Here is a 57671-nt window from a genome sequence, read left to right on the forward strand (position 1 = left end):
GTTGGAACCGTTGCGAGCGTGTAAAGGCACCCGGTGCCCTTGACGACGCCTGTTCAAGGTCTAAATACCGACCGTCGGTTTGTAATGGAATGACATGAAACAGGAACCACCATCGGCCAGTGGATCGCGGCGTGTGCGCATGGCACCCGATCAACGCCGCGCGCACATCCTGAACGCCGCGCAGGCCCTGTTTTTCGAGCGGGGTTGGGAGGATGTCACCATCTCTGACGTCCTGGACGCGGCCGGCATTTCCAAGGGCGGCTTCTATCATCACTTCGCCGCCAAGGAAGATCTGCTCGACGCGATCGTCCAACGCTTCACCGCCGAGGCGCTGACCGCCGCCCAGGCGGCCCGCGCGGCGACGTCGGGCGATGCGTTGGCGCGATTCAACGCCTTCCTCGCAGCATCGAGCCGTTGGAAGGCCGAGCGGGGGGCGCGGATGAAGTTTTTCACCGATGTCATGCTGCGCCCCGGCAACGACATCCTGTTTGCTCGCATCACCGCAGCGGCCAATGCGGCCGTCATGCCGGTTTTGATCGACATGATCGCCCAAGGAGTCGACGAGGGCACCTTCGATGTTCCCGACACCGCGCTGGTCGGCGAAACGATCACCGCGATGTCGCAGGGGCGCCGCGTGACCTTAAGCGATGCGCTGCGACTTGCCGAGGGCGGCGATGTGGACCGGGCCAGCGACATTCTCTACCGCCGGTTGGTGGCCGAGGGCGAAGTGATCGACCGGTTGCTGGGTCTGCCGCGGGGCAGCGTGGCGCTGTCGAACCGGCGCGAATACGGCCTGATGCTGCGGGCGATCGTAAACCCCGAACCCTAGGTGGCCGCGCGTCCTGCGCAGCCCAAGCCAAGAAAGGAACACACTATGCTGACCGTCAGGGAACTGAAGCCGAACGTCCATGAAATCACCCTGCGAGGGGTGCTTGAAAAGGACGATATCGAACGGATGGAGCGTGATCTGACCCCCGTCCTGAAAGGCGATGGCCCCATCGGCCTGATCGTGCGGGCCGAGGATTGGCAGGACATCACCGCCGACGCCCTGGCCGAGGATGCGAAGTTCGAGTTCGGGATGCTGGCGCGATGGTCGAAGGTCGCGAAGATGGCGCTGGTCACCGACCTTCAGGCCTTCGCGGCGGTCCTGAAATGGATGGATCCGATCCTGCCGATGATCGACATGCGCGCCTTCGCCTCGTCCGAGGTGGCGGCGGCCGAGGCGTTCGTTTCGGACCTGCCGGCGAAACCTGGCGAAGCCACCGGCACGGGCGTCACCCTTCTTGCCGATGGCCGCGACGGCGTCATCGCCTATGAGATCGACGGCCGGATTACCGCGGCGGATGTCGACCGCGTTCTGGCACCGCTCGACGCCCTCATGCAGACGGACGACAGGATCAACCTTCTGGTCCGGTTCAAGTCATACGACGGCTTCGATCCCGCGATCCTGATCGACGGGTCGGTCATGGGCAGCAAGATGCAGGCGATCAACCATCTGGGCCGTTATGCCGTGGTGGGGGCGCCGAAGTGGATGGCGGCGATGGCCGGAACCGTCGGCGCCATGATGCCGTTCGAGATGCGCACGTTCGATCCGACCGAAGACGATGCCGCCTGGTCCTGGGTGCGCGGTGGCTGATCGTCGGTTGTATCCGGGCGGCGCCCGACCATATCGCAGTTCAGATCACGTTCGCGCGTGGGTAAACGTGACGGTGGCGCGACCGGTGCCCCATAAGGAGATCAGCCAATGACCGAGACCCCGACGGATGGGCGCCAGACGCTCAGCTTTGACGACGATCGTGGCTCGAACCGGTCCAGGTGGGTCGCAGGCGGGCTGGCCGTGGCCATCGTCGCCTGGATGGGCAGTGGCTATATTCTGCCGTCGGAAGAACCCGAGCAGACGGCCAAGACGTCGGTCGCCCCGCGGGCGGTCACCGTTGCGGTGCGCGATTCGGTCGCGGAATCGGTTCAGCAGGTGTTCGTCGCCGAGGGTCAGGCCCTGCCGGATCGCGACACGGCCGTGCGCGCCGAAACCTCGGGCCAGATCGCCGAGGTCGTGGTCGAAATGGGCGCCGATCTGAACGCCGGACAGGTCATCGCGCGCTTTGACATCGCCGCCCGCCAGGCCGATCTTGAACGGGCGAAACAGGAACGTGACCGGGCCCAGCGCGAGTACGACAATGCCACCGCCCTGGTGGATCGCGGCATCGCCACCGTCGATCGCGTCACCCAAGCCCGCGCGACCCTTGCGGCGGCCGAGGCCGATCTGACCGCCGCGCGCGAGGCGGTCGCCGATACCGAGATCAAGGCGCCTTTCGCGGGCCGGCTGGAATCGCTCGATATCGAGGCGGGCGAATTCGTCTCGCTCGGGGCGGATGTCGGCCGGATCGTCGACAACACGCCGCTGAAAATCAGCATCCAGATCCCCCAGCAATCCCTGCGCGACATCAAGGTCGGCCAATCGGCCGAAGTGTCCTTCATCACCGGCGAGACATCGCGCGGCGAGGTCCGCTTCGTCTCGACCAGCGCCGACGCGGAAACCCGCACGTTCATGGCCCGGGTCGAGGTGCCGAACGCCGATGGCGCGATTCCCGCCGGAATCAGCGCCCAGTTGCGCATTCCGACAGGCCAGACCACGGCGCATTTCGTGTCGCCCGCGATCTTGTCGCTGGATACCGACGGCACCCTTGGCATCAAGACGGTGAACGCCGACAACGTGGTCGAATTCCACGAGATCGACATCGTGCGCGCCCAGACCGACGGCATCTGGGTGTCGGGGTTGCCCGAACAGTCACGGATCATCTCGATCGGGCAGGGCTTCGTCAACGCGGGCGAAACCGTCGATCCACAGGCCGACCCCGACGTGGCGGACAGCGTCGCGTCACAACCGGTGCCCGGAACGCCCGAACCAGACGGTGACGGCGCAGCCGACGGCACCATCATTCCCGCCGCCGGCGACACCGGCGCACCCGGCGCCGCGAATGCGGAGACGACGCAATGAACACCCTCATCGACGCCGCATTCAGCCGCGGCCGCGTGGTCGTCATGACCCTGATCATGGTCCTGGCGGTCGGCACCTATGCCTATGTCGCGATTCCCAAGGAAAGCGCGCCCGAGATCCCGATCCCGATCTTCTATGTCTCGACCGTGCTTGACGGTATCTCGCCCGAGGATTCCGAACGTCTGCTGGTCGAGCCGCTGGAAACCGAACTGTCGTCGATCAACGGTCTGAAACAGATGACGGGCAACGCGGGCGAAGGCTATGCCAGCGTGCAGCTTGAATTCGAACCGGGGTTCGATGCGGTTTCGGCGCTGGACAAGGTCAAGGAGGGCGTCGACCGGGCGCAACCCGATCTGCCCGAGGATGCGACCGACCCGGTGGTGACCGAAATCAACACCGCGCTGTTCCCGATCCTCACCGTGATCCTGTCCGGCCCCGTGCCCGAACGGACCCTGAACACGCTGACCGAAAACCTGTCGGACCGGATCGAGGCGCTGAGCGGTGTTCTGGAAGTGGACGTCGGCGGCGCACGCGACGAGCTTCTCGAGGTGCTGATCGACCCCACGGTGTTCGAGACCTACAACATCAGTTTTGAAGAACTGATCGGCCAGATCAACCGCAACAACCGCCTGATCGCGGCCGGTGCCATTGAAAACGGCGCCGGGCGGATCGTGCTGAAGGTGCCCGGTCTGATCGAGGGCATCGAGGATGTCATGGCGCTGCCCGTCAAGGTGCGTGGCGATACGGTCGTCACCTTTGCCGATGTCGCCACGATCCGGCGCACCTTCGAGGATCCGACAGGTTTCGCGCGCATCGACGGCCAGCCCGCGCTGGCGCTGGAGGTCAAGAAGCGGTCGGGATCGAACATCATCGAAACGGTCGCCGCCGTGCGCGAGCTGATCGAGAACGCCCAGCGCGAATGGCCCGACAGCGTCACCATCGATTACATGCAGGACGAGAGCGAGCAGGTGAAGACCATGCTCAGCGACCTTGAGGCGAACGTCATCGCCGCCGTGATCCTGGTGATGATCGTCATCGTCTGGGCGCTGGGAATCCGCTCGGCGCTGCTGGTCGGCCTGGCGATCCCGGGGGCGTTCCTTGCCGGTGTCACCGCGCTGTTTGCCATGGGTTACACGATGAACCTGGTGGTGCTGTTCTCGCTGATCCTGGTCGTGGGGATGCTGGTGGACGGGGCCATCGTCACGACCGAGCTGGCCGACCGGCGGCTGCAGGAAGGCGACGCGCCCCGCGTCGCCTATGCCCATGCCGCCAAGCGCATGGCCTGGCCGATCATCGCGTCGACGGCCACCACCCTGTCGGTGTTCTTTCCGCTGCTGTTCTGGTCGGGCATCGTGGGCGAGTTCATGAAGTTCCTGCCGATCACCGTGATCCTGACCCTGACCGCATCGCTGTTCATGGCGCTGATCTTCATCCCCGTCGTCGGCGGCATCATCGGCAAGAAGCCGCCCCAGTCGGCCAAAGCCAAACAGGCGCTCCATGCCGCCGAGAACGGCGATCCGCGCACCCTGGGCGGGTTTACCGGCGGCTATGTCCGGGTTCTGGAATTCGCGATCCTGCGGCCCTGGGCGACGCTTCTGATGGCGGTGTCGTTCCTGCTTGCCGGGTTCGGCGCCTATGGCCAGTTCGGCAACGGCATCAGCTTTTTCCCGTCCATCGAACCCGAATTCGCCCAGGTCCAGGTGCGCGCACGCGACAACTTTTCCATCTTCGAGAAGGACGCGCTGGTGCGCCGGGTCGAGGAACGGCTGTTCGCCTATGACGAGATCGCGTCGGTCTATGCCCGTTCCGGCGGCAGCAACCGCGACTCGGCCGACCTGATCGGCACGATCCAGATCGAGCTGACCGAATGGGACACACGCCGCACCGCCGACGCCATCGGCGAGGACATTCGCGCCGACATGGCCACCATCCCCGGCATCGACGTGCAGGTGCAGACGGCATCCCAGGGCCCGTCGGCCGGCAAGCCGATCAGCCTGCGGGTGCGCGCCGACACCCCCGAGGATCAGGCGGCGGCGGTCGAGAAGATCCGCGCCGCCATGGAAGACATCGGCGGCTTCACCGACGTGACCGACACGCGCCCCTTGCCGGGCGTCGAATGGCTGATCTCGGTCAACCGCTCCGAGGCGGCGCGTTTCGGTGCCGATATCTCGACCCTGGGGCAGGCGGTGCAACTGTTGACCCGCGGCATCACGGTGGCCGACTATCGCCCCAGCGATGCGGACGGAACGGTGGATATCAACGTCCGCTTCCCGGCGGACGAGCGCACCCTGGAAGAGCTGCAATCGCTCAGGGTGCCGACCTCGGCGGGGCTGGTGCCGATCTCGAACTTCGTGACGTTCGAACCGGCACCGCGCAGCGGCACCATCACCCGCGTCGATCAGCGCCGCGTCATCACGATCGAGGCGAACGTCGCCCCCGGCGTGCTGGTCAACGATCAGGTCGTCGCGCTGCAATCGGCCATCGACACCATGGATCTGCCCGATGGCGTCGAAGCCGCCTTCGCTGGCGAGGCGCAGGACCAGACCGACGCCATGACCTTCCTGGTGGGTGCCTTCATCACCGCGGTGTTCCTGATGTTCGTGATCCTGGTGATCCAGTTCAACAGCTTCTACCAGGCCTTCGTGGTGATGAGCGCGATCGTGTTTTCCATCGCCGGCGTGCTGTTCGGTCTGATCGTCACGGGCCGCCCGTTCGGCGTGGTCATGGGCGGCATCGGGGTGATCGCGCTGGCCGGGATCGTGGTGAACAACAACATCGTGCTGATCGACACCTACAACGATCTGAAGAAATCCGGATTGTCGCCGCTGGAATCGGCGCTGCGCACGGGGGCGCAACGTCTGCGGCCCGTCGTGCTGACGTCGGTGACGACGGCGCTGGGGCTGATGCCCATGGTGATCGGCGTGAACCTCAACTTCTTCACGCGCGAAATCGTCTATGGCGCGCCATCGACGCAATGGTGGACCGAGCTCAGCTCGGCCATCGCGGGGGGGCTGGTGATCGCCACGGTCCTGACGCTGATCGTCACGCCCTCGATGCTGATGCTGGGCGAGAAGAAGGCGCGTCGGGCGCAAGCCTCGCCCGGCGTGGCCAAGCCCGAGACGGCCTGAACCGGGGCAGGGCAAAGCATCGCCGCCATGGCCCCTTGTGCTATTTCCCGGGCCGTGGCGGTGGTGGTGTCCTTCACTCTGGCCGCGAAATGGGCCATTCCTGCGGCGAACACGCTGTAAAGGACCCGCCATGTCGCTGACCATCACGCCCGCCCACGCCGACGATCTGCAATCCATCCATGACATCCACAAGGCAAGCTGGGCGTCGGCCTATGCCTCGATGGTCCCGGACGAGGCGCTGGGTGCGCCGCTGGATGCCCATATGGCGCGAACCTGGTCCGAATTGCCGGGCGGGATCCTGCTGGCCCGGCTGGACGACGTGCCGGTGGGCTTCATCCGGCTGAAGACCCGCGACGGCTGGCCCTATGTCGACAACCTGCATGTCGATCCCAAGCTGCGCAGCGGCGGGATCGGTCGTGCCCTGATGGCCGCCGGCTGCGCCGAGTTGCAGGCACAGGATGCCGGGCGGGTCTGGCTGACCGTGGTGGCCGCCAACCACGGCGCACGCCGGTTCTACAAGCGGATGGGCGGGATCGAGGCGGCGCAGATCCGCGAAATCCTGCTGGGGGTCGAGGTCGCGACCTATCCCGTAATCTGGACCCGGCTGGACCATCTGGCAAAATGCAGCAAATAATTCTGAAAACCGGGTTTCTTGCGCTTGACGCCGCCCGCCGCAAACCGTAATCAGCCCACATCGCGCGGTTGTAGCTCAGTTGGTTAGAGTACCGGCCTGTCACGCCGGGGGTCGCGGGTTCGAGCCCCGTCAACCGCGCCACTTTCCATCCGGAAATGCAATGGAACGCTGTTAATTCAGCGTTCTTTTGCGTTTTGGGGGTCCGATGCGGGCTGTCCTTGGTCGGGTCGGTCAGGGCGCGCGACAGCGGCCCGTCCGATCGGAGCCGATGAATGACGGCCCTAGCGCGCGGCCTTTTCGTCGATCCCCGATTGCCCTTCGCGCCGTGCCAGTTCGGCTTCGACGTCCGACAGGGTGACGCCGCGCGCCGCCAGCATGACCAGCAGGTGATACAGCACATCGGCCGCCTCGCCGGTCAGGCGTCCGGTGTCGCCTTTCACCGCTTCGATGATCGCCTCGATGGCTTCCTCGCCAAACTTCTCGGCGCACTTTACCGGGCCCTTGGCCAGCAGCCGGGCGGTCCAGGACGTGTCGGGGTCGGCGCCACGGCGCTTCTCGATGGTGGCGGCCAGCCGGTTCAGCGCGCTCATGCCAGCCTCACGGGGATGCCGGCGGCGGCCATGTGGGCCTTGGCCTCGCCAATCGTGAAATCGCCGAAATGGAAGATCGACGCGGCCAGAACCGCCGATGCGCCGCCTTCAAGGACACCGGCCACCAGGTGATCCAGCGTGCCGACCCCGCCCGACGCGATGACCGGCACCGGCACGGCGTCGGAAATCGCCCGGGTCAGCGGAATGTTGAACCCGGCGCGGGTGCCGTCGCGGTCCATCGAGGTCAACAGGATCTCGCCCGCGCCCTTGGCGGCGACGGTGCGGGCAAACTCCACGGCGTCGATCCCGGTGGCGCGGCGCCCGCCGTGGGTGAAGATCTCCCATTTGCCGGGGGCGACGGTCTTGGCGTCGATTGCCACCACGATGCATTGTGACCCGAACCGCTCGGCGGCGCGTGCCACGACGTCGGGGTCGGCCACGGCGGCCGAATTGAACGACACCTTGTCGGCCCCTGCCAGAAGCAGCTTGCGCACGTCCTCGGGGGTGCGCACGCCGCCGCCCACGGTCAGCGGCATGAAGCAGTGTTCGGCCGTGCGCGTCACCAGATCGAACATCGTGTCGCGGTTGTCTTCGGTGGCCATGATGTCGAGGAAGCACAATTCATCCGCGCCCGCCGCGTCATAGGCGATGGCGGCCTGCACCGGATCGCCGGCATCGACCAGATCGACGAAGTTGACACCTTTGACGACCCGGCCCTCGGCCACGTCGAGGCAGGGAATGATGCGGGTTTTCAGCATGGCAAGATCCTTTGTTGGCTGCGGTGGTAGCGGCAAACGACGCCGCACTCCAGACCGGAAATCGGGGGGGCTTCACGCGGTTGTGCGGGAACCCCTTCGCGTCTGCCCGCTTTGAGGCCCGACAATGACAGGGAGATTCCGAATGAAACCACTGAACATCGCCATCCCCGCGGTTCTGGCCGTGGCCATGTCCGCGATGCCGGTTCTGGCCGAGTTTCACAGCAAGACCTCGCCGAAATCCGTCGCCGAGACCGTCGATGCCCTTGCGGCCGCCGTCGAAGAGGCCGGTGCATCGGTGATCGCGCGGGTCGATCATTCGGGCGCGGCCGCCGGTGTCGACATGGAACTGACCGAGAGCCAGCTTCTGATCTTCGGCAATCCGAAAGTCGGCACGCCGCCGATGCAGGCCGACCCGCGCGCGGGCCTGATGGTGCCGCTGCGGGTGCTGACCTATGCCGACGGTGACGGCACGACCCAGGTGTTCTGGGAGGATGCGACGGGCCTGTTCGAAGGTCTGGACGTGCCAGCCGACGCCGCATACCTGGCGCGGATCGACGGCGCGTTGAACACGCTGACCGAAAAGGCCGTGGCCGAATAGGTCAGTCCTGTTTCGGTTTCAGGGCGGTCAGGGCTGCGCCAAGATCGATGGCGCCGTCATAGAGGGCCCGCCCGGAAATGGCGCCGGAAATGACCCCGGTGTCACGCAGGGCGATCAGGTCGTCCATGGACGACACGCCGCCCGATGCGATCACGGGAATATCGACGGCACGGGCCAGATCGGCGGTCGCCGCGACGTTTGGCCCACCCATGGCGCCGTCGCGGTCGATGTCGGTATAGATGATCGCGGCGACGCCGGCATCTTCGAACCGGCGGGCCAGATCGATCACCATCACGTCGGTTTCCGTGGCCCAGCCCTTGGTGGCGACCCGGCCCTTGCGCGCGTCGATCCCGACGGCGACGCGGCCCGGAAATGCGCGGGCCGCCGTGCGCACGAGGTCGGGATTTTCGACCGCGACGGTTCCCAGGATGACGCGCGCCAGCCCGAAGTTCAGCCAGCGTTCGATGGTGGCCAGATCGCGTATGCCACCGCCCAACTGGGCGGGCACGTCGATGGCGTCGAGGATCGCTTCGACCGCGCCACCGTTCACGGGCGCACCGGCGAAGGCGCCGTTCAGATCGACCAGGTGAATCCATTCGCAACCCGCGTGCTGAAACGCCAGGGCCTGGGCGGCCGGATCGTCCCCGAACACCGTCGCCTTGTCCATGTCACCCTTCAGAAGGCGCACGCATTGGCCGTCTTTCAGGTCGATAGCGGGGTAAACGATCATGTCATGCACCTTTGTTTGATGTCGCGCGCCTTGTGCACCGGCGGGCGGGTGATCTCAAGTGTGGCGGGTGGACCAGGGGGCGACGGGCGGCGCGCAAGAGGTCACGACAGGAGGTGCCGCATGCGGCGGAGCCTCCGGCGGGAGTATTTCGGTCGGCAAGAAATCAGGGTGATCAAGGCTGTCAGGGACGCCAGTCAAGGAAGTTCGCGATCAGGCGCAGACCTGCGGCCTGGCTTTTTTCCGGGTGGAACTGGGTGCCGATCATGTTGTCCCGCCCGACCACGGCCGTCACGTCACCGCCATACTCGGCATGGGCAATCCGCTGGTCCGGCGTTCGCAGCGCCATGTGATAGGAATGGACGAAGTAGACGTGATCGCCCGTGCTCAGCCCATCGAGCACCGGATGCGGCCGGTCGATCACCAGGTCGTTCCATCCCATATGGGGCACCTTGAGCGCGGCTGTTTCCGGTTCGATCGCCACCACGTCGGCGTCGATCCAGCCAAGGCCGGGCGTTTCGCGATACTCGAGACCGCGGGTGGCCATCAGCTGCATCCCGACGCAGATGCCGAGGAAGGGGCGGGCCTTGACTTCGACCGCTTCGATCAGCGCCGCGTTTAGCGCGGCGTGGTCGCGGAACAGGGCGTTCCGGCAAGCGGGGAAGGCCCCGTCACCCGGCAGCACGATGCGATCGGCACGCGCGACATCCTCGGGGCGGGCAGACACAATGACCTCGCCATGGCCGCCGGCCGCCGCCATCCGCTGGAACGCCTTTTTGGCCGAGTGCAGGTTGCCGCTGTCATAGTCGATCAGCACCGTCAGCATGCTCAGAGCGCCTCTTTGGTGGAGGGCAGCGCCCCCGCCGTGCGCGGGTCGGGCTCAACCGCCTGGCGCAAGGCCCGGGCGCAGGCCTTGAAGGCCGCTTCGGCGATGTGATGCGCGTTGACGCCGTGCACTCGGTCCACATGCAGCGTGATGCCGCCATGGGTGGCCAGCGCCTGGAAGAACTCGCGCACCAGTTCGGTATCGAAGGTGCCGATCTTCGCAGTAGGGAATTCGACGTTCCAGACCAGAAACGGACGCCCCGACAGGTCCAGCGCACAGGCCACCTGCGCGTCGTCCATCGCGAGGTTGAAACAGCCGTAGCGGCGGATACCGCGCTTGTCGCCCAGCGCGCGGGCGATGGCCTGGCCCAGCGCGATGCCGCAATCCTCGACCGTGTGGTGATCGTCGATGTGCAGATCGCCGGTGGCCTTCAGGGTGATGTCGATCAACGCGTGACGCGCCAACTGATGCACCATGTGATCGAAGAAGCCGACCCCCGTCGCGGTGTCGCAGGCGCCGGTGCCGTCCAGATCGACCGTGGCCGAGATATCCGTTTCCGCGGTCTTGCGGGTGATCGTTGCTGTTCGCATGGGCGCGCTCTCCGAAAGCGTTGGGATGCCCGTCCATAGCGGCATCGACGGGCGGTGAAAAGGGACGCGACACCGATCCACTCTTGTCACCTAGCCCGCAGTCATGTTCCATGGGAGGCGAAGAACGGCAAAATGACGATCCGGGGGAAATCGGACGTAGAAGAACGAAAACGGCCCCTTGGCGGCAAAAGCATAGCGGCCTTGCCGAAAGTGCAGAGGACAGGTGGCGGGACTTCCCCTAAGGAAAGACCCGACGTCAGGGACAAGAATGGAAACGGGAGGAGACACCATGGGACGCATAGCACTTGTGACCGGCGGCAGCCGTGGGATCGGGGCGGCCATTTCGGTGGCGCTGAAAGACGCGGGATATACCGTCGCGGCGAATTATGCCGGCAACGACGAGGCCGCGAACGCCTTTACCGAGAAGACCGGCATCGCGACGTACAAGTGGTCCGTGGCGGATTACGAGGCCTGCAAGGCCGGCATCGCGAAGGTCGAGGCCGATCTCGGCCCGATCGAGGTGCTGGTGAACAACGCCGGCATCACCCGCGACGCCATGTTCCACCGCATGACCCCCGAACAATGGCGCGAAGTGATCGACACCAACCTCTCGGGTGTCTTCAACATGACGCACCCGGTCTGGCCCGGCATGCGCGAGCGCAAGTTCGGCCGCGTCATCAACATCTCGTCGATCAACGGGCAGAAGGGTCAGGCGGGACAGGCCAATTATTCCGCCGCCAAGGCCGGAGATCTGGGGATCACAAAGGCGCTGGCGATGGAAGGCGCGCGTGTCGGCATCACCGTCAACGCGGTCTGCCCGGGCTATATCGGCACCGAAATGGTGCGCGCCATCGACGAGAAGGTGCTGAATGAAAAGATCATTCCCCAGATTCCCGTCGGCCGCCTGGGCGAACCCGAGGAAATCGCGCGCTGCGTGACGTTCCTTGCTTCCGATGATGCAGGCTTCATCAGCGGTTCGACCATCTCGGCCAACGGCGCGCAATTCGTCGTCTGACGCTGCGGGCGCGGCTTTTTCTTGCCTGAAATACTCCCGCCGGAGGCATCCGGACTTGCCACCGGCGGCGCCCTGACAGGGGCGCACCACACCAAAACCAGGATGAACCCGACATGAAAGACGGCACACCGGACATCGATCCGATCGAATCGCAGGAATGGCAGGAAGCCATCGAGGACGTGATTGCCCGCGATGGCGCCAACCGCGCGCATTTTCTTCTGGACAAGGCGGTTCAACAGGCCCGTGCGGCCGGGGCTACGCTGCCGTTTTCTGCCACGACACCTTACCAGAACACGATTCCGTCCGATGATCTGCTGGACATTCCGGGCGACACCGACATGGAGCACCGGATCCGCTGCATCAACCGGTGGAACGCCATGGCGATGGTGGTGCGGCGCAACCAGGAATCGTCGGAATACGGCGGTCACATCGCGTCCTTCGCCTCGTCGGCCAGCATGTATGACGTCGGGCTGAACCATTTCTGGCGGGCGCGGACCGAGGAGCACGGCGGCGACCTGGTCTATTTCCAGGGGCACGTCATTCCCGGCATCTATGCGCGCAGCTTCATGGAAGGCCGGCTGAGCGAACAGCAGCTTGTCAATTTCCGTTCCGAGGTTGGCGGCGAGGGCCTGCCGTCCTATCCGCACCCCTGGCTGATGCCCGAGTACTGGCAGTTCCCGACCGTTTCGATGGGCCTCGGCCCGCTGATGGCGATCTATCAGGCGCGGTTCATGAAGTACCTGCACAACCGCGGGCTGATCGACGCGGCAGACCGCAAGGTGTGGTGCTTCCTTGGCGACGGCGAGATGGACGAGCCCGAAAGCCTGGGCGCGATTGCCCTGGCGGCGCGCGAAAAGCTCGACAACCTGATCTTCGTGATCAACTGCAACCTCCAGCGGCTCGACGGGCCGGTGCGCGGAAACTCCAAGATCGTGCAGGAGCTTGAGGGCCATTTCCGCGGTGCCGGTTGGGAAGTGCTGAAGGTGCTTTGGGGGCGCGGCTGGGACGAACTGCTCGAGATGGACGTCTCGGGGCGGCTGCGCCAGTTGATGGACGAAACCGTCGATGGCGACTATCAGACCTTCCGGTCGAAGGACGGCGCCTATATCCGCAAGCATTTTTTCGGCAAATATCCCGAGACGGCGGCCCTGGTCGAGGATTGGACCGACGAGCAGATCTGGGGTCTGCGGCGGGGCGGACACGACACGCAGAAGGTCTATACCGCGTTCAAGCGCGCCACAGAGGTTGTCGATCAGCCGACCTGCCTGTTGGTCAAGACCGTCAAGGGCTATGGCATGGGCACGGCGGGCGAGGGCGCCAACACCACCCACCAGCAGAAGAAGCTGAACGAGGAACAGCTGCGCGCCATGCGCGACCGGTTCAACATCCCGGTCAAGGACGAGGATATCCCGAAGGCGCCGTTCGTGACGCTGAACAACGCGCAGAAGGCGTATCTGGCCGACCGGCGCGATGCGCTGGGCGGGCCGTTCCCCAAGCGGTTCACCGATGAACCGGCATTGGACATTCCGCCGCTCTCGGATTTCAAGCAGCAGCTGGAAAGCACGGGCGATCGCGAGATTTCAACCACGATGGCCTTCGTGCGGATCCTCACGACGCTGTTGCGCAACAAGAAGATCGGCAAACGCGTGGTGCCCATCGTTCCCGACGAATCGCGCACCTTCGGGATGGAGGGATTGTTCCGGTCGGTCGGCATCTACAACCCGGCGGGCCAGAACTATACCCCCGAAGACGCCGACCAGATGATGTATTACAAGGAACAGACCGACGGTCAGGTTCTTCAGGAAGGCATCAACGAAGCCGGCGCCATGGCCGACTGGATCGCGGCCTCCACCGCGTATTCCAACCACGCCATCCCGATGATCCCGTTCTACATCTATTACTCGATGTTCGGCTTCCAGCGGGTCGGCGACCTGGCATGGGCGGCCGGCGACAGCCGCGCACGGGGCTTCATGCTGGGCGGCACCGCCGGGCGGACGACCCTGAACGGCGAAGGTCTGCAGCACGAGGACGGGCACAGCCACATCCTGTCGTCGGTGATCCCCAACTGCATTTCCTATGATCCGACATTCAGCTATGAAGTCGCGGTCATCGTGCAGCACGGGATGCAGCGCATGTTCGTCGACCGTGACGATGTCTATTTCTACATCACGTTGATGAACGAGAACTACAAGCATCCCGAAATGCCGAAGGGCAGCGAAGAGGCGATCATCAAGGGGCTCTATGCGCTTGAGCGGGTCAAGAAACCCGGCAAGAAGCATGTGAACATAATGGGTTCCGGGACGATCCTCGTGCAGGGGATGAAGGCCGCGGAAATGCTGAAAGAGGATTTCGGCGTCACCTCCGACATCTGGTCTGCCACCAGCTTTACCGAACTGGCCCGCGACGGTCAGGACTGTGCGCGCTGGAACCGGTTGAACCCGCTGTCCGAGCCGAAGGTGCCCTATATCACCGAGACGCTGAAGGACGCGACCGGGCCGATCGTGGTTGCGACCGACTATATCAAGAACTTCGCCGAACAGGTCCGCGGCTTTGTCGAACAGCCGCTCAGCATCCTCGGAACCGACGGTTACGGCCGGTCCGACAGCCGGGTGAACCTGCGCCGCTTCTTCGAGGTCGACGCGAACCACATCGCCGCCGCCGCGATGGTCGAGTTGTTCAAGCTGGGCCACGTCGACAAGAGCGAGCTGGAGAAGGCGTTGAAGAAATACGAAATCGACGGCGACAAGCCGAACCCCCGCTTGGTATAAGCCGAAGATCAGGAGAGACAGAACATGACCACAGACGTCAAAGTGCCCGACATCGGCGATTTCAAGGATGTGCCGGTGATTTCGATCCTGGTCGCGGTGGGTGATACCGTTGCCAAGGAAGACCCGCTGATCGAGTTGGAATCCGACAAGGCCACGCTGGAGGTGCCATCGTCGGCGGCCGGAACGGTCAAGGAAATCAAGGTGTCCGAAGGTGACACCGTGTCCGAAGGCGACCTGATCCTGATCCTGGAAGCGGACGACAGCGATACCGCCGAGCCCGCCGAGAAAGAGGAGAAGGCGGAAGACAAGCCGGCAAAGACCGAAGCCAAGGCCGAAGAAGCGCCGGCAAAAACCGATGCCGCGCCCGCCGCGGCCACGGTGACGGATACCGGATTCTCCAAGGCCCATGCATCGCCGTCGGTGCGGGCCTTCGCGCGCAACCTCGGCGTCGATCTGGGAAAGATCAACGGTTCGGGCCGCAAGGGTCGCATCCTGCGCGATGACGTCACCGCGTATTTCAAGTCAACCGGTGCCCCCGCGGCGGCCGGTGGCGGCGCTGCGGCGCAGGGCGGCATGGGCATCCCGCCGATTCCCGCGGTCGATTTCTCGAAGTTCGGCCCGGTCGAAGACGTGGAAATGTCGCGGATCAAGAAGCTGTCCGGCCCGGCGCTGCACCGGTCGTGGCTGAACATCCCCCATGTGACCAACAACGAAGAAGCCGACATCACCGAGTTGGACAAGTATCGCAAGGAACTGGACACCGAGGCGAAGGAGAAGGGGTATCGCGTCACCCTGCTGTCCTTCGTGGTCAAGGCCTGCGTCTCGGCGTTGAAGCAGCATTGGGAGTTCAACAGCTCGATCCATCCCGATGGTGACAAGCTGATCAAGAAGGACTTCTACAACATCGGTTTCGCGGCGGACACGCCGAACGGCCTGATGGTGCCGGTTCTGAAAGACGCCGACCGCAAGGGGATCGTGCAGATCTCCAAGGAGCTGGGCGATCTGTCGGCACAGGCCCGCGACGGCAAGCTGAAGAGCGCGGACATGCAGGGGGCGACCTTCACGATCTCCAGTCTGGGCGGCATCGGGGGCACCACCTTCACCCCCATCGTCAACGCGCCCGAGGTTGCGATCCTGGGCCTGTCGCGGTCCAAGATGGCGCCGGTCTGGAACGGGTCCGAGTTCGTGCCGCGCAACATGCTGCCGATGTCGCTGTCCTATGATCACCGTGCCATCGACGGCGCGCTGGCCGCACGGTTCAACGCGCACCTGAAATACCTGCTGGGCGATGCCCGGCGGCTGATGCTGTAAGGGGGCTGTCATGGATATCAAGGTTCCCGACATCGGCGATTTCAAGGACGTTCCGGTCATCAGCATCCTGGTGGCCGTGGGCGACACGGTCGAAAAGGAAGATCCCCTGATCGAGCTGGAAAGCGACAAGGCGACGCTGGAAGTGCCGTCGCCGGCCGCCGGCACGATCAAGGAATTGAAGGTCAAGGAAGGCGACAAGGTTTCCGAAGGATCGCTGATCTGCATCATGGAAGGCGAAGACGCCGGCGCGGATGACGCCAAGTCCGACGCGCCCGCCAAGGACGAGAAATCGGCCGCCGCCCCGGCGACTACCGCCGGCTACGGTGGCAAGGGTGGCGAAAGCACGGATGCGCCGAAGGCGGTCAAGGCCACGGGCAGCGCGACCGGCAAGGGCGATCAGCACGCCGAAGTCGTGGTTCTGGGGTCGGGTCCGGGCGGATATACCGCCGCGTTCCGCGCGGCCGACCTTGGGAAATCCGTGATCCTGATCGAAAAATATCCCACCCTGGGCGGCGTCTGCCTGAACGTCGGCTGCATCCCGTCCAAGGCGCTGCTGCATGCCGCCAAGACGATTTCCGAAGCCGAGGACATGGGCGAACACGGGATCAAGTTCTCGAAGCCCAAGATCGACCTGGATGATCTGCGCGGCTGGAAGGATGGCGTGGTCAAGCAGTTGACCGGCGGCCTGGCTGGCCTGGCCAAGGCGCGCAAGGTCACGACCGTGCAGGGATACGGCAAGTTCACCGGCCCCAACATGATCGAGGTCGAAGGCGACGACGGCACCACCACCGTCAGTTTCGACCAATGCGTGATCGCCGCCGGATCGGAAGCCGTCAAGTTGCCGTTCATCCCCCATGACGACGACCGGGTGATCGATTCGACCGGCGCGCTGGAGCTGGCCGACATCCCGAAACGCCTGCTGGTGCTGGGTGGCGGGATCATCGGGCTGGAAATGGCCACGGTCTATGAGGCGCTGGGATCGAAGGTCACCGTGGTCGAGCTGATGGACCAGATCATTCCCGGCTGCGACAAGGACATGGTGAAACCGCTGCACAGCCGCATCGCCAAACGGTATGAGAACATCATGCTGAAGACCAAGGTGACGGCGGTCGAGGCCGGAAAGAAGGGCCTGAAGGTCACCTTCGAGGACGACAAGGGCAAAAGTTCGGACGATACCTTCGACAAGGTGCTGGTGGCCGTCGGGCGCAAACCCAACGGCAAGCTGATCGATGCCGAAAAGGCCGGCGTGGCGGTCGATGAACGGGGCTTCATCGCCGTCGACAACCAGCAGCGCACGGGCGTCGCGCATATCTTTGCCATCGGCGACGTGGTCGGTCAGCCGATGCTGGCCCACAAGGCGGTGCACGAGGGCAAGGTCGCGGCCGAGGTCATCGCCGGACACAAGCGGTTCTTCGATGCCCGCCTGATCCCGTCGGTCGCCTATACCGACCCCGAGGTCGCATGGGCCGGCATCACCGAGAACGAGGCGAAGGCGAAGGGCATCAAGTATGCCAAGGGCGTCTTCCCCTGGGCCGCATCGGGGCGCGCGCTGTCGAACGGGCGCTCTGAGGGCATGACCAAGCTGCTGTTCGATCCCGAAGACGACCGGATCATCGGCGGCGCCATTGTCGGCACCAACGCCGGCGAGCTGATCTCGGAAGTGGCGCTGGCCATCGAGATGGGCGCCGACGCCGTCGATCTGAGCCATACGATCCACCCGCATCCGACCCTGTCGGAAACGGTCAACTTCGCTGCCGAGATGTATGAGGGCACGATCACCGACCTGATGCCGCCCAAGAAACGCTGAGAGGAGCCGGAAATGGCCAATCCCAAGAATCCGTTCGATCCCGCAGAAATGTTCAAGGCGTTCGATCCCGCCGAGATGGGTAAGATGTTCCAGCCTCAGAACATGATGTCGATGTTCCAGCCGCAACAGACCAACCCGTTCGACATGGAGGGGGTGATCAAGGCCAACCAGCGCAATTTCGAGGCGCTGACCGAGGCGAACAAATCGGCCGCCGAAGCCTACAAGGACATGCTGGACAAGCAGATGGAGGTGTTCGGCCAGATGACGATGGCCGTGCGCCAGCAATACGAGTGGGCCGAAGGCACCGCCGACGCCGACAAGCTGAAGGCCAAGACCGCCGCGATGAACGAGGCGGTCGAAGAGGCGCTGGCGATGATGAAGAAACTGGCCGACACGGCACGCGAGGCAAACGAACAGGCCTATGCAAGCGTGAAGGGCCAGGTTTCGGAAGCCGTCGAAGAGATCAGCAAGAAGAACAGGAAGTGATCGAGCGGGGCGGAGCCGGTCTCCGCCCGCCGATCCTGACAGGGAGCAAGGAATGCGTATAGGAACGCCCGCCGAGGTCATGCCCGGCGAAAACCGGGTCGCGATGACACCGGAAAGCGTCGTGATGTTGAAGAAACTGGGTTACGATTGCGTCATCCAGGCGGGCGCCGGTGGTGCGGCCGGTTTCACCGATGCGGCCTATGAAAAGGCAGGGGCCGAGGTGGCCGCCGATGCCGATGCCCTGTGGTCCGGTGTCGATGTTATCGCCAAGGTGCGCGAGCCGTCCAGTGACGAGGTGTCGCGCCTGAAGCCCGGCCAGACGCTGATCTCGTTCTTCTGGCCCGGCGCGAACGAGGCGCTGCTGGAACAGGCCAAGGACACCGGCGCATCGGTGATCGCCATGGACATGGTGCCGCGGATCAGCCGCGCCCAGAAGATGGACGCGCTGTCGTCCATGGCCAACATCGCCGGCTATCGCGCCGTGATCGAGGCGGGCAACAACTTTGGTCGGTTCTTCACCGGTCAGGTGACGGCGGCGGGCAAGGTGCCCCCGGCCAAGGTCCTGGTGATCGGGGCAGGGGTGGCCGGTCTGGCCGCCATCGGCACGGCGACATCGCTGGGCGCGATCACACTGGCGTTCGACGTGCGACCCGAGGTGTCGGAGCAGATCGAATCGATGGGCGCCGAGTTCGTGTTCCTGGATTTCGAGGAATCGTCGCAGGATTCGTCGGCCACCGGCGGCTATGCCGCGCCGTCGTCGCCCGAGTTCCGCGAAAAGCAGCTTGAGAAGTTCCGCGAGCTGGCGCCCGACATCGACATCGTGATCTGCACCGCGCTGATCCCGAACCGCGAGGCGCCCGAGCTCTGGACCGAAGACATGGTCCAGGCGATGAAGCCCGGATCGGTGATCGTCGATCTTGCCGCCGAACGTGGCGGCAACTGCAAGCTGACCGTCAAGGACGAGAAGATCGTCACCGACAACGGCGTCACCATCATCGGCTATACCGATTTCCCGTCGCGCATGGCGGCGCAATCCTCGACCCTCTATGCCAACAACATCCGTCACATGATGACCGACCTGACCCCCGAAAAGGACGGGCAGGTCGTGCACAACATGGACGACGACGTGATCCGCGGCGCCACCGTCACCCACGGCGGCGAAATCACCTTCCCGCCCCCCAAACCCAAGGTCGCCGCCATCGCGGCCGCCAAGCCCAAGCCGAAGGCGAAGGAACTGACGCCGGAAGAAAAGCGCGACGCCGAAATCGCGGCCTTCCGCTCGGCCACCAAGTCGCAGGCGGGGATGCTGGTGATCGGGGCGCTGGTGCTGCTGGTGATCGGGGCCTATGCGCCGGCCAGCTTCATGTCGCACCTGATCGTCTTTGCGCTGGCCTGTTTCATCGGCTTCCAGGTGATCTGGGGCGTCGCCCATTCGCTGCACACGCCGCTCATGGCGGTGACCAATGCGATTTCCGGCATCGTGATCGTCGGGGCGCTGTTGCAGGTGGGGTCGGGCAACTGGCTGGTCGTGCTGCTGGCGGCCATCTCGGTGCTGATCGCATCCATCAACATCGTCGGCGGCTTCCTGGTGACACGCCGGATGCTTGCCATGTTCCAGAAGTCCTGAGGGGGCGGAGATATGTTTTCGACCGGTCTGGTCTCGGCCGCCTATATCGCGGCATCGGTATTGTTCATCCTGTCGCTTGGCGGGTTGAAAAACCAGGAAAGCGCCAAGCGCGCGATCTGGTATGGCATCGTCGGCATGGCCCTGGCGGTGATCGCCACGGTGTTCGGCCCCGGCGTCGGCAACCTGTTCGTGATCATCGTGATGATCGCGCTGGGGGCGGGCGCGGGCGTCTATGTTGCGGGCAAGGTGCAGATGACCGAAATGCCCCAACTGGTGGCCGCGCTGCACAGTTTCGTCGGCCTTGCCGCCGTCTTCATCGGGCTGAACGCCGACATCATGCTGTCCCACGTCGAAGGGCTGCGTGAACTGACGGCCATCGCGCTGGGGCTGGGGCCGAACGTCACCGACGTGCCGCTGCCTGTCGACGCCGATCTGACGGGCTTCGGCGAACGGCTCTGGGTCAAAGATGCGGTGGAAGTCGCGATCCTCAAGGTCGAGGTGTTCCTGGGCATCTTCATCGGTGCCGTCACCTTCACCGGCTCGGTCGTCGCCTTCGGCAAGCTGGCCGGCAAGATCAGTGGCGCGCCGACAAAGCTGCCCGGTGGCCACATGCTGAACGCGGGCGCGCTGGCGATTTGCGTGATCCTCGGGCTGATGTATTTCAACGGCGCGGGCCTCTGGACGATGCTTCTGGTCACGCTGATCGCGGGCTTCATCGGCTGGCACCTGATCATGGGGATCGGCGGCGCCGACATGCCCGTGGTGGTGTCGATGCTGAACAGCTATTCAGGCTGGGCGGCGGCGGCCATCGGCTTTACTCTCGGCAACGACCTGCTGATCGTGACCGGCGCGCTGGTCGGCTCGTCCGGTGCGATCCTGTCCTATATCATGTGCAAGGCGATGAACCGCAAGTTCGTCTCGGTGATCCTGGGCGGATTCGGCGGCACCCAGGGCCCGGCCATGGAGGTCGAGGGCGAACAGATCGCCATCGACGCCGACGGCGTGGCCGCGGCGCTGGAGGATGCCGACAGCATCGTCATCATCCCCGGATACGGCATGGCCGTGGCCCAGGCCCAGCAATCGGTCAGCGAGCTGACCAAGCGCCTGCGCGCCCAGGGCAAGACGGTGCGCTTTGCCATCCATCCGGTCGCGGGCCGTCTGCCCGGCCACATGAACGTGTTGCTGGCCGAAGCACGGGTGCCCTATGACATCGTGCTGGAAATGGACGAGATCAACGATGATTTCCCCCAGACCGACGTGGCCATCGTCATCGGTTCGAACGACATCGTGAACCCGGCGGCCCAGGACGACCCCAACAGCCCCATCGCCGGCATGCCGGTGCTGGAGGTCTGGAAGGCGAAACAGGTCTTCGTGTCGAAGCGCGGCCAAGGCACCGGCTATTCCGGAATCGAGAATCCGCTGTTCTTCAAGGAAAACACGCGCATGTTCTATGGCGATGCCAAGGCGTCGCTGGATCAGCTGCTGACCAAGCTGAACTGAGGCTTCTACACCACGGCCAAACGTCCCGTCCGGCACCCCGGGCGGGGCGTTTGCCGTTCAGCCCCAGGGAACGGCGTCGAAATCCGTCTGCCCGAAGATATTCTCGCGGTGCCAACGCAGGTTTTCAGGATGCGGATGATCGCGCGCGTCAGCGGGAAGGCACAGCTTGCCCCCCGGCACCATCAGCCGATCAATGACCTCATCCGGCACCTTGTTGCGTGACACAAGGATCGTGTGATCTGTCGCCACCGAGATCAGACCCCGATCAAACATCCAGTGCAACGTCCCTGAAAGAGCAAGGCCATTGCGCACGGAATCGCTGCCTTGCCGTTCGACGGGGCGGATATGGGCGGCCTGCACCTCGGGGCGACCCCCGCCGTTGCGCAAGCGCAGCCCAGAAATCGCACAGCGATAGTCATAGGCATCGCGCACCTTGCGTCGGAACGCCACATCCCGATAGGCGCGGCGCGTCAGTCGTTCCAGCACCGGCCGTTCGAAGGGCGCGGCACCGTCATCGAACGTATCGGCGGCAGGCGCATAGCGTTGCGCCTCGATCCGCTCCAGGTCATGGGGCAGTCCAAGGTTCACAATGCGCGCGAAATCGGCGTCCGGCAGGCGACGCACCGCCAACTGCTGGGCGCCCCCCTTCTTGGGCGCCCCACGGGCATCGGTCAGCGCGCTTTCCAACGGGCGCCCGTCGACAAGCCGGGGCACGTCCCGATCCAGTGGCAGGAAAGATCCGGGGGCAATATGTGCCAGATACCGGCCTTCGCTGCCAGGCTTGGGCTCAATCCGCGCGATCCGGGCCACCGCGAAATAGCCACGCGGGCCGGCCTTGACCGGTTCGTAATAGATTGCCCAATCGGCGATCGCTTCGGTCATGGCCTTCAGATAGGAGCGAGGGAAATCGTAGACGACATCGGGTTCGTCATCATAGATCGATTCGGTTTTGTGCAGCAGGACAAGCTTTACCATGGCACCAGGAAACCGCGACCTGGCCGGATGGCAAGAGGTTTGTGCACGGCTCCGCCCGATCAGGTGTCAGCCGCGCGGTGCGTGAACAGGCCCCCGATCAGGCGACGCGCCAGCAGCTCCACCAGCACCAGCGACAGGGCCAATCCGCTGACCACCGCCGTGGCGATCCCGATCCAGACGCCCCAGACGCCGAAATCGAACACCCGCACGAACAGCCAGGCAAACAACGCCACGCCGATCCCCTGGCGATAGACACCGATCCAGACCGTCACCCCCGGCTTCTTGAACGCCTGAAGCAGCGCGTTGATGGCAAACAGCATCACATAGACCGGCAGGATGAAGCCATCGACGTGCAGATAGCTTTTGCCGATCTCGATCACCTGCGCATCGTCGGTGAACACCGCAAGGGCCGGACCGGCGGCAAACCACAGCACGCAGGACGCCACCAGCATCAGCGCGACCCCCGCCTTGAAACAGAACATCGCCGCCTCGCGCACCCGGTCATGGTTCTTCGCGCCGTAGTTCTGCGACACGATGGGCAACAGCGCGCCGGTCAGCCCGAACGCCGGCAGCAGCAGCAACTGCTCGATCCGTAGCGCGACGCCGTAGGCTGCCACCGCCGCACCCCCGAACCCCTTCAGGAAATACTGCACCACGAAACCTGCGATCATCATCACGATCATCGCGAAACTGGCGGGCAGGGCCTGGGCCGCGATCTCGCTAAAGCTGGCCCATTCGGGGCGGAAACGGCGCGTGCCCTGCATCGCCTCGGACCGGAACACGCGCCAGAGGATGAACACCATCACGCCGCTCTGGCTGACAAGGGTGGAGAGCGCGATGCCGTTGAACCCGATGCCGTCCCAGGGGCCGAGGCCGAAGATGAACAGCGGGTTCAGGCCCAGGTTGGCGAAGAACGCCGCGATATTGGCGTATTGCATCGACTTGGTGTCGCCCTGCGCGGTCAGGATGCCGTTGGCGCCAAAGGCGATCAGGAATGCGGGCGCGGCAAAAATCAGCAGATCGAGGTATTTGTTCGCCGCGTCCCGATAGGCCCCGGGTTCCGAGATCAGGGCGATCAGCATCGGCGAAAAGAACCAGCCCAGCCCGATTCCCAGAACCGAAACGATCAGCGCAAAGCTGATCCCCTGGCACGAGATCCGCGTCTCGGACACCGCGCCTTCGCCGATGGCATTGCCCACCAGCGCGCCCATGGCGGTGGACAACCCGAACCCGATGGCGATCAGGACAAAGAACACCTGGAACGAAATCGCCAAACCTGCCTGCGCATCGGTCGACAACATCCCGGCGTAGTAGACGTCGACGACGTTATAAAGCGTGGTAAAGACCATGCCGATGGCGGTCGGGATCGCAAGGGCGCGGAAATGTGCCGGGATCGATCCGGCGGTCAGGTTGCGGCGGGCCATGGACACTCCTTGAAACGGGGCGCAGGGCCCGGCAGGCAACATAGCGGCGCGCGCCGGATTTCCCACGTCGCTTGCTGGACTTGCCCCCCGCCTTGCGGTCAAGATCGCGCAACAGTCACCGACAGGACATGCCATGACCCATCCCGCCCCCGCCGTTCTGGCGATCACCTTCTTCTATTACCGCGACCTGCCGCGCGCGATGGCGTTCTACGAAGACGTGCTGGGCCTGTCGCTTGCCATCGACCAGGGCTGGTGCAAGATCTATCGCATCGCCGACGGCGCCCATGTCGGCCTGGTGGATGAAACCAAGGGGATGAACAAATGGCATGCCGACAAGCCGGTGCAACTTTGCATCCGGGTGCCCGATGTCGATGACTGGCGCGGGTTCGTCGCTGAAAAAGGCGTCGACAACCTGTCCGAGATGTTCGACTCCGACGCGCTCGGCATTCGCGCCTTCGTCTTCACCGACCCCGAAGGATACCAGATCGAAATGCAATCGGCGACGCGCCCCGGTGCCTGAAAATCGTCGCCCCCCGGATTCTTACTGACACAAATACTCCCGCGCGGAGCGCTCCCGCAGGTGCCGTCATGACCGACGGAATCTGTCTTGCAGAACCCCGGCCTCTTGCCACGACCACCGAAAAGGAAATGTCATGACCTTGCCCACCCGCACGTTTTCCCGCCTGTCCGACCGCGCGCTGAGCTTCACCGAACTCGGTTTCGGCACGGCGCCGCTGGGCAACCTCTATCGCGCGATCTCGGACGCCGACGCCGATGCGATCCTCGATCTGGCGTGGAAATCCGGGGTGCGCTATTACGACACCGCGCCGCTGTACGGGCTGGGCCTGTCCGAGACGCGGCTGAACCGTTTCCTGCGCACCAAGCCGCGGGATGAATACGTGCTGTCGACCAAGGTCGGGCGTCTGCTGAAACCGGCCACGGGGGAACGCACCGGCGTCGACAAATGGTTCGACGTGCCGCACCGGGCCGAAGTCTATGATTACACCTATGACGGCGTCATGCGCTCGGTCGACTTCTCGCTCGAACGGCTGGGCGTGTCGCGGATCGACATCCTGTTCGCCCACGATCTGGACCGTTTCAATCATGGCACGGGCGGCGTTCTGCAGGACAAGCTGGATGAACTAATGGCCGGCGGCTATCGCGCCCTGACCGAATTGCGCGACCAGAAGGTGCTTTCGGCCTTCGGCGCCGGGGTCAACGAATGGGAAAGCGCACAGTGGATGGCCGAACGGGGCGATTTCGACCTGTTCCTTCTGGCCGGCCGCTATACCCTGCTGGAGCAGGAGGCGTTGAACAGTTTCCTGCCGTTGTGCGAACAGCGCGGCATCGGCGTGGTCAGTGGCGGCGCCTACAACTCCGGCATCCTGGCCACGGGCGCGCGCCCCGGTGCCTTCTACAACTACGATCCCGCGCCGCAGGATGTTCTTGACCGCGTGGCGAAGATCGAAGCGGTCTGTGCCGATCACGGTGTCCGGCTGGTGGATGCGGCGTTCCAGTTCCCGCTGTGCCATCCCGTGACCGTGTCGGTCATCCCCGGCGGGCAGGGCGTCAACGAGATGGAGAGCAACCTGCGTGCGGCGCAGGCGAAGATCCCGGCGGCGCTGTGGGCCGATCTCAAGTCCCACGGTCTGCTGCGCGAGGACGCGCCGGTGCCGACGGCCTGAGTGCGCGGCGCCGGCGCCTGCCAAAGCGCGTGACGCAACTGGGTCCGCATGGGCACGGGTGGCGGTTTTCGGCCCGCGTTCGGGCGTCGGGTGGTTGCCGGCTGTGACATCAATGCCTAGTAACCGCGCAATTCCGGGCGGGGCACCTGCCGCCGCCCGTTCAAAGCGCTTGCAGTTTTCACCGTTTTTCCATCAGGTGCGCGCAAGTTACCGCTAACAGCCACGCCTGCCGCGCGTGATGCAGAAAGGATCGTTCATGGCCGCGAACGGATTTGCCAAGGATATCGCCCGTCACCTGACCTATTCGATGGGCAAGGATCCCGAACATGCACAGGTCACCGACTGGCGAATCGCTCTGTCGCTGACAATCCGTGACCGCATCGTCGATCCGTGGTTCGCGTCGACCCGCGCCACCTATGCCGGCCATCACAAGCGGGTGTATTACCTGTCGATGGAATTCCTGATCGGCCGTCTTCTGGAAGATGCGGCCGTGAACCTGGGCCTGATGGACACTGCGGCGGCGGCACTCGAAACCTATGGCATCGCGCTGTCGGATGTCCTGTCGGATGAACCGGACGCGGCCCTTGGCAACGGTGGCTTGGGGCGTCTGGCGGCCTGTTTCCTCGAATCGCTCTCGACGCTGGGTGTGCCCGCCTATGGGTATGGCATCCGCTATGAGCACGGGTTGTTCCAGCAGAGCTTCGTGAACGGACAACAGAAGGAAGCGCCCGAAGACTGGCTGCAGCAGGATCACGTCTGGGAGTTCGAACGCGCCGAATCGACCTATGAGATCGGCTTCGGCGGCTCTGTCGCCACGCAGGGCGCGCGCAGCGTCTGGACCCCGGACGAGGCGGTGATCGCCCAGGCGCACGATACGCCGATCGTCGGCTGGCAGGGACGCTGGGCCAACACCCTGCGCCTGTGGGAGGCGAAGCCGACCAAGCTGTTCGACCTCGACCGCTTCAACGCCGGCGATTACTATGGCGCCGCCGAGCCCGAGGCCTGGGCGCGCACCATCTCACGCGTGCTGTATCCCGACGATACCACCGACGAGGGCAAGCGTCTGCGCCTGAAGCAGGAGTTCTTCTTCACTGCCGCATCGCTGCGCGACATCCTGCGCCGGTTCGATTTCGAATTCGACGATCTGTCGCTGTTGCCGTCCAAGGTCGCGATCCAGCTGAACGATACGCATCCCGCCATCGCCGGTCCCGAATTGGTGCGGATCCTGCATGATGAGAAGGGCATGGACTTCACCGACGCGATGAACATCGCCCAAGGCTGCCTGTCCTACACCAACCACACCCTGTTGCCCGAGGCGCTGGAACGCTGGAGCGAGGGGTTGATGGGCGATCTTCTGCCGCGTCACATGCAGATCATCGAACGTATCGATGATGTCCATCACAAGGCAAATCCGAACCGCACCGTCACCCTGCGCGAAGACGGTCACGTCAAGATGGGCGAACTGGCCTTCGTCATGGCGCACAAGGTGAACGGCGTGTCGGCGCTGCACACCGGGTTGATGAAGGAAACCGTGTTCAAGGATCTGAACGCGATGCATCCCAGCCGGATCGTCAACGAAACCAACGGTGTCACCCCGCGCCGCTGGGTTCTGGGCGCCAATCCGCGTCTGTCGGCGCTGATTTCCGAAACGATCGGCACGGATTGGGTCGATGATCTGGAGCAGTTGCAGAAGCTGGAAAGCCACGTCGACGATGCCGCCTTCATGGAGGCCTATGGCCAGGCCAAGCGCGACAACAAGGCCGAACTGTCGAACTGGTTTGCCGAAACCCACGGTGTCGCGCTGGACCCCGAGGCGATGTTCGACGTCCAGATCAAGCGTATCCACGAATACAAGCGCCAGCATCTGAACATCCTGGAAACCATCGCCCTGTGGCAGGAGATCCGCGACAATCCGAATGCCGACTGGACCCCGCGCGTGAAGATCTTCGCCGGCAAGGCCGCGCCGGGATACGTCTTTGCCAAGCAGATCATTCATCTGATCAACTCGGTCGCATCGGTGCTGAATGCCGATCCGGTGACCTCCAAGGTGCTGAAGGTCGCCTATCCCGAAAACTACAATGTCACGCTGGCCGAATGGCTGATCCCGGCGTCGGACCTGTCGGAACAGATCTCGACCGCGGGCAAGGAAGCGTCGGGCACCGGCAACATGAAATTCGCACTGAACGGCGCGCCGACCATGGGCACGCTGGACGGCGCCAACGTCGAGATCCGCGAACACGTCGGGGCCGACAACTTCTTCCTGTTCGGCATGACGGCGGCCGAGGTGGTCGCCCGCCGCGAGGTGCACGACCATGCCGCCCGCGCCATTGCCGCCGATCCGCGTCTGAAACGCGCGCTGGACGAAATCGCCGCCGGCACGTTCAGCCCGGACCAGCCCGACCGCTTTCACGCGATCACCGAAAACCTGTCAGGGGCGGATTACTTCCTCGTCTCGTCGGATTTCACTGACTACTGGCGCGCCCAGCGCGAGGCCGATGTGGCCTTTGCGGATCGTGCCCGATGGGGCCGCATGGCGTTGCTGAACACGGCGCGGTCTGGATGGTTCTCGTCCGACCGCACCATCCGCGGCTACATGGCCGACATCTGGGACGCGCGCTCGGTCCGCACGGAGGGGTGAGGGGGCGCAACCGGAACAAGCGGCACGCAAACAGGTTGTGTATGAACAGAAATGACCTAGGCTGAGCATCATGAAAACACCGAAACCCGCCGCTGGACGCCCCGCCAAGACACCTGCCAAGGCCGCTTCCCCCGCCAAGGGGGGCATCACCCCGCCGTCGGTGTCTGCCGAAACGGCGCGGGCGTTGCATGACGGGCGCCACGGTGATCCGTTCGCGGTGCTCGGCCCGCACATGGTGGGCCGGTCGCGTGTGGTGACGGCGGTGGATCACGGGGCTGATACCCTGACCGCGGTTGTGAACGGCCGGAAATATCCGCTGGCCCGTGTCCACGACGAATTGGCGGTCTTTTCCGGCAAGGTGGCGGGCAAGATGCCCTATGTGTTGCGCGGCACCGATGCCGAGGGGCGCACCTGGGAGATGCAGGACGCCTATCGCTTCGGCCCGGTGATCGGCGAGATGGACGAATACCTTCTGGGTGAGGGCACACACCAGCGGATCTGGCAGGTGCTTGGGGCCCATGTCATGACCCACGAAGGCGTCGACGGCACCCATTTCGCCGTCTGGGCCCCGAACGCCCAGCGGGTTTCGGTGGTCGGCGGTTTCAACAACTGGGACGGCCGCCGCCACCTGATGCGCAAGCGCGGCGGCACCGGCGTCTGGGAGATCTTCGTGCCCGGCGTGGCGGACAAGGAAGCCTATAAGTACGAGATCATCGGCCCGAACGGCGATCTGCAACCGCTGAAGGCAGATCCGGTCGGCTTCGGCTCGCAACATCCGCCCGAGAATGCGTCGCTGGTGCGCGACATCCGCGGCTTTGGCTGGCAGGATGACCAGTGGATGGCGAACCGGCAGGGTAACAACGCCCGCACGGCGCCGATTTCGGTCTACGAGGTGCACCTGGGATCGTGGCGCCGCATTGCGGATGAAGGCAACCGCCCGCTGTCCTATGTCGAGGCGGCCGAACAACTGGTCGATTACGTCGCCGACATGGGCTTCACCCATATCGAGTTGATGCCGATCTCGGAGTTTCCCTTTGACGGATCCTGGGGGTATCAGCCCGTCGGACTGTTCGCGCCCACCGTGCGCCACGGCCCGCCACACGAGTTCCGCAACCTGGTGGAAGCGGCGCACAACAAGGGGATGGGCGTCATCCTGGACTGGGTGCCGGGGCACTTCCCGTCCGACCCCCATGGTCTGGGCCTGTTCGACGGCACGCACCTTTATGAACACGCCGACCCGCGCGAGGGGTTTCATCAGGACTGGAACACCCTGATCTACAACTACGGGCGCACCGAGGTGAAGAATTACCTCGTCTCCAACGCCCTGTATTGGCTGGAAGAATACCACGTCGACGGCCTGCGCGTCGATGCGGTGGCGTCGATGCTCTATCGCGACTATTCCCGCAAGGATGGCGAATGGGTGCCCAACAAGGACGGCGGGCGCGAGAACTACGAGGCGATCGCGATGCTGCGCGACGCCAATACCATCGTTTACGGCGAGCACCCCGGCATCATGACCGTGGCCGAGGAAAGCACGTCCTTCCCCGGTGTCTCGGCGCCGGTGGACGCGGGCGGCCTGGGGTTCGGATACAAGTGGAACATGGGGTGGATGAACGACACCCTGCGGTACATGGGCGAAGACCCGATCAACCGGAAATACCATCACAACCAGATGACCTTCGGCATCCATTATGCGTTTTCCGAAAACTTCATCCTGCCGATCAGCCACGACGAAGTGGTGCACGGCAAGGGGTCGATGCTGGACCGGATGCCGGGCGACCGGTGGCAGAAGTTTGCCAACCTGCGCGCCTACTACGGGTTCATGTGGGGGCATCCGGGCAAGAAGCTGCTGTTCATGGGGCAGGAGTTCGCCCAGCCCGGCGAATGGAACCACGACAGCCAACTGACCTGGGGCGTGCTGGAGGATCCGGCGCACCGCGGCATCCAAAGCCTGGTGCGCGATCTGAACACGCTCTATCGCAGCTATCCCGCGCTGCACGTCAAGGATTGCGAAGAAGGCGGGTTCCAGTGGATCGACCATCAGGATGCGGCCCAGTCGGTGCTGTCATGGATCCGCCGGGGCGGCGACCATGACGCCGAGATCGCGGTGATCTGCAACTTCACCCCGGTCGAGAGGTCGGGATACCGGATCGGCCTGCCGTCGGCGGGGCGCTGGCGCGAGGTGTTGAACAGTGACGCCGAGATCTATGGCGGTGCCGGCAAGGGCAACATGGGCGCGATTCATGCCGACGATCAGCCCTGGCAGGGTCAGCCGGCCTCGGCAGAGATGCTGCTTCCGGCGCTTTCGGCGTTGATTTTCGTGAAGGACGACTGACGGTGCAGCGGGCCGAGACGGGTGGCAAAACACCCGCACGCCCGATCAACATGACCTTGGGAGGGACGAGATGCCGACACCGAACGCGAGATTATCCAGCCGCAGCATGGCGTTTGTTTTGGCCGGGGGACGGGGCAGCCGCCTGAAGGAACTGACGGACAACCGCGCCAAGCCCGCCGTCTATTTCGGCGGCAAGACGCGGATCGTCGATTTCGCCCTGTCCAACGCCCTGAACTCGGGCATCCGCAAGATGGCCATCGCGACCCAGTACAAGGCCCACTCCCTGATCCGCCATTGCCAGCGCGGCTGGTCATTCTTTCGGGCCGAACGGAACGAATTCCTCGATATCCTGCCCGCATCGCAACGGGTGTCGGAAAGCAAGTGGTATCTGGGCACCGCCGATGCCGTGACCCAGAACATCGACATCGTCGACAGCTATGGCATCGAATACGTGCTGATCCTCGCCGGTGATCACATCTACAAGATGGATTACGAGGTGATGCTGCAACAGCATGTCGATACCGACGCCGACGTGACCATCGGCTGCCTGACCGTGCCGCGCGCCGAGGCCAGCGCCTTCGGGGTCATGGACATCGACGCGAATGACCGGATCACGCATTTCCTGGAAAAGCCTGCCGATCCGCCGGGCACGCCCGACGATCCCGACGTGACGCTGGCCTCGATGGGGATCTATGTCTTCAAGTGGTCGTTCCTGCGCGATCTGCTGATGCGCGACGCCGAGAACAAGGAATCGTCCCACGATTTCGGCGCCGACATCATCCCCGGCATCGTGCAGAACGGCAAGGCGATGGCCCACCGGTTCGAGGAAAGCTGTGTGCGCCACGCGCCCGACGCGCCCGCCTACTGGCGTGACGTGGGCACCATCGATGCGTTCTGGAAGGCCAACATCGATCTGACCGGCCTAACACCCGAGCTCGATTTGTGGCACAAGGACTGGCCGATCTGGACCTATTCGGAATCCGTGCCGCCGGCCAAGTTTGTCCACAACGAAGCCGACCGGCGGGGTCTTGCGGTTTCATCGCTTGTGGCGGGCGGCTGCATCATCTCGGGCACCGAGATCCGCGATTCCCTGTTGTTCACCCAGGTCCACACCAACAGTTATGCGACGTTGGATCAGGCGGTCGTGCTGCCCTATGTCAACATCGGGCGCAACGCGCGGCTGAAGAAGGTCGTGATCGATCGGGGCGTGCAGATTCCGGAAGGCTTGCGCGTGGGATATGACGCCCAGGAGGATGCCGAGAGCGGGTTCCGCGTGTCGGCCGGCGGCGTCACCCTGATCACCCAGTCGATGCTGGACGCGAGGGCAGCCCGTTCATGATCCGCGTGCTGTCGGTCGCATCCGAATGTGCACCGCTGGTCAAGACCGGCGGCCTGGCCGACGTGGTCGGCGCCTTGCCCCATGCGCTTGAGGGGCAGGGGATCGAGATGCGCACGATGCTGCCCGGCTATCCGGCGGTCATGGCACGCATCGAAAAGGTCGCCGACATCCTGCACGAGGACGATCTGTTCGGGGGGCGGGTCGCTGTCATCCATGCCCGCGCCGGTGGTCTGGATCTGCTGGTGGTGCAGGCCGATCACCTGTTCGCCCGCGACGGCTCGATCTACCTGAATGCCGCCGGCGATGACTGGAGCGACAATGCCGAACGCTTTGCCGCGTTGTCGTGGATGGCCGCGCGGGTCGCCTGTGAAGGGGTGGGCGGCTGGCAGCCCGATATCCTGCATTGCCACGATTGGCAGGCGGGGCTCGTGCCTGTCTATCTGCGCCGGATGGACGGGCGGGCAAAGACGATCCTGACGATCCACAACATCGCGTTCCAGGGGCTGGCCCCTGCTGCAAAACTTGATCGGCTGCGGATCCCGGCCGAGGTGTTCACGCCGGAACGGGTGGAATACTGGGGCCGCATTTCACCGCTGAAAGCGGGGCTGACGATGTGCGACCGGCTGACCACGGTCAGCCCAACCTATGCGCTGGAGCTGATGACGCCCGAGTTCGGCATGGGACTGGACGGCGTGATGCGCGACCGTGCGGGCGTGCTGAGCGGTATCCTGAACGGCATCGACCTTGACGTCTGGAACCCGGCCGCGGATCCGCCCTTCCATCCCGCGATCACGCCGTATTCGGACCCGGCCGGCAAGGCCGCCAACAAGGCCGCGTTGCGCAGGGCCTGCGGCCTGCCGGAAACCGACGGGCCCCTGGCCTGTGTGGTGTCACGGCTGAGCGAACAGAAGGGGTTGGATCTGTTGATCGAGGCGCTGCCCGGCTATCTTGCGCAGGGCGGACAGCTGGCCCTGCTGGGCAGCGGCGATCGGGCGCTGCAACAGCAATTTCACGACCTGGCACAGCGCGAAGACGGCGTGTCCGTCACCATCGGTTATGACGAGGAGCTGTCGCACCGCTTCATGGCGGGCGCCGATGCGATCCTTGTGCCATCGCGGTTCGAACCCTGCGGGCTGACGCAGCTTTACGGTCTGCGCTATGGGACGATCCCGGTCGTGGCGCTGACCGGCGGGCTGGCCGACACCGTGATCACCGCCAATGATGCGGCGCTGAAGGCCGGGGTGGCCACGGGGCTGCAATTCGCCCCGGCGACGGCGGCGGCCCTGTCGGGCGCGCTGTCACGCCTGCTGATGCTGTATGGCAAGCCCGAGATCTGGCAGGCGCTGCAACGCAATGCCATGGCCCATCCGGTCGGCTGGCAAACCTCGGCGGCCGAATATGCCGCCCTCTACCGCGAGATGTTGACCGACGCATGAGCCACCCCTTCGTGATCAGCGCCGGACGCGCCGCCCCCCTCGGCGCGACCTTCGACGGCGACGGGGTGAACTTTGCCGTGTTTTCCGAACATGCCACGGGGATGCAGCTTTGCCTGTTTTCCGACGATGGCCGGCACGAGATCGACCGCTTGGACCTGCCCGAGCGGGACGGCGATGTCTGGCACGGCTATATTTCGGGCATGCGGCCGGGCCAGCAATACGGCCTGCGCGCCCATGGGCCGTATCGCCCCGAGGAAGGCCACCGGTTCAACCCCAACAAGCTGTTGATCGACCCCTATGCCAAGCGATTGACGGGCCACCCGCAATGGCACGATGCGCTGATGGGATATACCGTGGGCGCCCCCGATGCCGACCGCAGTTTCGACAAGCGTGACAGCGCGCCGTTCATGCCCCGTTCGGTGGTCGAGGATCCGGCGTTCTCGTGGGGGCGCGACCGGCGCCCGGCGACGCCGGTGGCCGAAACGGTGATCTATGAGGCGCATGTGAAGGGGCTGACCGCCCTGCATCCCGGCGTCGCGCACCCCGGAACCTTCATCGGCATGGCGTCCGATCCCATGCTGGATTACCTGACCGACCTCGGCATCACGGCGATCGAATTGCTGCCCGCCCAGGCGTTTCTTAACGACCGGTTCCTGGTGCAAAAGAAGCTGACGAATTACTGGGGGTATCAGACCCTCGGGTTCTTCGCGCCCGAACCGCGCTATCTTCACCGGGGCCAGATCGCCGAGTTTCAGCAGATGGTCGCGCGGTTTCATTCGGCGGGCATCGAGGTGATCCTGGATGTGGTCTATAACCACACCTGCGAGGGCAACGAGATGGGGCCGACCCTGGCGTTTCGCGGGTTGGACAACGTCAGCTATTACCGTCTAACCGACGATCGGCGGCTCTACGTCAATGACACCGGCACCGGCAACACGCTGAACGTCGATCATCCCATGGTGCTGCGCATGGTGATGGATTCGCTGCGCTATTGGGTCGAGGTGATGCACGTCGACGGTTTCCGCTTCGATCTGTGCACGACGCTGGGGCGCACCGACACCGGGTTCGACCGGGGGGCGGCGTTCTTCGACGCGATCCGCCAGGACCCGGTGCTGACCCAGACGAAACTGATCGCCGAACCCTGGGACATCGGTCCGGGCGGATATCAGCTGGGCGCGTTTCCGCCACCGTTCATGGAGTGGAACGACAAGTATCGCGATACCCTGCGCCGGTTCTGGCGTCACGATCCGGGCATGGCGCCCGGCCTGGCCGACCGGCTGACCGGATCGGCGTTGCAGTTCGACCACTCGGGCCGGCCGGCCACCGCGTCGGTCAACATGCTGACCGCCCACGACGGTTTCACGCTGCACGACGTGGTGTCCTACAACGATAAGCACAACATCGCGAATGGCGAAGACGGCAACGATGGTCATGGCGAGAATTTCTCGGACAACATGGGCGTCGAGGGTCCGACGACGAAGCAGGCCATCGTTGCCGCCCGCGCCCGGCGAAAACGCAACATGATGGCGTCGCTCTTGTTGTCGCAGGGCACGCCGATGCTGTTGGCCGGCGATGAAATGGGCAACAGCCAGAACGGCAACAACAACGCCTACAACCAGGACAACGCTACGTCCTGGATCGACTGGGACACATCGGACCCCGCGTTCCATGCCTTCACCCGCCGCCTGATCGCCTTTCGGCGCAAGCATCCGATCCTGCGCCAGAAGCTGTTCCTGCACGCGCAGGAGCGTGCCCTTGATGGCAAGGCAGACGTGTTCTGGCGCCGACCCGACGGCCAGACCATGAGCGATGCGGACTGGGAAGACCCGGCGCTGAACTGCATCTGCTGCGAATTGCGCATCGCGTCGGGCACGCCGCCCTATGGCGAGACGGGCTCGGCGATCTTCGCGGTGTTCAATGCGGGAAAGCCGCGCGACGTGGTGCTGCCCGAGCCGCCCGAGGGGCAGGTTTGGATTCAAGGCATCGACACGGCGCAACCGGACGTTACCTATCGACGGCTGTCACGCACGCTGAACATGCCCGGCGATTGTGTTGCGGCGCTTGTGCTGGAACCGTCCGAGGAGAGAAGGAAATGACCGACGCGCTGAACCGGCTGGCCGATGCGATGGGCATCCTGCCGTCCTATGTCGATCAGACCGGAAAACACCACCCGACAAGCCACGAGACCCGCGCCTGCCTGTTGTCGGCCATGGGGTTCGATGTCTCGACGGCCGAGGCGATGCACCGGGCGCTGGACGATCTGGCCGAGCGGGCCAATCGGCGCATCCTGCCCGACTGGATCGTCGTCGACGAAGGCACGGCGCCGCCCGACGTGCCCGGCGCATGGACGCTCACCCGCGAGGATGGCGTGGTGGAAACCGGCCAGATCGCCCTGCCGGTGTTGCCGGTGGGGATTCACCGTCTGGACCTGGACGGTGACGTGGCGTGGTTGCTGGTCGCGCCCGCCCGCCTGCCCGAACCGCCGCGCACATGGGGTGTGACCCTGCCGGTCTATGGGTTGAAGACGGCCGAACAGGGGGGCATCGGCACCTATCGCGATCTTGCCGTCGCGATGGAAACACTGGGCGAGACAGGCGCGGGGTTTGCCGGGATCAATCCGGTGCACGCCGGCTTCCCCGAGGACGCCCGCGCCTTCAGCCCCTATGCGCCGTCCAGCCGGCGGCGCTTTTCCACGCTGCACATCGACGTCGGGGCGGACCCCGGCAGCCAGGGTGAGCTGATCGATTACGACCTGTCGATCCCGCGCCAGAACCAGGCCCTGCGCGCCGCCTTCGATGCGCGCACGCCGGATCCCGCGTTCGACGATTTCCTGATGCGCGAAGGCGACATCCTGCGCCGCTTTGCGTTGCATCAGGCGCTGTCGGCCCACCACGGCCCCTATTGGTCGCACTGGCCCGAAGACCTGCGCGATCCGTGGTCCGATGCCGTGCGCGCCTTTGCCGACGCCAATCCCGACGCGATCCTGTTTCATTGCTGGCTTCAGTATCTGGCGGAATCGCAACTGGGCCAGGTGACGCGCGCGTGCGACTCCATGGCGCTGGGACTTTATCTCGACCTGGCGGTCGGCACGCATCCCGAAGGGGCGGAAACCTGGGCCGACCCGGTGCTGTTCGCGCGCGGCGTATCGCTGGGCGCGCCGCCGGATGCCTTCACGAAGAACGGCCAACGCTGGAACCTGGCGCCGATGCACCCGATGCACATGGCGCGCACCGGCTTTCATGCGCTGGCCGAAATCCTGCGCGCGCAACTGAAATTCGCGCGCGTGCTGCGGATCGATCATATCCTGGGGTTCGATCGGGCGTTCTGGGTGCCCGACGATCCCGCAATCCCGGGCGCCTATGTCCGCATGCCCAAGGCGGCGATGCTGGCCATCGCGCGGATCGAGGCGACGCGCGCCGGGGCCGTCATCATCGGCGAGGATCTGGGGAACATTCCCGACGGTCTGCAATCGGATCTGGCGGCGTCCGGCATCCTGGGCTGTCGGGTCACGATGTTCGAACAGCGCTGGGATGCGGACACGCCGACGTTCCTGCCCGCCGCCGCCTACGAGACGCGGGCGCTGACCTCGTTCGCCACCCACGACCTGCCGACCTTCGCAGGCTGGCGCATCGGGCGCGACATCGACTGGCGCCAGATCACCGACGGTCTGGACGACGATGCCGCCGCCGAGGCCCGGCGCAACCGTGCCGCCGACGTCGCCGCGCTGGACCGGGCGATGGGCGGTGACGGCACCGACGCGCTGAACGCCTTTCTCGCGGCCACGCCATCGCGCCTTGTGGCCGTGCAGGCCGAGGATATGCTGGGCCATGTCGAACAGCCGAATTTGCCCGGCACCGTCTATGATCACCCCAACTGGCGCCGCCGCCTGGGGCCAAGGGTCGCCGATCTGGCCCGCGCCCCCGGCGTCCAGGCCGCAGCGACCACGATGAAAACCGCAGGAAGATAGGATAACGCCATGAAACCCATGACAATTCCGACGAAGCCCATTGACGGGCAAAAGCCCGGAACCAGCGGTCTGCGCAAGAAGACCAAGGTGTTCATGGGCGAACATTACCTTGAGAACTTCATCGAATCGATCTGGACCGCCATCGGCGGTGTCGAGGGCAAGACCCTGGTTCTGGGCGGCGACGGGCGGTATTTCAACGATCGTGCGGCGCAGGTCATCCTGCGCATGGCGGCGGCCAGCGGCGCGAAAAAGGTGATCGTGGGGCAGAACGCGCTGTTGTCCACGCCGGCGGCGTCGAACCTGATCCGCCAGAAGAAGACCGACGGCGGCATCATCATGTCCGCGTCCCACAACCCCGGCGGCCCGGACGAGGATTTCGGCGTCAAGTTCAACATGCCCAACGGCGGCCCGGCCCCCGAGGACGTGACCGACCGCATGGTCAAGGCGACCCAGTCGATCAAGGAATACAAGATCGTCGAATCCCAGGATATCGACCTGTCCAAGCGCGGCGCCACCAAGCTGGGCAACATGGAAATCGACGTGGTCGATCCGGTCAAGGATTACGCCGACCTGATGGAACGCCTGTTCGACTTCAAGGCGATCAAGGCGATGATCGCCGATGGCTTCACCCTGCGTTTCGATGCGATGCACGCGGTCACCGGCCCCTATGCCAAGGCGATTCTGGGCACGCGGCTGGGCGCCCCGGAAGGGTCGGTGGTCAACGCCGAACCGAAACCCGATTTCGGCGGTGGCCATCCCGACCCGAACCCGATCTGGGCCAAGGATCTGATGGATCTGATGATGGGCGATGACGCGCCCGATTTCGGCGCCGCGTCCGACGGCGACGGCGATCGCAACATGATCGTCGGCAAGGGCTGCTATGTCGGCCCCTCCGACAGCCTGGCGGTGCTGGCGGCCAATGCCCATCACGCGCCGGGATACGCTGACGGGCTGAAGGGCGTCGCGCGTTCGATGCCGACGTCGCGCGCGCTGGACCGTGTGGCCCGGGCGCGCGGGCTTGATTGCTATGAAACGCCGACGGGATGGAAGTTTTTCGGCAACCTGCTGGACGATGGCCGGATCACCCTGTGTGGCGAGGAATCCGCCGGCACCGGCAGCGACCATGTCCGCGAGAAGGACGGTCTGTGGGCGGTTCTGTTGTGGCTGAACATCCTGGCGAAAACCGGAAAATCGGTGCAGGAGGTCATGAACGACCATTGGGCCGAGTTCGGGCGCAACTTCTATTCGCGCCATGACTATGAAGCGGTGGATGCCGACACGGCAAGGAAGATGATGGACGACCTCGGGGCGCGGCTTGACAAGCTGCCGGGCGAGGCGATCCATGGCCGCACCATCGCCAGCGCCGACGATTTCGCCTATGACGATCCGGTGGATGGCAGCCGCGCCAGCGGGCAGGGGCTGCGTATCATGTTCGAGGATGGCGGGCGTATCGTTTACCGCCTGTCGGGCACCGGAACGGTCGGCGCCACCCTGCGCGTCTATCTCGAAGCGTTCAGCGACGAGCCGGCCACATTCGGCGAAGATCCGCAGGATGCGCTGGCCGACATGATCGCCATCGCCGATGAACTGGCCGGGATCGAGGAACGCACAGGGCGCGATGCGCCGGATGTGCGCACATGACGGGCGGCCGGGACGACATGGCATGAGCGGGCTGGACAACCTCAACCGGTTCTGGGCCTTCGGATCGGTCGGCTTTCTGACGCTGGTTTCGCTTGCGTTCCTGGCCCTGACCGGATGGGCCTGGATCGCGGTCGTGATCTTCGGCGCGCTCACGGTGGTCGGGATCTATGACGTCACCCAGAAATCCCATGCGATCCTGCGCAATTACCCCGTGCTGGGGCACATGCGGTTCATCTTTGAGGGGATCCGCCCGGAAATCCGCCAATACCTGATCGAAGGCGACCAGGAAGAAGAGCCGTTCAGCCGCGAAGACCGCACCATCGTGTATCAGCGGGCGAAAAACCAGGAAGCGGCCCGCCCCTTCGGCACCAAGCACAACGTCTATGGCGCGCGCTACATGTGGCTGACCCATTCGATCAACCCGGTGGATCCCAAGACCCGGCGTTACCGCGTCAAGGTCGGCGGGCCGGATTGCACGAAACCCTATGATATATCGCTCTATAACATCTCGGCCATGTCGTTCGGGTCACTGTCGGGTAATGCGATCCGGGCGCTGAACCGGGGCGCGAAGATGGCGGGATTCGCCCATGATACCGGCGAGGGGTCGATTTCGGTGCATCACCGCGAGGAAGGCGGCGATCTGATCTGGGAGATCGGCTCGGGCTATTTCGGCTGTCGCCACGAGGACGGCACGTTCAACCCCGAGATGTTCGCCGAGCGCGCAGCCTCGGACCAGGTCAAGATGATCGAGATCAAGCTGAGCCAGGGGGCAAAGCCCGGCCATGGCGGCGTCCTGCCCGCGGCCAAGATCACCCGGGAGATTGCCGAGGCGCGCGGCATCCCCATGGGCCAGGATTGCGTGTCGCCGGCGGCACATTCCGCGTTTTCCACCCCGTTGGAGCTGTGCCATTTCATCGGCAGGTTGCGCGAGCTGTCGGGCGGCAAGCCCGTGGGCTTCAAGCTGTGCATCGGGCACCGGCGCGAATTCATGTGCATCGTCAAGGCGATGCTCGAAACCGGTATCGCGCCCGATTTCATCGTGGTCGATGGCAAGGAAGGCGGCACCGGGGCGGCGCCGCTGGAATTTGCCAACCATATCGGCATGCCGCTCGTCGAGGGTTTGAACTTTGTTCACAACACGCTGCGCGGGGCCGGGTTGCGCCATCACATCCGCATCGGGGCGGCAGGCAAGCTGATCCATGCATTCGACATCGCGCGGGCGTTTTCGCTGGGCGCCGACTGGGCCAATTCGGGCCGGGGGTTCATGTTCGCCATCGGATGCATCCAGGCCCAGGCCTGTCACACCAACAAATGCCCCACCGGCGTGGCCACCCAGGACCCGCTGCGCGCCCGCGCGCTGGTGGTCGAGGACAAGGCCGAACGGGTCGCCAATTTCCACCGCAACACGTTGAACGCGCTGTCCGACATCGCCGGTGCGGCGGGTCTGTCGGACCCGACCGCCTTTCTGCCCAACCATTTCCTGCAACGTGATTCCACCGGCACCATGGTGCCCGGCAACGAGGTGCATCCCTATCTGCCCATCGGCTTCCTTGTCGAGGGCGAGGAGGACGAGTTCGGCTATCTGGAACGCTGGAACCGGGCGAGATCCGACAGCTTCACACCCGTGGATCTGCCGGATGGCGACACGAAACACCTGATGTGAGGACGCACCGATGAAGACCACAGAAAGCCGCGCCGTGTTCGTCCGGGATTTCGGCGGGCCGGAGAACCTGTTGATCGAAACCCGGCCGGTGGGCGATCCCGGCCCCGGTGAAGTGCGCCTGCGCCACGCGGCCTGCGGGCTGAACTTCATCGACGTCTATCAGCGCACGGGCCTATACAAACTGCCGCTTCCCGCCACCCTGGGGCTTGAGGCCGCGGGCATTGTCGAGGCCGTGGGCGAAGGTGTGACGCACCTGCACGACGGGATGCGCGTCGCCTATGCCGCCGGTCCGCCGGGCGCCTATTGCGAGGCGCGGGTGATGCCCGCGGCCCAGGTCTGTCCGCTGCCCGAGGCGATTTCGTTCGACGAGGGCGCGGCGATGATGCTGAAAGGCATGACCGTGAACTACCTGTTCCGCCGCACGACTCCGTTACAGCCGGGCGACACCGTGCTGTTTCATGCCGCCGCCGGCGGTGTCGGCCTGATCGCCTGTCAGTGGGCAGCGAGCGAGGGGATCACCCTGATCGGCACCGCCGGATCCGACGAGAAATGCGCCCTGGCCCGCGATCACGGCGCCACCCATTGCATCAATTACCGCGATGCCGACTTCGTGGCCGAGGTAAAAGAGATCACCGGCGGCAAGGGCGTTGACGTGGTGATGGATTCCGTCGGCAAGGACACGTTCGACGGGTCGCTGGCGTGCCTGAAACCGCTGGGGATGATGATCACCTTCGGCAATGCGTCAGGCCCGGTGCCGCCGGTCGATCCCGCACGGCTGGCCGCCGGCGGCTCGCTGAAGCTGACCCGCCCGACGCTGTTCACCCACACCGCGGATCATGACGCCTGCCAGGCCATGGCGCGTGAAGTGTTCGACAAGGTGACATCGGGAGCGGTGAAGATCCGCATCGACCAGCGGTTTGCGCTGGACCGGGTGGCCGACGCCCACCGCGCCCTTGAGGCGCGCAAGACGACGGGCGCGACGATCCTGACGGTCTGATCCGCTCAGGTTCCGGTTTCGATCAACCCGGCCAGATGGCCGGCGCATCCGGTCAGGGCGGCGTAGTCGTCTTCGACGATGTGCACCGCGAATTGTTCCATGAAGGGGCCAAAGCGCCCCTTGTCGCGGAACGCCTGGGTAAATCCTAGGTCGGTCAGGTGGGGCGCGATGGCCCGCGTCACGCCGCCGATCAGATAGACGCCGCCGAACGGCAACATCTCCAGCGCCAGATCGCCGGCGACACAGCCCAGCATCCGCACGAAGACCGCAGCCGCCTCGCGGGCGCGCGGATCGTCGCCCGCCGCCAGCGCGTCGATGATCGCCGCCGGATCGCGCGATGCGTCGCCGCCGGCTTCGGCGTTCAGCCAGTCGTGGACATGGGTCAGCCCGCGGCCCGACAGCACCTCTTCGACGGCGGCGAAACCGTGGTGCTGTTCAAGGAAACGCGCCAGCCTGAAATCGGCTTCGGTGCGGACGGGCAGGGTGGCGTGGCCTGCTTCGGCGGGGGGCACATAGCGCCCGGTCCCGGTGTTATAGACGGGTGCGGCGTTGAACCCGGTGCCCACCCCGATCACCAGCTTGGCGGCATGGGGGCCACTGGCGGCGCCCGCGATCACCTGCCGCAGGTTGCCCGGCGCGATGTGGTCCAGCGCATGGCCTTGCGCCTGAAGATCGTTCAGGATCGACACGGTTTCGGCCTTGCTGGCGCGCGCCAGCGTCGTCTGGTCCATCTGCCAGTCGAGGTTGGTCATCGTCGCGCAGCCATCGCGCACCGGCCCCGCCACGGCGATGCAGGCGCCCTTGCAATCGGGGTTTCCGCGTGCGTCGAGATAGGCGCAGAGCACGGATTCCAGCCCCGGATGGTCGGCATTGCGGAACCGTTTGATGCTGTCGGTGTCCACTTTGCGTCCCCGCGCCATCGCGACGCGGGTGTTGGTGCCGCCGATATCGGCGACCAGGGACAGGGGTTCGGCGGGAGTGTCGGACATTCTCTGACCTCTGGGGTGAACGCTCAGCGGGCCAGAGCGGCCTTCATTGCGTGATAGGATGCTTTTGGTGTGCGCTGCAAGCTGTCGAAATCCACATGGACCAGTCCGAACCGCTGATCATAGCCGCGCGACCATTCGTAATTGTCCATCAGCGACCAGGTGAAATATCCCTTGACCGGAATGCCTTCGTCCACGGCCTGTTTCACCTTGGCGATATGGGCGTTCAGATAATCGATGCGCCCCTGGTCGTTCACCGCCCCGTTCACCAGGCGGTCGGGGTTCGCCATGCCGTTTTCGGTCACATACAGCGGCAGACCGCGGGTATAGCCGTCGTGGGTGCGTTTCAGGAAGGAATACAGCCCGTCGGGAAAGATCTCCCAATCCATCGAGGTCTTGGGCAGCGGGCCTTCGACCTCGTGATGGCCGGGCCACGGGCCGTTGTCGGGCGCGATGATCTTGCGGGTGTAGTAATTCAGGCCCAGCCAATCGACAGGCTTGCCGATGATATCGAAGTCCTTCTCATAGCCCTTGGGCATATGGGGGCCGAGCCCCTCCATCACGTCCGCCGGATAGCTGCGGTTGAACAGGCCGGACAAAAAGAAGCGGTTATAATAGCCGTCATAAAGGGTCGCGGCCTTCTGCGCCTCGGGGCTGGCGTCGGCGGGGGTGGCGTATTCGAAATTGCACACCGCGCCAAGGTTCTTCATCCCCAGACCGCGCATCACCTCAAGCGACCGGCCATGACCCAGCATCACGTGGTGCATGGCGTGGGCGGTGGCGCGGATGTCGCGCAGGCCCGGCGCGTGGACGCCCAGGAAATGGCTCAGCCAGCCAACGCACCAGGGTTCGTTGATCGGCGCCGCCGACCAGACCCGATCGCCGATCCGACCCATCATCACCTCGGTGAAATCGGCGAACCAGTTTGCGATCTCGCGGTTGCGCCAGCCGCCCATGTCGGCCAGCGGCACCGGCAGTTCCCAGTGATACAGTGTTGCGGCGGGTTTCAGACCGCGTTCCAGCATCCCGTCCACCAGCCGGTCATAGAAATCCAGCCCCTCTGCGTTCACCGGCCCGCGTCCTTCGGGCATGACCCGTGCCCAGCTGGTCGAAAAGCGATAGACGTCGAAATTTGCGTCGCGCATCAGATCCAGGTCTTCGGGCCAGCGGTTGTAATGATCGCAAGCCCGCGCGCCATCGTCGCCGTTGCGCACATTGCCGGGGGTGGCGGCGAAGGTGTCCCATTCGGTCAGACCGGCGCCGCCCTGGGCGTGGCCTTCGATCTGATACGACGAGGTCGCCGCACCCCACAGAAAGTCGGCGGGAAAATCCTTGCGGGTCAGCTTCATGGTATCATCCTTGGTGGCGCTTGCGGGGCAGGGGGTGCGCCGGGCCGGTGGACAGACCCAGCGTGAAGACGGCGTCGAGCATCACGTTCTGCGGCCCGAGCGACGGATCGTCGATCACCCGCAACAACAGCGTCGCGGCCGCGCGCCCATGATCGCGGATCGGCGAGCGCAGCGAGGTGAAATCGGGCACGTCACCGCCATTGCGAAAGAACGACATCACGTCGTCATGGGTAATGACCGACAGATCCCGCCCCAGGCGCAGCCCCCGCGCATCGCACGCCCGCCGAACGCCCATCGCCATGATCAGCGACGACACGATGATCGCGGTCGGCGGATCGGCATGGTCCAGTGCGGCGCAGGTCGCCTCGAACCCGTGAAATTCGGTCATCTCGCCGTTGAAGACCAGATCGGGATCGGGCGCGATGCCCGCGGCACGCAAGGCGGCGAACACGCCCTCGCGCCGGCGGCGGGCGAAATCCATGCTGGCGTGCCCGTTGATCAGGGCGATCCGCCGGTGCCCCAGATCGGCCAGAAAGGCCGTGGCCTGGCCAAAGGCGCGACGGTTGTTCATGTCGACCCAGTGGTAATCGGGCGCGGCATCGGCAAAACGGCCATGCACGACGAAGGGCAGGCCGGTCGCGCGCAACTGCTCCAGCACGGCGCGGTCATTGCGCGGCGCGTGAAAGATGATGCCATCGGCCGAGCGGCGCGCGCCCAGATCATGCACCGCCCGCGATCCCGGCGAATCGTCGATCACGCTCAGCATCATGTCATAGCCGCGCTCGGCATAGACTTCGGCGGCGCCGACGAAGAAGTCGTTGAAGATCGGATTGACCATTTCCGCCTTCAGCGAGACGGGAAAGACATGGGCGATGGCCATGGACCGGCCGGTTGCCAGGCCCGCGGCGCGGGTGTTCGGGCGGTAGTTGTGTTCGCGCGCCGCGGCCACGATGCGCGCGCGGGTTGCGGCGCTGACCTCGGGATAGCCGTTCAGCGCGCGGCTGACCGTCGTCTGCGAGACACCGATGATCCGGGCAAGATCGCGAAGGTTCATAAGGCGGGCCAAAGCGCTTTCATCAAGGCCCCGATCCTAGCCAACCGGCAGCGCAGCGTCAAAGGGGGCGATTCCGCGCCGCAGCAATGCGGGTGCAGAATTGATCTTGGATTTCAATGGCTTTTATCGCATGTCTTCCGACTTTGATTTGACACTGAAACGACGATGCGCAAGGGTCGAAGCACTCAAAGCGCTTTGAAATGTCAGGGCGCGGGACTATTTCGTGCCCTGCCGTTCATGGCGTGTCGATACGCCGGACGTGCGCACACTCAGCGGCACGCTGGACCTGGGCAGGCGCGCGGGTTCAGGATGCGCGGAACACTTGGGAGGATACGACCTTGAAAACCATACTCTTCGCAGGCGCGGCCACATTTGCCCTGTCCACGGGCATGACGGCGGCGCAGGATCTGAAATTTCCGGTGGGCGAAGGCGATTTCAACTGGGACAGCTACAACAGCTTCGCCGATGCCAACGACCTGTCGGGAAAATCCATGGACATGACCGGCCCCTGGACCGGTCTGGATGACCAGAACTTCAGCAACGTCATCGCCTATTTCGAGGCGGCCACCGGGGCGAACGTGAACTATTCGGGCTCGGACAGTTTCGAGCAGGACATCGTCATCTCGACCCAGGCGAATTCGGCCCCGAATATCGCCGTTTTCCCCCAGCCGGGCCTGATTTCGGACCTGGCGAAAAAGGGCGTCATCACGCCGCTGGATCCCGAGAACGCCGATTGGATCGCGGAAAACTATGCCGCCGGTCAAAGCTGGGTCGACCTGGCCAGTTTCGAGGGGCCGGACGGCGAAAAGAACCTGTATGCGATGCCGTTCAAGATCGACGTGAAATCGCTGGTCTGGTACGTGCCCGAAGCCTTTGACGAGGCGGGATACGACATTCCCGAAACCATGGAAGACCTCAAGGCGCTGACGCAGCAGATCGCCGATGATGGCGAGACGCCGTGGTGCATCGGTCTGGGATCGGGTGCTGCCACCGGCTGGCCCGCGACCGATTGGGTCGAAGACCTGATGTTGCGCACGCAACCGCCCGAGACCTATGACAAGTGGGTCACGAACGAGATCCCCTTCGACGATCCCGCCGTGGTCGGCGCGATCGAGGAATACGGGTTCTTCGCCCGCAACGACGCCTTCGTGAACGGCGGGTCGTCCGCGGTTGCCAACACCGACTTCCGCGACAGCCCCGGTGGTTTGTTCACCTTCCCGCCGGAATGCTACATGCATCACCAGGCGACCTTCATCCCGACGTTCTTTCCCGAAGGCACCGAAATGGGCGAGGACGTGGATTTCTTCTATTTCCCCGCCTACGCCGAAAAGGACCTGGGCAAGCCGGTGCTGGGTGCGGGCACGATGTTTTCCATCACCAAGGACAGCGATGTGGCGCAGGCCTTCGTCAAGTTTCTGCAAACCCCCATCGCCCACGAGGTCTGGATGGCGCAATCGGGCTTCCTGACGCCGTTCAAGGATGCCAACGTCGACGTCTTCCCGTCCGACACCCAGCGCAACCTGAACGAGATCCTGACCAACGCCACCACTTTCCGCTTTGACGGATCCGACCTGATGCCGGGTGAAATCGGCGCCGGCGCGTTCTGGACCGGGATGGTGGATTACACCACCGGCGCGGATGCGGCCAAGGTGGCCAGCGATATCCAGGACCGCTGGAGCGCGATCAAGTAGACTGCGACACCTGCCTGCGCCGGGCCATCGCCCGGCGCAGGCAGACCCAGATCGAAGTCCGGAGAAACACGAGGAGGGCCGGGATGTCGCCACTGATCCAGGGGTTCATCACAATCGTTGTCGGTGTCGGCGGTTGCATCGGGTATTTCTATTTTTCCAACCTGGTCCTGGACAAGGTGATCTTTCCCGCCAAGGGGCCGAAGGCGGGGCACAACATCAACCGCGCCAACCAGATCCGCCCCTGGCTGTTCCTGTTTCCCGCCATGTTCGCGCTGGGCCTGTATCTGGCCTATCCGGTCGTCGGCTCGTTCCTGCGCTCGCTCTACAACCGCTCGGGGGACGAGTTCATCGGGCTGGGCAATTACGTGCGGCTGTTCGAATCGCCGGATTTCCGCACAGCCTTTTTCAACAATATTCTGTGGGTGATCTTCGTGCCCGCGATGTCGACCTTCTTTGGCCTGCTGGCGGCGCAACTGACGGACAAGATGAAATGGGGCAATATCGCCAAGTCGCTGATCTTCATGCCCATGGCGATCAGCTTTGTCGGCGCCTCGCTGATCTGGAAATTCGTGTATGCCAACGACGCCGACATCGGCCTGATCAACGCGCTGCGCGAGATGTTCGGCGCCGACCGGCCCGTGGACGTGTTGCAGATACCGTTCTGGAACAACTTCTTCCTGATGATCATCCTCGTGTGGATCCAGACCGGGTTTGCCATGGTGATCCTGTCGGCCGCCCTGCGCGGCATCCCGGAAGAAACCATCGAGGCGGCGATTCTGGACGGCGCCAACCCGTTCGAGTTGTTCTTCAAGATCAAGGTGCCGCAGATCATGGGCACCATCGTGGTGGTCTGGACGACGATCACGATCCTGGTGCTGAAGGTGTTCGATATCGTTTACACCATGACCGGTGGAAACTTTAACACTGAAATCCTGCCATCCTACATGATGAAGTTCATGTTCCGCGACGACGGATTGGCGACCGCTGTCGCCTTCGTGATCATGGTCGTGGTCCTGCCGGTGATGATCTGGAACATCGTGCAGGCCCGCAAGGAAATGCGCTGAGGGAGGTTCGACATGGCTGACAAGGACGATGGAATGGCGGGCCAGAAATCGGGCCTGAGCTGGGCGGTCAACATCTCGGTCGTCGTGATGGTGCTGTTGTGGCTGATCCCGACGGTGGGATTGTTCGTGTCGTCGTTCCGCGACCGCGACCAGATTTCGGCCTCGGGTTGGTGGCAGGCGCCGTTCTCGGTCGAACTCAGCTATCGCACGCGGGGCGGGGCGGACGCGGTCGAACAGGGCGGCATCTGGACCGTCACCGGCAACATCTTCGAAACGGATGAGGTCAAGGACAGCTTTGCCGCCGGCGAAAGCACGGTGTCAGCCTTTGGCGATTCAGGGCGTGCGCCGGGCCAATACCCCGCCGGCACCACGGCCGAGATCGGCGACGGCGAAACCCTGACGGTGAACGCCGACGGGTCCTATGCCTATACCTCGGCGGAAGACCCCGGAAACCGGGGGCCGCGGATCTATTTCATCGCCGAAACACCGCCCGAGTTCACCCTTGCCAACTATCGCCAGGTGCTGACTGCCGACAACATGGACCGCGCGTTCATCAACACCCTGACCGTGACGATCCCCGCGACGATCATCCCGATCCTGATCGCGGCCTTCGCGGCCTATGCCCTGGCCTGGATGGATTTTCCGGGACGTGGCCTGCTGATCGCCGCTGTCGTGGGGCTGCTGGTGGTGCCGCTGCAACTGGCGCTGGTGCCGCTCTTGAACCTGCACAATTCCATCGGCATCGGGCAGAGCTTCATGGGGATATGGCTGGCCCATACCGGGTTCGGTCTGCCCCTGGCGGTCTATCTGCTGCGCAACTACATGGTAGGGCTGCCGCGCGACATCATCGAGAGCGCCAAGGTCGACGGCGCCACCGATTTCCAGCTTTTCGTGCGGATCATCCTGCCGTTGTCGTTCCCGGCACTGGCCGCCTTCGCCATCTTCCAGTTCCTGTGGACGTGGAACGATCTGCTGGTCGCCAAGGTGTTCCTGCCCTCCGACGATGCGTCGAAGGTGATGACGGTGAAGATCGCCGATGACCTTCTGGGATCGCGCGGCGGTGACTGGGGCATCCTGGCGACCGCCGCCTTCGTGTCCATCGCGGTGCCGCTGGTGGTGTTCTTCACGATGCAGCGGTTCCTGGTGCGTGGCCTGCTGGCCGGATCGGTAAAATAGGAATGGACGTACATGACCGGAATACCAGGATGAGTGATACCGCGATCGACAAGGACTGGTGGCGGGGGGCTGTGATCTATCAGATCTATCCGCGCAGCTTTCAAGACAGCAACAACGACGGCGTCGGTGATCTGGCCGGCATCATCCACCGGCTGCCCCATGTGGCAAACCTGGGGGCCGATGCGATCTGGATTTCGCCATTCTTCCGCTCGCCCATGCTGGATTTCGGCTATGATGTGTCCGATTACCGCGATGTCGATCCGATGTTCGGCACCCTCGGGGATTTCGACGCGCTGGTGCAGCGCGCCCATGATCTGGGCCTGAAGGTGCTGATCGACCTCGTGCTGTCCCACACCGCCGAGGCGCACCCCTGGTTCAGCGAAAGCCGGTCGTCGCGCGACAACCCCAAGGCCGACTGGTATGTCTGGGCCGACGCGAAACCCGATGGCACGCCCCCCAACAACTGGCTGTCGATCTTCGGCGGCTCGGCCTGGGAATGGGACGGCGAGCGGATGCAGTATTACCTGCACAACTTCCTGGCCGAACAGCCCGATCTGAACTTCCATTGCCCCGCGGTGCAGGACGAGTTGCTTGAGGTGGCGCGCTATTGGCTGGACCGGGGGGTGGACGGATTCCGCCTCGATACCGTCAATTTCTACGTTCATGACAAGGAATTGCGCGACAATCCCCCGCTGGCCGCCGAAGACCGCAACGAAAACACCGCGCCGGCCGTGAACCCCTATAACTTTCAGGACCACCTGCACGACAAGACGCAGCCGGAGAACCTGGATTTCCTGCGCCGCCTGCGCGCGGTGATGGAGGAATATCCCGCCATCACCTCGGTCGGAGAAGTGGGGGAATCGCAACGCGGCATGCAGGTGCAGCGCGATTATACCGCCGGTGACGACCTGCTGCACATGGCCTATGATTTCGACTTTCTCGGCACCGTTTATCCGTCCGGTTCGCGCATCAGGGACGTGCTGGAACGGTTCGACCGCATCGTGACCGAAGGCTGGGCCTGCTGGGCCTTTTCCAACCACGACGTCGTGCGCCACGCCAGCCGGTTCGACCTGTCCGAAGATGCACGCAAGCTTTATGCCGCCGTGCTGATGTGCATGAAGGGCACGATCTGTCTGTACCAGGGCGAGGAACTGGGCCTGCGCGAGGCTTACGTCGCCTATGAGGATCTGCAGGACCCTTACGGCAAGCGGTTCTGGCCGAAATTTAAGGGCCGCGACGGGTGCCGCACGCCGATGCCCTGGGTGCGCGACAACACCCATGGCGGATTTTCCGATGCCAAGCCGTGGCTGCCCGTCGCGGTCGAACATCTGGAACGCGCGGTGGCGGTGCAGGACGTCGATCCGGCGTCGACCCTGGCCTTTTACCGCGCAATGATCGCGTTTCGCAAAACCCACCTGCCGCTGATCAAGGGCGATCTGGACGTGATCGAGGCGACCGACGACATGCTGGTCCTGATCCGCGCGCACGATGGTGAACAGGTGCTTTGCGCCTTCAACCTGACCGATGGCGTCCAGGATTTGCACCTGCCGCCCGGTGACTGGCGCCAGGACAAGGCCGCCCCCTTCACCACCGACACCACCGCCGGGACCATCCGCCTGCCGCCCTGGCAGGGATATTTCGCCACCCTGGCCAAAGACAACGACTGACGGGAGAAACCGATGGCAGACCTACTTTTGACCGATGTCGCCAAGACCTATGGCGGAACGGTGGACGTTCTGAAGAACATCAACCTCGACATCAAGAAGGGCGAGCTGATCGTTTTTGTCGGGCCGTCTGGATGTGGCAAATCCACGTTGCTCAGGATGATCGCCGGGCTTGAGAAGATCACCTCGGGCGAATTGCAGATCGACGGACAGGTGGTGAACGATGTGCCCCCGGCCCAGCGCGGCATCGCCATGGTGTTCCAGTCCTACGCGCTCTATCCGCACATGACCGTGCGCGACAACATGGCCTTTGCCCTGAAGATCGCCAAGAAAAGCAAGGACGAGATCGACGCCGCCATCGACAAGGCCGCGAAGATCCTGCAACTCGGCCCGTATCTCGACCGGCTGCCAAAGGCGCTGTCGGGCGGGCAACGCCAGCGGGTTGCCATCGGGCGGTCGATCGTGCGCGATCCCAAGGTGTATCTGTTCGACGAACCGCTGTCGAACCTCGACGCCGCGCTGCGGGTGGCCACCCGGATCGAGATCGCGCAGCTGAAGGAACAGATGCCGGAGTCGACCATGATCTATGTCACTCACGACCAGGTCGAGGCGATGACCCTGGCCACCCGGATCGTGGTTCTGGCGGGCGGTGGCATCGCACAGGTCGGCGCGCCGCTGACGCTGTATGAAAAGCCCGAGAACGAGTTTGTCGCGCAGTTCATCGGCTCGCCCGCGATGAACCTGCTGCCTGGCAAGATCATTGGAACCGGGGAGCAGACCACCATCGAAATGGAGGGCGGCGGGCGCGCGGTGTCGGATTATCCGTCTCAGCAATCGGACATGGACGCCAAGGTGAATGTCGGCGTGCGCCCCGAAGACATGGTCGGCACCGAGGGCGACGATTACATCTTCAGCGGCACCGTCGACATCACCGAGGCGCTGGGCGAGGTGACCATCCTGTATTTCGAAAAGGGCGGCGCCGAGGAGCCGGTGATCGCCAAACTGTCCGGCATCCACGGCAACCTGCGCGGCCGCGATGTCAGGCTGGGGACCACGCCCGACAAGGTGCATGTGTTCATGAAGGGCGAATCGCTGCTGTATCGTGCAGGTGGCCTGACGAAAACCGCCACCACATCGAACTTCGGCAACTCCAAACATTGATGTCCCGCCCCTGGCGCTACTGACACCGAGCCACGAAAAACCCCGCCCGCGGCTGTTGCCGGGGCGGGGCGGGGGTGCGCAAGGCGCGGCCCTGATCAGCCGTCGAAATCCACGCGCTCGACGATTTTCAGCGCTTCGGCGCGATGGGCGGCGATATCGGTCAGGCTGGTGTCATCCGGCGTGATCTCGCCCCAGCTTTGCACCAGATCCGAGGGCGGGGTTTCGGGGTCCGACGGGTATTCGTTCACCACATCGGCATAGATCTTCTGCGCCTCGTGGGATGCGAGATATTCCATGAACGCCTTGGCCGCGTCGGGGTTGGGGGCGGAAGCCGCCATGGCGACGCCCGAGATGTTGACGTGGGTGCCCGAGCCATCCTCGAACGTCGGAAACTCGATGCGAACCGAGTTGGCCCATTGCGTCTGCTCGGGGTCCTTCAGCATCGCGCCCATGTAATAGGTGTTGCCAAGGGCGATGTCGCATTCGCCGGCCCAGATCGATTTGACCTGCTCGCGGTCGCCGCCGGCGGGTTGCTTGGCCAGGTTTGCCTTGACGCCCTTCAGCCACTCCTCGGCCGCTTCGGCGCCGTCGTGTTCGATCACGGCCGACAGCAGACCCAGGGTATAGACATGGGTGCCCGAGCGGGTGCAGATGCGGCCCTTCCACTTGGGATCCGCCAGATCCTCATAGGTGGTGATGGCGCCCTCGGCGACCCGGTCTTTCGAGGCATAGACGATGCGCGCGCGATAGGTGACGCCGAACCAGTGGTTGTCGGAATCGCGCAGGGCGGCGGGAATGTTGTTGGTCAGCACGTCGGATTCGACCGGCTGGGTCACGCCGGCTTCCTTGGCTTCGGACAGCCGCGAGATGTCGACGGTCAGGATGATGTCGGCGGGCGAACGTTCGCCTTCCGCCTTCAGACGCTCGGTCAGGCCCTTGTTGATGAAGGCGACGTTGGTCTCGATGCCGGTCTTTTCGGTGAAACCGTCCAGCAGCGGCTGAATCAGTTCGGGCTGGCGATAGGAATAGATATTCACCTCGTCCGCGAAGGCGGGAGCGGCAAGCGCGATGATCGAAGTGGCAAGGGTGAGTGTTCGCATGTCGGTATGACCTCCGGGTTATTCCGGGGCCATATTCCTGACTGAAACGCTCGGGTCAATACCTGATTTAAACGATCAGCCTTTTCGCTCGGCGATTTTTGCCCGGTCCCACAGGGCATCCATTTCGGCCAGGTCCGAGTCGGCCGGCCGGCGTCCGTCCTGTGCCAGCCTGTCCTCTATCCATTTGAAGCGGCGGGTGAATTTCGCGTTGGTGCCGCGCAGCGCCGTTTCGGGATCGACGCCGAGGTGGCGCGCAAGGTTTACCATCACGAACAGCAGGTCGCCCATTTCATCGGTCACCGCCGCCTGTGACATGCTGGCGCGCGCCTCGGTCAGTTCGCGCGCCTCCTCGATCAACTTGTCCAGAACCTGCGCGGTGTCGGGCCAGTCGAATCCGACCCGCGCCGCGCGCCTTTGTAGCTTTTCCGCCCGCATCAGCGCCGGCAGGCCAAGGGCCACGCCATCCAGCGTGCCGGTTTCGCGGCGCGCCGCGCGTTCGGTGGCCTTCTGCGCCTCCCAATCGCGGGTCTGCTGTTCGGCGGATTTGCGGTTCGAGGCATCGCCGAAGACATGGGGATGGCGCGCGATCATCTTGTCGGTGATCGTCACGGCGATGTCATCGAAATCGAACAAGCCAGCATCCTCGGCCATCTGGCCGTGATAGACCGCCTGGAACAGCAGATCACCCAGTTCGGATTTCAGATCGCCCCAATCCTGACGCTCGATCGCATCGGCAACCTCGTGCGCTTCCTCGATGGTATAGGGGGCGATGGTTTCAAAGGTCTGTTCGACGTCCCAGGGGCATCCGGTCTCGGGATCGCGCAATCGGCGCATGACCTCGCGCAGGCGGGCGATGCCGGGGGGAAAGGTGAAGATCGGATCGGTGTCGGACATGGCGGCGCCTCGTGTCTGGAACGGGCGGAATATCGGTCAGCGCGGCGATGAAGTCCACCTTGCGCCCTTGCGCTTGTCCGGGGCAGGTGGAACGATGCCGCCGAACCACCTGAAGGATACCGCGTCATGCCGGTCATCAACCGCATCGCCGATTACGCCGAGGATATGCGAACCTGGCGCCATTGGCTGCACCGGCACCCCGAACTGGGCTTTGCGCTGCACCGGACCGCCGGTTTCGTGGCCGAGAGGTTGCGCGCGTTCGGCGTTGACGAGATTCACGAGGGGATCGCCACCACAGGCATCGTCGCCCTCATCAACGGTCGGGGCGAGGGGCCGACCATCGGCTTGCGCGCCGACATGGATGCGTTGCCGATCCAGGAACTCAGCGGCGTCGATCACGCCAGCGAGACCCCCGGTGTCATGCATGCCTGCGGCCACGACGGCCACACCACGATGCTTCTGGGGGCCGCGCGCTATCTGGCCGAGACGCGCAATTTCAGCGGTCGCGTCGCGCTGATCTTCCAGCCGGCCGAGGAAGACGGAGCCGGCGGCGACGTGATGGTGAAGGCGGGCATCATGGAGCGTTTCGCCATCGCCCGCGTGTTCGGCATGCACAACGCTCCCGAAAATCCCGCGGGCCATTTCGCCGTCGCTCCGGGCCCGGTCATGGCGGGCACGGCGGAATTTCACGTCACGGTGACGGGCAATGGCGGCCACGGTGCCATGCCGCACACCTGCATTGATCCGATTCCGCCGCTGATCGCCATGGTTCAGGCGTTCGACACCATCGTGTCACGCTCGAACAAGCCGACCGACGACCTGGTGATCTCGGTCACGCAACTGAACGCGGGCAGTGCCACCAATGTGATTCCCGGTGTGGCGACCTTCGCCGGCACGGTGCGGGCCTTTGATGCGGGCGTGATCGACATGGTCGAACGCCGCATGGGCGAGGTGGTCGCAGGTGTCGCCGCGGCCTTCGGCGTCGGTGCGGATCTGGTTTATGACCGTGGCTATCCGCCCACGATCAACGATCCGGACGCCGCCGCCCTTGCCGCCTTGGTCGCCAGCGACGTGGTGGGCGCCGCACGCGTCGGCCCCGGCGAGCCGGTCATGGGGGCCGAGGATTTTGCCTATATGCTGGCGGCGCGGCCTGGCGCGTACCTGTTCCTCGGGCAGGGGGACACGCCGTTCTGTCACCATCCGGCCTATGATTTCAACGATGCGATCGCGCCGGTCGGCGCGTCGTTCTTCGCCCGGCTGGTCGAGGTTGCGCAACCGCGCACCGGGCAGGGCAGCGGCGCGGACGGGAGCCTCCGGCGGGAGTAGTTATGGCAAGAAAAAACGCAGGTTGCGTGAAAGTGGGGATGCGTGGCGCTTGAGGATGCAAAAAACGAGGTGGACGGGGCGTTCACCCGCAAGGACCGGCGCGGGCTGTCGTTCGAGAATGCCTTTGGCGGCGCGGTATCGTTCCTGCGGCGGCAGTATTCCAAGGATCTGACGGGTGTCGATCTGGCCGTGACGGGCGTGCCGTTCGATCAGGCGGTGACCCATCGCCCCGGTGCGCGGTTCGGCCCCCGGGCGATCCGCGAGGCGTCGTGTCTGCAACCCTATGATCCGCCCTATGGCTGGGGGTTCGATCCGCTGTCGGAACTGTCGATTGTCGATTATGGCGATGTGGCGTTCGATTACGCCGATGTCGCGGGGTTTCCCGGTGTGCTGGAGGCACATATCGCCGGAATCCTTGCGGCCGGTGCCGGGACCGTGACCCTGGGGGGCGATCACTTCATCACCTTGCCGATCCTGCGCGCCCATGCCGCCGTTCACGGCCCGCTGTCGGTGGTGCAGTTCGATGCCCACTCGGACCTTTGGGCCGACGATGACATGGCGCGGATCGACCACGGCACGTTCATGTACAAGGCGGTGAAGCTGGGGCTGGTGGATCCCGCACGCTCGGTCCAGATCGGCATCCGCACGGAATGTGACGATTATCTCGGGATGCACGTGATCGATGCGCCTGCGGTCCATGCCCTGGGCCCGGCGGGCGTGGCCGCGCGGGTGAAGGAAATCGTGGGCGAGGCCAAGACGTATGTGACGTTCGACATCGACGGGCTGGACCCGGCGTTCGCACCGGGAACCGGCACGCCGGTCTGGGGTGGGCTGGCAAGCTGGCAGGCCGCGGGCATCCTGCGGGGGATGGCGGGCATTGACCTGGTCGGCGGCGACGTGGTCGAAGTCGCGCCGTCCTATGACACCACCGGCGCCACCGCGGTCGCCGCGGCCCATGTGGCGATGGAGTTGATCTGCCTTTATGGCTGGACGCGGCGGCGCGGCCCATGAGATCGGCCGGACGTCCAGGAACCGCTGCGGCGCCATGGGGCGGGCAGGGGCGTCGTCGGCCCGACGGGGGCGATGATGAACGGAGGAGGAGATGCGCGTGACGTTCTGGTTGATCCTTGTCGCAACGCTGATCGCTGTTGTGCTGGCCTATATCCGGCTTGCGCCCAGTGACCCCGCCCGTTGGCACGTCGATCCGATGATGGCCGAGCGCCCGAGTGGCGACGGCTGGCTGGTGCGCCCCGAGGGGGGGAATGAACGGGGCGCCGTGCATGCCTGTTCGCCCGAGACGCTTCTGGATGCGCTGGACAAGATCGCGCTGGCCTATCCGCGCACCCGCCATCTGGCCGGCAGCATGGCCGAGGGGCAGATCACCTATATCAGCCGCTCGAAGGTGTTCGGCTTTCCCGACTATACGACCGTCACGACGCTGGACGTGGACGGCGGCGCCACACCGGCGATTTTCGCGCGCCAACGGTTTGGTCAGAAGGACATGGGTGTGAACCGTGCGCGGATCGAGGCTTGGACCTCAAGCTTGAACGCGGTTCCCGAATGTCCGCCGGTCAGCTGAGCCTTACCCGGCGAAGGGGCGCGAAACCGGGCGGTCGATCAACACCGACACCGGACAGCCGTCGCGGATCTTGCGCCACATGACGTTGTTCTGCGACATCTCGCAGCGTCCCATCCAGATCTGGCACGAGCTTGCGACGATACATATCACCGCGCCCAGTTCATGGCGCGCGCCGGTCTTGTCGGTGCAATACAGTTCGATCGGTTTCAGCGGCGGCGCGAGCGGTTTGGCGTCTTCGGCGCCAAGTGGCGTGCAAAGACCGCAAAGCACGACAGCGATGGCGCCGGGGCTTTTCATCGGGGCAGTTTACCACGATGTAACACCTTGACCAAAGACAATTCATGAAGGACAGAGCGGCATGGTGCCCTTGGACAGACTCGCGCAGATCACGGAACGGTTCGAGTATCTCGAAGCGGCCATGGCGCAGGGCAACGGCGATCTTGCCGCGTTGGGCCGTGAATACGCCGAACTGCGTCCCGTCGTCACCCAGATCGCCGCCTATCGCGAGGTTCTGGACGAAGTCACCCAGACCGAGGCGATGCTGGCCGATCCCGAAATGCGCGCCCTGGCCGAAGACGAACTGCCGGTCCTGCGGGCGCGCCGGAGCGATCTGGAGGAAAGCCTCCGGCTGGCCCTGTTGCCGAAGGACGCCGCCGACGCAAGGCCTGCGATCCTGGAAATCCGTCCCGGCACCGGCGGCGAGGAAGCCGCCCTGTTCGCGGCCGATCTGCTGCGGATGTATCAGCGATTTGCCGAAACGCGGGGCTGGCGGTTCGAGATCGTCGAGGAACAGCAGACCGAGTTGGGCGGCATCAAGGAGGTTGTGGTCAACATCCAGGGGTCCGGTGTCTTTGCGCAGATGAAGTTCGAATCCGGCGTTCACCGTGTCCAGCGCGTGCCGTCGACCGAATCGGGGGGGCGGATCCATACGTCTGCCGCCACCGTCGCCGTTTTACCCGAGGCACAGGAGGTCGATATCGCGATTGATCCCGGTGACATCCGGATCGACACCATGCGCGCCAGCGGGGCGGGCGGCCAGCACGTCAACACCACCGATTCCGCTGTGCGGATCACCCATATCTCCACCGGCATCGTCGTCACCAGTGCCGAGAAATCCCAGCATCGCAACCGCGAGATCGCGATGCAGGTGCTGCGCGCGCGCCT

At 64.4% G+C, this 57671-nt stretch carries 46 protein-coding genes and 1 tRNA gene (1 of these 47 only partly in view); 34 read left to right on the top strand and 13 right to left on the bottom strand.

Going from position 1 to position 57671, the window contains the following annotated elements; all coding sequences use genetic code 11:
- Positions 1-94 precede the first annotated feature (94 nt).
- The 6 genes from CFP68_RS13205 (at position 95) to CFP68_RS13230 (ending at position 6901) form a co-directional block, all read left to right on the top strand.
- A complete protein-coding gene (locus CFP68_RS13205) occupies positions 95-829 on the top strand; it encodes a TetR/AcrR family transcriptional regulator (protein WP_241524084.1) in 735 nt (244 codons plus the stop codon).
- 45 nt (positions 830-874) lie between these two features.
- Positions 875-1636 carry a SpoIIAA family protein gene (locus tag CFP68_RS13210; protein ID WP_099827414.1) on the top strand — a complete coding sequence of 254 codons (762 nt, stop codon included), beginning with the start codon at positions 875-877 and terminating at the stop codon, positions 1634-1636.
- Between the two features lie 108 nt (positions 1637-1744).
- Entirely contained in the window at positions 1745-2998 is a 1254-nt protein-coding gene (locus CFP68_RS13215) for an efflux RND transporter periplasmic adaptor subunit (RefSeq protein ID WP_099827415.1), read from the top strand.
- On the top strand, positions 2995-6126 hold the full coding sequence (locus CFP68_RS13220; protein WP_099827416.1) for an efflux RND transporter permease subunit: 3132 nt from the start codon (positions 2995-2997) through the stop codon (positions 6124-6126). Before CFP68_RS13215 ends, CFP68_RS13220 begins: the two co-directional genes overlap by 4 nt.
- A gap of 130 nt (positions 6127-6256) precedes the next feature.
- Positions 6257-6760: a GNAT family N-acetyltransferase gene (locus CFP68_RS13225; protein WP_099827417.1), complete on the top strand. Its 504-nt coding sequence runs from the start codon at positions 6257-6259 to the stop codon at positions 6758-6760.
- A gap of 64 nt (positions 6761-6824) precedes the next feature.
- Positions 6825-6901, top strand: a tRNA-Asp gene (locus tag CFP68_RS13230).
- 140 nt (positions 6902-7041) lie between these two features.
- Here the strand turns inward: CFP68_RS13230 and CFP68_RS13235 are convergent.
- The gene (locus CFP68_RS13235) at positions 7042-7350 is read right to left on the bottom strand and encodes a phosphoribosyl-ATP diphosphatase (protein ID WP_099827418.1); all 309 of its coding nucleotides are present in this window, start codon (positions 7348-7350) and stop codon (positions 7042-7044) included.
- Complete coding sequence (gene hisF / locus CFP68_RS13240) at positions 7347-8108, bottom strand: imidazole glycerol phosphate synthase subunit HisF (protein WP_099827419.1); 762 nt, start codon at positions 8106-8108, stop codon at positions 7347-7349. The genes CFP68_RS13235 and hisF overlap by 4 nt, the downstream gene beginning before the upstream one ends.
- A 142-nt stretch (positions 8109-8250) precedes the next feature.
- On the opposite strand from hisF, the gene CFP68_RS13245 reads away from it, so the two are divergent.
- Positions 8251-8706 carry a DUF302 domain-containing protein gene (locus tag CFP68_RS13245; protein WP_099827420.1) on the top strand — a complete coding sequence of 152 codons (456 nt, stop codon included), beginning with the start codon at positions 8251-8253 and terminating at the stop codon, positions 8704-8706.
- A gap of 1 nt (position 8707) precedes the next feature.
- On the opposite strand, the gene hisA is transcribed toward CFP68_RS13245, so the two are convergent.
- The 3 genes from hisA to hisB all read right to left on the bottom strand — a co-directional run bounded on the left by hisA (position 8708) and on the right by hisB (position 10849).
- Positions 8708-9436: a 1-(5-phosphoribosyl)-5-[(5-phosphoribosylamino)methylideneamino]imidazole-4-carboxamide isomerase gene (gene hisA / locus CFP68_RS13250; protein ID WP_099827421.1), complete on the bottom strand. Its 729-nt coding sequence runs from the start codon at positions 9434-9436 to the stop codon at positions 8708-8710.
- A gap of 181 nt (positions 9437-9617) precedes the next feature.
- On the bottom strand, positions 9618-10259 hold the full coding sequence (gene hisH, locus CFP68_RS13255; protein ID WP_099827422.1) for an imidazole glycerol phosphate synthase subunit HisH: 642 nt from the start codon (positions 10257-10259) through the stop codon (positions 9618-9620).
- A gap of 2 nt (positions 10260-10261) precedes the next feature.
- Positions 10262-10849: an imidazoleglycerol-phosphate dehydratase HisB gene (hisB, locus tag CFP68_RS13260; protein WP_099827423.1), complete on the bottom strand. Its 588-nt coding sequence runs from the start codon at positions 10847-10849 to the stop codon at positions 10262-10264.
- A 289-nt stretch (positions 10850-11138) separates the two neighbouring features.
- On the opposite strand from hisB, the gene phbB reads away from it, so the two are divergent.
- The 7 genes from phbB (at position 11139) to CFP68_RS13295 (ending at position 21363) form a co-directional block, all read left to right on the top strand.
- Complete coding sequence (phbB, locus tag CFP68_RS13265) at positions 11139-11864, top strand: acetoacetyl-CoA reductase (RefSeq protein ID WP_099827530.1); 726 nt, start codon at positions 11139-11141, stop codon at positions 11862-11864.
- A 113-nt stretch (positions 11865-11977) separates the two neighbouring features.
- Complete coding sequence (gene aceE, locus CFP68_RS13270; RefSeq protein ID WP_099827424.1) at positions 11978-14632, top strand: pyruvate dehydrogenase (acetyl-transferring), homodimeric type; 2655 nt, start codon at positions 11978-11980, stop codon at positions 14630-14632.
- 24 nt (positions 14633-14656) lie between these two features.
- On the top strand, positions 14657-15943 hold the full coding sequence (aceF, locus tag CFP68_RS13275) for a dihydrolipoyllysine-residue acetyltransferase (protein WP_099827425.1): 1287 nt from the start codon (positions 14657-14659) through the stop codon (positions 15941-15943).
- Positions 15944-15953: 10 nt separating this feature from the next.
- Complete coding sequence (gene lpdA, locus CFP68_RS13280; protein WP_099827426.1) at positions 15954-17750, top strand: dihydrolipoyl dehydrogenase; 1797 nt, start codon at positions 15954-15956, stop codon at positions 17748-17750.
- A gap of 12 nt (positions 17751-17762) precedes the next feature.
- Positions 17763-18236, top strand: a complete 474-nt coding sequence (locus tag CFP68_RS13285) for a phasin family protein (protein ID WP_099827427.1) — start codon at positions 17763-17765, stop codon at positions 18234-18236.
- Between the two features lie 52 nt (positions 18237-18288).
- Positions 18289-19863 (top strand): Re/Si-specific NAD(P)(+) transhydrogenase subunit alpha, encoded by a 1575-nt coding sequence (locus tag CFP68_RS13290; protein WP_099827428.1) that lies wholly within the window; start codon positions 18289-18291, stop codon positions 19861-19863.
- A 12-nt stretch (positions 19864-19875) separates the two neighbouring features.
- Positions 19876-21363, top strand: a complete 1488-nt coding sequence (locus CFP68_RS13295; protein WP_099827429.1) for an NAD(P)(+) transhydrogenase (Re/Si-specific) subunit beta — start codon at positions 19876-19878, stop codon at positions 21361-21363.
- Positions 21364-21420: 57 nt separating this feature from the next.
- Here the strand turns inward: CFP68_RS13295 and CFP68_RS13300 are convergent, their stop codons facing one another.
- Positions 21421-22338 carry an HNH endonuclease gene (locus tag CFP68_RS13300; RefSeq protein ID WP_099827430.1) on the bottom strand — a complete coding sequence of 306 codons (918 nt, stop codon included), beginning with the start codon at positions 22336-22338 and terminating at the stop codon, positions 21421-21423.
- Positions 22339-22397: 59 nt separating this feature from the next.
- Positions 22398-23762: an MATE family efflux transporter gene (locus CFP68_RS13305; protein WP_099827431.1), complete on the bottom strand. Its 1365-nt coding sequence runs from the start codon at positions 23760-23762 to the stop codon at positions 22398-22400.
- 133 nt (positions 23763-23895) lie between these two features.
- Between CFP68_RS13305 and CFP68_RS13310 the strand changes: the two genes are divergently transcribed.
- The 11 genes from CFP68_RS13310 (at position 23896) to CFP68_RS13360 (ending at position 41463) form a co-directional block, all read left to right on the top strand.
- Positions 23896-24282, top strand: coding sequence for a VOC family protein (locus tag CFP68_RS13310; RefSeq protein WP_099827432.1), 387 nt, complete (start codon positions 23896-23898; stop codon positions 24280-24282).
- A gap of 133 nt (positions 24283-24415) precedes the next feature.
- Positions 24416-25447 (top strand): aldo/keto reductase, encoded by a 1032-nt coding sequence (locus CFP68_RS13315; protein ID WP_099827433.1) that lies wholly within the window; start codon positions 24416-24418, stop codon positions 25445-25447.
- Between the two features lie 256 nt (positions 25448-25703).
- Entirely contained in the window at positions 25704-28085 is a 2382-nt protein-coding gene (locus tag CFP68_RS13320) for a glycogen/starch/alpha-glucan phosphorylase (RefSeq protein WP_099827531.1), read from the top strand.
- A 70-nt stretch (positions 28086-28155) separates the two neighbouring features.
- On the top strand, positions 28156-30420 hold the full coding sequence (gene glgB / locus CFP68_RS13325; RefSeq protein WP_099827434.1) for a 1,4-alpha-glucan branching protein GlgB: 2265 nt from the start codon (positions 28156-28158) through the stop codon (positions 30418-30420).
- A 70-nt stretch (positions 30421-30490) separates the two neighbouring features.
- Positions 30491-31759, top strand: coding sequence for a glucose-1-phosphate adenylyltransferase (gene glgC, locus CFP68_RS13330; protein WP_099827435.1), 1269 nt, complete (start codon positions 30491-30493; stop codon positions 31757-31759).
- Entirely contained in the window at positions 31756-33195 is a 1440-nt protein-coding gene (gene glgA, locus CFP68_RS13335; protein ID WP_099827436.1) for a glycogen synthase GlgA, read from the top strand. The genes glgC and glgA overlap by 4 nt, the downstream gene beginning before the upstream one ends.
- On the top strand, positions 33192-35291 hold the full coding sequence (glgX, locus tag CFP68_RS13340) for a glycogen debranching protein GlgX (protein ID WP_099827437.1): 2100 nt from the start codon (positions 33192-33194) through the stop codon (positions 35289-35291). The genes glgA and glgX overlap by 4 nt, the downstream gene beginning before the upstream one ends.
- Complete coding sequence (malQ, locus tag CFP68_RS13345; RefSeq protein ID WP_099827438.1) at positions 35288-37162, top strand: 4-alpha-glucanotransferase; 1875 nt, start codon at positions 35288-35290, stop codon at positions 37160-37162. Before glgX ends, malQ begins: the two co-directional genes overlap by 4 nt.
- A gap of 9 nt (positions 37163-37171) precedes the next feature.
- A complete protein-coding gene (locus tag CFP68_RS13350) occupies positions 37172-38803 on the top strand; it encodes an alpha-D-glucose phosphate-specific phosphoglucomutase (RefSeq protein WP_099827439.1) in 1632 nt (543 codons plus the stop codon).
- A gap of 22 nt (positions 38804-38825) precedes the next feature.
- Complete coding sequence (locus CFP68_RS13355; protein WP_099827440.1) at positions 38826-40466, top strand: FMN-binding glutamate synthase family protein; 1641 nt, start codon at positions 38826-38828, stop codon at positions 40464-40466.
- Positions 40467-40476: 10 nt separating this feature from the next.
- Positions 40477-41463: a quinone oxidoreductase family protein gene (locus tag CFP68_RS13360; protein WP_099827441.1), complete on the top strand. Its 987-nt coding sequence runs from the start codon at positions 40477-40479 to the stop codon at positions 41461-41463.
- 5 nt (positions 41464-41468) lie between these two features.
- On the opposite strand, the gene CFP68_RS13365 is transcribed toward CFP68_RS13360, so the two are convergent.
- The 3 genes from CFP68_RS13365 to CFP68_RS13375 are packed head-to-tail and all read right to left on the bottom strand — an operon-like array spanning position 41469 to position 44852.
- On the bottom strand, positions 41469-42452 hold the full coding sequence (locus CFP68_RS13365) for a glucokinase (RefSeq protein ID WP_099827442.1): 984 nt from the start codon (positions 42450-42452) through the stop codon (positions 41469-41471).
- Positions 42453-42475: 23 nt separating this feature from the next.
- Positions 42476-43798 carry a GH1 family beta-glucosidase gene (locus tag CFP68_RS13370; protein ID WP_099827443.1) on the bottom strand — a complete coding sequence of 441 codons (1323 nt, stop codon included), beginning with the start codon at positions 43796-43798 and terminating at the stop codon, positions 42476-42478.
- Positions 43799-43802: 4 nt separating this feature from the next.
- Positions 43803-44852: a LacI family DNA-binding transcriptional regulator gene (locus CFP68_RS13375; protein WP_099827444.1), complete on the bottom strand. Its 1050-nt coding sequence runs from the start codon at positions 44850-44852 to the stop codon at positions 43803-43805.
- 338 nt (positions 44853-45190) lie between these two features.
- On the opposite strand from CFP68_RS13375, the gene CFP68_RS13380 reads away from it, so the two are divergent.
- The 5 genes from CFP68_RS13380 (at position 45191) to CFP68_RS13400 (ending at position 51608) form a co-directional block, all read left to right on the top strand.
- The gene (locus tag CFP68_RS13380) at positions 45191-46543 is read left to right on the top strand and encodes an ABC transporter substrate-binding protein (protein ID WP_206601914.1); all 1353 of its coding nucleotides are present in this window, start codon (positions 45191-45193) and stop codon (positions 46541-46543) included.
- A gap of 83 nt (positions 46544-46626) precedes the next feature.
- Positions 46627-47607: a carbohydrate ABC transporter permease gene (locus CFP68_RS13385; protein WP_099827446.1), complete on the top strand. Its 981-nt coding sequence runs from the start codon at positions 46627-46629 to the stop codon at positions 47605-47607.
- Between the two features lie 12 nt (positions 47608-47619).
- Positions 47620-48783 carry an ABC transporter permease subunit gene (locus CFP68_RS13390; RefSeq protein ID WP_099827447.1) on the top strand — a complete coding sequence of 388 codons (1164 nt, stop codon included), beginning with the start codon at positions 47620-47622 and terminating at the stop codon, positions 48781-48783.
- A 29-nt stretch (positions 48784-48812) separates the two neighbouring features.
- Positions 48813-50450 carry an alpha-amylase family glycosyl hydrolase gene (locus tag CFP68_RS13395; protein WP_099827448.1) on the top strand — a complete coding sequence of 546 codons (1638 nt, stop codon included), beginning with the start codon at positions 48813-48815 and terminating at the stop codon, positions 50448-50450.
- A 12-nt stretch (positions 50451-50462) separates the two neighbouring features.
- Positions 50463-51608: an ABC transporter ATP-binding protein gene (locus CFP68_RS13400; protein WP_099827449.1), complete on the top strand. Its 1146-nt coding sequence runs from the start codon at positions 50463-50465 to the stop codon at positions 51606-51608.
- 95 nt (positions 51609-51703) lie between these two features.
- Here the strand turns inward: CFP68_RS13400 and CFP68_RS13405 are convergent, their stop codons facing one another.
- Both CFP68_RS13405 and mazG read right to left on the bottom strand, forming a co-directional pair.
- On the bottom strand, positions 51704-52708 hold the full coding sequence (locus CFP68_RS13405) for a Fe(3+) ABC transporter substrate-binding protein (RefSeq protein WP_099827450.1): 1005 nt from the start codon (positions 52706-52708) through the stop codon (positions 51704-51706).
- A gap of 75 nt (positions 52709-52783) precedes the next feature.
- Positions 52784-53602: a nucleoside triphosphate pyrophosphohydrolase gene (gene mazG, locus CFP68_RS13410; RefSeq protein ID WP_099827451.1), complete on the bottom strand. Its 819-nt coding sequence runs from the start codon at positions 53600-53602 to the stop codon at positions 52784-52786.
- Between the two features lie 126 nt (positions 53603-53728).
- Between mazG and CFP68_RS13415 the strand changes: the two genes are divergently transcribed.
- The 3 genes from CFP68_RS13415 (at position 53729) to CFP68_RS13425 (ending at position 56507) form a co-directional block, all read left to right on the top strand.
- Positions 53729-54928, top strand: coding sequence for a M20 aminoacylase family protein (locus CFP68_RS13415; RefSeq protein WP_099827452.1), 1200 nt, complete (start codon positions 53729-53731; stop codon positions 54926-54928).
- Positions 54929-54970: 42 nt separating this feature from the next.
- The gene (speB, locus tag CFP68_RS13420; RefSeq protein WP_099827453.1) at positions 54971-55939 is read left to right on the top strand and encodes an agmatinase; all 969 of its coding nucleotides are present in this window, start codon (positions 54971-54973) and stop codon (positions 55937-55939) included.
- A gap of 91 nt (positions 55940-56030) precedes the next feature.
- Positions 56031-56507, top strand: a complete 477-nt coding sequence (locus tag CFP68_RS13425; protein WP_099827454.1) for a DUF1499 domain-containing protein — start codon at positions 56031-56033, stop codon at positions 56505-56507.
- Positions 56508-56510: 3 nt separating this feature from the next.
- On the opposite strand, the gene CFP68_RS13430 is transcribed toward CFP68_RS13425, so the two are convergent.
- On the bottom strand, positions 56511-56804 hold the full coding sequence (locus CFP68_RS13430; protein ID WP_099827455.1) for a hypothetical protein: 294 nt from the start codon (positions 56802-56804) through the stop codon (positions 56511-56513).
- A 61-nt stretch (positions 56805-56865) separates the two neighbouring features.
- On the opposite strand from CFP68_RS13430, the gene prfA reads away from it, so the two are divergent.
- Positions 56866-57671 carry the 5' portion of a peptide chain release factor 1 gene (gene prfA, locus CFP68_RS13435; RefSeq protein ID WP_099827456.1) on the top strand. The gene runs 247 nt beyond the window's last position, so only the first 806 of its 1053 coding nucleotides appear in the window; the start codon lies at positions 56866-56868; its stop codon lies off the right edge, out of view.

Source organism: Oceaniglobus indicus, from assembly GCF_002751875.1.
Classification (GTDB): domain Bacteria; phylum Pseudomonadota; class Alphaproteobacteria; order Rhodobacterales; family Rhodobacteraceae; genus Oceaniglobus; species Oceaniglobus indicus.

Bases quoted from the DNA above. Each gene is read 5' to 3' on its own strand.
- CFP68_RS13205 (WP_241524084.1), top strand. From the start codon at position 95: ATGAAACAGGAACCACCATCGGCCAGTGGATCGCGGCGTGTGCGCATG.
- CFP68_RS13210 (WP_099827414.1), top strand. From the start codon at position 875: ATGCTGACCGTCAGGGAACTGAAGCCGAACGTCCATGAAATCACCCTG.
- CFP68_RS13215 (WP_099827415.1), top strand. From the start codon at position 1,745: ATGACCGAGACCCCGACGGATGGGCGCCAGACGCTCAGCTTTGACGAC.
- CFP68_RS13220 (WP_099827416.1), top strand. From the start codon at position 2,995: ATGAACACCCTCATCGACGCCGCATTCAGCCGCGGCCGCGTGGTCGTC.
- CFP68_RS13225 (WP_099827417.1), top strand. From the start codon at position 6,257: ATGTCGCTGACCATCACGCCCGCCCACGCCGACGATCTGCAATCCATC.
- CFP68_RS13235 (WP_099827418.1), bottom strand. From the start codon at position 7,350: ATGAGCGCGCTGAACCGGCTGGCCGCCACCATCGAGAAGCGCCGTGGC.
- hisF (WP_099827419.1), bottom strand. From the start codon at position 8,108: ATGCTGAAAACCCGCATCATTCCCTGCCTCGACGTGGCCGAGGGCCGG.
- CFP68_RS13245 (WP_099827420.1), top strand. From the start codon at position 8,251: ATGAAACCACTGAACATCGCCATCCCCGCGGTTCTGGCCGTGGCCATG.
- hisA (WP_099827421.1), bottom strand. From the start codon at position 9,436: ATGATCGTTTACCCCGCTATCGACCTGAAAGACGGCCAATGCGTGCGC.
- hisH (WP_099827422.1), bottom strand. From the start codon at position 10,259: ATGCTGACGGTGCTGATCGACTATGACAGCGGCAACCTGCACTCGGCC.
- hisB (WP_099827423.1), bottom strand. From the start codon at position 10,849: ATGCGAACAGCAACGATCACCCGCAAGACCGCGGAAACGGATATCTCG.
- phbB (WP_099827530.1), top strand. From the start codon at position 11,139: ATGGGACGCATAGCACTTGTGACCGGCGGCAGCCGTGGGATCGGGGCG.
- aceE (WP_099827424.1), top strand. From the start codon at position 11,978: ATGAAAGACGGCACACCGGACATCGATCCGATCGAATCGCAGGAATGG.
- aceF (WP_099827425.1), top strand. From the start codon at position 14,657: ATGACCACAGACGTCAAAGTGCCCGACATCGGCGATTTCAAGGATGTG.
- lpdA (WP_099827426.1), top strand. From the start codon at position 15,954: ATGGATATCAAGGTTCCCGACATCGGCGATTTCAAGGACGTTCCGGTC.
- CFP68_RS13285 (WP_099827427.1), top strand. From the start codon at position 17,763: ATGGCCAATCCCAAGAATCCGTTCGATCCCGCAGAAATGTTCAAGGCG.
- CFP68_RS13290 (WP_099827428.1), top strand. From the start codon at position 18,289: ATGCGTATAGGAACGCCCGCCGAGGTCATGCCCGGCGAAAACCGGGTC.
- CFP68_RS13295 (WP_099827429.1), top strand. From the start codon at position 19,876: ATGTTTTCGACCGGTCTGGTCTCGGCCGCCTATATCGCGGCATCGGTA.
- CFP68_RS13300 (WP_099827430.1), bottom strand. From the start codon at position 22,338: ATGGTAAAGCTTGTCCTGCTGCACAAAACCGAATCGATCTATGATGAC.
- CFP68_RS13305 (WP_099827431.1), bottom strand. From the start codon at position 23,762: ATGGCCCGCCGCAACCTGACCGCCGGATCGATCCCGGCACATTTCCGC.
- CFP68_RS13310 (WP_099827432.1), top strand. From the start codon at position 23,896: ATGACCCATCCCGCCCCCGCCGTTCTGGCGATCACCTTCTTCTATTAC.
- CFP68_RS13315 (WP_099827433.1), top strand. From the start codon at position 24,416: ATGACCTTGCCCACCCGCACGTTTTCCCGCCTGTCCGACCGCGCGCTG.
- CFP68_RS13320 (WP_099827531.1), top strand. From the start codon at position 25,704: ATGGCCGCGAACGGATTTGCCAAGGATATCGCCCGTCACCTGACCTAT.
- glgB (WP_099827434.1), top strand. From the start codon at position 28,156: ATGAAAACACCGAAACCCGCCGCTGGACGCCCCGCCAAGACACCTGCC.
- glgC (WP_099827435.1), top strand. From the start codon at position 30,491: ATGCCGACACCGAACGCGAGATTATCCAGCCGCAGCATGGCGTTTGTT.
- glgA (WP_099827436.1), top strand. From the start codon at position 31,756: ATGATCCGCGTGCTGTCGGTCGCATCCGAATGTGCACCGCTGGTCAAG.
- glgX (WP_099827437.1), top strand. From the start codon at position 33,192: ATGAGCCACCCCTTCGTGATCAGCGCCGGACGCGCCGCCCCCCTCGGC.
- malQ (WP_099827438.1), top strand. From the start codon at position 35,288: ATGACCGACGCGCTGAACCGGCTGGCCGATGCGATGGGCATCCTGCCG.
- CFP68_RS13350 (WP_099827439.1), top strand. From the start codon at position 37,172: ATGAAACCCATGACAATTCCGACGAAGCCCATTGACGGGCAAAAGCCC.
- CFP68_RS13355 (WP_099827440.1), top strand. From the start codon at position 38,826: ATGAGCGGGCTGGACAACCTCAACCGGTTCTGGGCCTTCGGATCGGTC.
- CFP68_RS13360 (WP_099827441.1), top strand. From the start codon at position 40,477: ATGAAGACCACAGAAAGCCGCGCCGTGTTCGTCCGGGATTTCGGCGGG.
- CFP68_RS13365 (WP_099827442.1), bottom strand. From the start codon at position 42,452: ATGTCCGACACTCCCGCCGAACCCCTGTCCCTGGTCGCCGATATCGGC.
- CFP68_RS13370 (WP_099827443.1), bottom strand. From the start codon at position 43,798: ATGAAGCTGACCCGCAAGGATTTTCCCGCCGACTTTCTGTGGGGTGCG.
- CFP68_RS13375 (WP_099827444.1), bottom strand. From the start codon at position 44,852: ATGAACCTTCGCGATCTTGCCCGGATCATCGGTGTCTCGCAGACGACG.
- CFP68_RS13385 (WP_099827446.1), top strand. From the start codon at position 46,627: ATGTCGCCACTGATCCAGGGGTTCATCACAATCGTTGTCGGTGTCGGC.
- CFP68_RS13390 (WP_099827447.1), top strand. From the start codon at position 47,620: ATGGCTGACAAGGACGATGGAATGGCGGGCCAGAAATCGGGCCTGAGC.
- CFP68_RS13395 (WP_099827448.1), top strand. From the start codon at position 48,813: ATGAGTGATACCGCGATCGACAAGGACTGGTGGCGGGGGGCTGTGATC.
- CFP68_RS13400 (WP_099827449.1), top strand. From the start codon at position 50,463: ATGGCAGACCTACTTTTGACCGATGTCGCCAAGACCTATGGCGGAACG.
- CFP68_RS13405 (WP_099827450.1), bottom strand. From the start codon at position 52,708: ATGCGAACACTCACCCTTGCCACTTCGATCATCGCGCTTGCCGCTCCC.
- mazG (WP_099827451.1), bottom strand. From the start codon at position 53,602: ATGTCCGACACCGATCCGATCTTCACCTTTCCCCCCGGCATCGCCCGC.
- CFP68_RS13415 (WP_099827452.1), top strand. From the start codon at position 53,729: ATGCCGGTCATCAACCGCATCGCCGATTACGCCGAGGATATGCGAACC.
- CFP68_RS13425 (WP_099827454.1), top strand. From the start codon at position 56,031: ATGCGCGTGACGTTCTGGTTGATCCTTGTCGCAACGCTGATCGCTGTT.
- CFP68_RS13430 (WP_099827455.1), bottom strand. From the start codon at position 56,804: ATGAAAAGCCCCGGCGCCATCGCTGTCGTGCTTTGCGGTCTTTGCACG.